Raw genomic sequence first — 56,127 nt, forward strand, 5'->3', positions numbered from 1 at the left:
AACTCGCGACCCCAACCTTGGCAAGGTTATGCTCTACCAACTGAGCTATTCCCGCGTGCCAGCTATAATACATTAAGCAAAATGAGGGTCAACAACTTTATGCAAAGAAATTGTTTAATTGCATAAAATAAAAGCATTTTCAGCAAAAAACCGCTGAAAAAGCAAAAAAAAGGATAAAAGTTTCGCTTCAACTGAGGTCATGTATACTAATGAGCTATCTCAATCTGACCGGACAGCGTGACTAATGAACTTAGAACAACAGTTGATTGAACGTTTACAAACACTGGCACCGACCCATCTTGAAGTGATCAATGAATCTGCAGGGCATGGCGGTTATTTCCCAGGTAAAGAATCACATTTTAAGGTGATTGTGGTGAGCGACGAATTTCAGGGCTTACGTCTGGTACAGCGTCATCAAAAGATTTATGCCGTTGCTGCTGAATTAATGAGCCCGGGCCGTATCCACGCTTTGGCGATTCATGCTTATGTACCAGATGAATGGCAAGGTGAAGCTCCTGCCAGTCCTGACTGTGCACATGCACCAAAAGCTTAAGGACTATCATGGACCTACATCTCATCACTAAAATTGTGCATATGTCTGCCGTGAGCTTATTGCTTATTGTGTTTGTATTACGCGGTTCAACATTATTTGTGGGTGTACAGGACCAGCAGCCCAATCTAAAGGCCCGTAAAGCGATGGTTGGCTTGCAGCATTTATCGTTGACCCTGATTATTGTTACAGGGGTAATTTTGCTGGCAATGAAGAACTTTGATGTACAGCCGTGGTTCTATGCCAAAGTGATCCTGTTCTTTGTGTTGTGGTCGTCATTGATCAAAACCTATAAGCAAGACAGCAGTATCTTGCTGGAACAGCGCCGTGCAGGGTTGTTGATTGGCACGGTGGCCATGGTCGGGATTCTCGGTCTTGTGATGATTAAACCGGTTTTTGCCTGATTGTTGGACATTGTTTTAGAAATTGTTTTTGCACTAGGTTAAACTGCGTGCAGTTTAAAAAAAAACAGGGTAGAGGGAAATCATGTTAACGCGTGTGGTGTTTAACCAGAAAGGTGGTGTGGGGAAATCGAGTATTACGGTTAATCTGGCCGCAATTAGTGCAAAACAGGGCCTGAGAACATTGGTCATTGATCTTGATCCACAAGCGAACTCAAGCCAGTACCTGTTAGGTGAAGATGCGACCTATTCTGCGGACAAAGCCGCATTAGAACCCAATATTGAAAATTTTTTTGATGACGTTTTGGGCCAGACACAGCAAAAGGGCCTGATTGGCAATGCCATTGGTTCGATTTTAAAAGCACCTCGTGGCAAGGGGCTGGACAGTTATGTACATCGCTCGTCATTCGAGAATCTGGATGTCATTCCGGCCAGTCCAAGTCTGGGGAGCTTAGAGCATGCACTGGAAAGTAAACATAAAATCTATAAATTGCGTGATTCGATTCAGTCACTCAGCGCACGCTATGACCGGATCTTTATTGATACGCCGCCGGCCTTTAACTTCTTTACCTTATCTGCGTTGATTGCAGCAGATCGCGTACTGATTCCATTCGATTGTGATGTGTTCTCCAAGCGTGCGTTACAAACTTTGATTGAAAATGTGCTCGAAACCCAAGATGATCATAATGATCGCCTTGAGATTGAGGGAATTGTGGTCAACCAGTTCCAGTCTCAGGCAAAGTTACCTCGAGAAGTGGTTCAACAACTCAAAGATGAAGGTTTGCCTGTGCTGGATAGCATGTTGCCGCCATCGATCTTGATGAAAGAATCACATCAAAAGAATTTACCATTGGTTCATCTGGCATCTGAACACAAGTTGACGCTTGCTTATGTCACCCTGTTCAATGAGATTGAATCGAAGCAATAAGAGAACATTATGAAACGTTTATATTGGATGCCTGTTCTGGCGGCAAGTATGCTTTTGGGTGCTTGTGCATCAACGGTTAAGCCAGCTTATGTTTCACCGACGCAATATCAGGGCTTGAACTGTCAGCAATTACAGGCCGAGTACAACCGTATTCAGCTGTATATTGAAAACGGGGTTCAAACACCAAAACGTACCGGTATGGGCGTGGGGGTAGGACTCGGTGGTGGCTGGGGACGTGGTGGTTGGGGCTTCGGTCCATCCATTTCTGTCAACATGGGCCAGTCGATGAATACCAAGAATACCGAACTCGCCAATGTGCTGGGACAGCAAGATGCGATCGTGCAGGCAGCCAAGTTTAAAGGTTGCCCGATTATCGTAAAACAGCGTCCGAAATCTTAATTTCTACCCGTTTATCACCATAATTCGTTATGGTGATAAATAACTAAATTATCGCAAAATGTTTCAAAAAATAATCATAAAAATCAATTTTTTAAAAAATTATCTCGTCTAAATCCCGCTATTTTTACTGCTGTTTTTATTACCGAAATTTGTATTTTTGCCCTAAATTCGTTTAAGGTGGCGCCCATGTATAGTCGTTCGGTATGTGTATGATTGAGAGTTGGTTTTTTGTTTTGGCGATGTTGGCAGTGTTACTGATTCCAGGTCCGACCAACGCTTTACTTGCCAGTGCAACCCACCAACAAGGTGTACCCAAAACCATCAAATTTATTCCAATCGAATGGTTGGGATATATGTACGGCATCAGTTTATGGGCACTGTTGATTCATCTTTTTGATCCGATCTGGCCTGCACTGGGGGCGATTTTACATACCGCAAGTTTGCTTTATGTGCTCTGGATGGCTTTTCATCTCTGGAAAAGTTCACATCTGCAAAAACATGATCAGCATCATCCGCATATCCGCAAGCGACAGTTGTTCATGTCGACCTTAAAAAATCCGAAAACGGTGTTGTTGGCAGCAGGCATTTTTCCCAGTGAAACCTGGAATTCAATCGAAAATGCGCTCATGGTATTTGCCGTGTTTAGCCTGATTCTTTTACCGGTCAGTATTTTTTGGATGATCTTCGGACGTGCATTAATGGCGGGAAGTCTGATTGGAATTAAAGCCGATCATTTATATAAAGGATCGGCTGTGTTATTGCTGATTTGTATGTTACAGATGATCTTCCGCCTGTTTTAAAGCGGCTATCGATTATTGACCTTTACGGTTACTGAGTTTCTGACGAATAAAACCGATCACACCCGGTAATACACTGATAATAATGATACCGAAAATTAGGTGCGTGAAATTATCCTTTACAATTGGCATGTTGCCGAATAAATAACCCAATGTAATAAACGATGCAATCCAGCAGAACGCACCAATCACGTTATAAGTCAGGAAGAACTTATAGTTCATGCTGCCTGCACCGGCAACAAAAGGTGCAAAAGTACGGGCAAAAGGCACAAAACGGGCAAAAATAATGGTTTTACCGCCGTGGCGTGCAAAGAAATGCTGGGTTTTGATCAGGTGCTGTTTATTGATAAAGCGTGAATTGGTTTCAAAGACCCGCGGACCAATATAACGTCCAATATGATAATTTACGGTATCGCCGAGTACGGCAGCAATAAATAATAAAATACCGAGTACCCATGGGTCCATGGCACCTGTTGAAGCGGCGAGAGCCCCTGCTGCAAATAACAGGCTGTCACCGGGTAAAAATGGCATTACCACCAGACCGGTTTCAACAAAGATAATTAAAAACAGGATGGCATAAATCCACACGCCATAATTGGTAATAAATTCTAAAAGGTGTTCGTCAACGTGCAGAATAAAATCAATGAGTTCCATGAAGATGTTAACACTGTAAATGTGAGCTAAATCCTAGCAGTGCCTCTATAGAATGTCAGTATAAAAAGCAAATTAATTGGTAACTTTGCAGGGGGGTGAGGGGAAAGATTACATTGAGATCATGCTTTTATTGTTGCAAATAAAGAACGATATGTTAACTAATTTGGTATTTATTGCATAATTGAAGATATATAAACTTGCTAATATGTTAAAAAACAAACCGTATGGGATCAACCATGTTTAATCCGAATGTTGTTGTAAAAAATATCGTAACGCAAACTGGCGTAGCAAATGGTGTTATTTTGGTAGCACGTTTATTGCTCGCTTATATCTTTCTTGTGGCTGGCTGGGGCAAGATTGTCGGCTATGCAGGCACCGCTGGCTATATGGAATCCATGGGCGTTCCGGGTGCTCTGTTACCCTTAGTGATTCTGGTTGAGTTTGGTGGTGGCTTGGCCTTACTATTTGGCTTCCAGACCCGCTTTGCATCTTTAGGCTTAGGTATCTTTAGCATTCTCACTGCATTCATCTTCCATGGTGGACCAGATGATGCGATTAACTTTATGAAGAACTTTGCAATGGCAGGTGGTTTCTTCGCGTTAATGCTGTATGGCGCAGGCCGTTTCAGTCTGGACCATCTCATCGAAAAATAATCAAAAAATCCTAAAGCCCGCGCTGAGACGCGGGCTTTATTTTGTCCGTACATAAAGTTCACGCTTGATTACAAACTTAAGCCGACATGCACCTCTATTTCTGTTTAGATCATAAGTCTTGAGAATAAAACAGGAGATGACATGAAAAAACTCATCGCAAGTTGCGGGATTGTGATTTTAGCGGGACTATCAACCACGAGCTGGGCAGGTAAAGATGACCACGTGATTGTGCAGGAAGCGGCAAAGAATGTGGTAACGGTCAGTCAGGTGGCAAAACTTGCCGATGAAACCGGCATTACGCTCACGGGTCAGATCACCAAACAATTAAAAGGTGATCATTATGAGTTTAAAGACAAGAGCGGGACTATTGGAGTCGAAATCGATGATGACATCTGGCGTCAGGCCCAGCTTAAAGTCGGTGATCATGTCCGTTTGGTTGGCGAAGTCGATACGCATCGTTATAAGCCGACCGATATTGAAGTGGTCAAAATTGAAAAACTTGCCCATTAATTAAAAAAAAGGAAGCCTAAGCTTCCTTTTTTACTATCTTTCATTACTTTAAAGCATAAAGTGAATCTGCATTTCCCCAACCAGAAAACCCAGTACCGCACCGACAATAATCAAAGACCATTCATCTTCTTTAAAGGCCGGACGCAGCATGCCTTCAAACTCTTCCGGACTGAGTTTTTGCATGCGCTCAACCAGAGTATTACGCACGTTCATGGCATCTTCAGCATAAGATTCCACGTAGCGCATGGTGTCTGGAAGCTGTTTTAAAATCCGCTCCGCCACATCAGCTTTCAGGTTTTGATATTTTTCACCGCCAATGGCGTAGACCACTAACGGACGTACAATACCGGCCTGTAAATCAATTTCCTGTTTGACCTGACGGCTGACCAGCTCGATGACCTTGTCTGAATGGGTGCCGGAAAACAGCTCTTCCATCATGTTACGTGAGGTGAGGAGCTGTTTTGAAATCAGGGCTGCATAATCAGCCGCCACTTCATTCTGACGTTTAATAAATAAACCTTGCCAGGTATAGCCCATAATCTTTTTTGGATATAAGGGGCGGAACATCATTTGCAGCGCCATCCAGTCACTAAAGAAACCGACAAAGCCGCCAAACATCGGCAACATCCATGGATATTTACCTTGCGTGACGATCCAGCACAGCATCTGCACCACTCCAATCGCGAAACCAAATACAAAACCGACATTACTAAAGAACTTGAATTCCTGTTTGCCGACTTTTTTAAAGATTTCATTCAGCAGGCGTTTATCTTTGAGCAGGTTGTTGACCACCATATGCTTGATATCGAAATACTTGGCCACATCTTTCTGAACTTCGCTCATGATGTGTTCAACAATTTCCGGGGCTTTGGCCTGAACCCGCTTGATCAGTCGCTGACGGGCAAACTCCGGCATGCCTTCCCATAAACCCGGCTGATATTGCTGCGCGACTTCTCGGGTAATATCTTCGGCAGCCGCCATTAACGGCTTTTCGATTTCCTGGGCAATACGCTTGGGGTCGAGTCTGGCAAAGATTTCTTCAGGTTTGATGAGTTTGGAGGTCATCAGCTCAACGGCTGTAGTTGCCATTTTCTCAGCTTTGCGCGGCACGATCCCTTGCCATCCGAGTGGAAGTCCAAATAATCTTAACCCTTTAAATTCGAGGGGAGAAAACATCATTTGAATGGCAATGACTTTGGTCACATAACCAATAAAGCCGCTGATAAAGGGAATGGAAATATATAGCCAGAAATTTTGGTGAAAATCCGCAATCATTTCTTGAAACATTATTTTATTGGTCCTTCAAGTCCTAATTGTTGCTCGTAGTCGGGCAAGCGCTAGATGATAGTAAAATGTTTTAGGACCTTGGTGGTTTACCAAGACCTTGTGATGCTTAATTACCTTTTTATTTTTCCTTTCATTCAGGACATCACAATCGCATAAAAAGGCAATGCTGCTGTCGATTGAATACCTGTCCGTGGTAATCCCTATTTCGAGTCATCATCTTAGCACCAATTTTTGTTTTGTGTTGAGCAGAATAGGCAAGAATTGTTGATTTAACTCTCCTTATTCCGGAGGTATTTATGGAATTTTACTTTAAATTTCAGTGCCGATTTTCAGGTCCAATTAAAAAACAAGATAGATGATGAATTGCGGTGCGTCAAAGCGTGAAAAATGTTAGAATGTGGCGCTTAATTCATTTGCCTTTAAGATGAACCATGACGACCAATACTCAAATTACTGAAGATCGTATCCTTATTCTGGATTTCGGCTCTCAATATAGCCAGCTCATTGCACGTCGTGTACGTGAAGCGGGTGTCTATTCTGAAATGTATGCATTCGATATGTCTGAAGAAGACATTCGTGCGTTTAATCCGAACGGGATTATTTTATCAGGTGGCCCTGAGAGCGTACATGAAGAGGGAAGCCCACGCGCACCGCAAGTGGTATTTGAATTAGGCGTACCGGTATTGGGTATTTGCTATGGTTTACAAACCATGTCTGAGCAACTTGGCGGTAAGGTAGAGCCGGGCACAGTACATGAGTTTGGTTATGCGGAAGTTGATATTCTGGTCCGTGATAAATTGATCGGTAACTTGCAAGATCGCGAAAACCAGCTCCATGTCTGGATGAGTCATGGCGATAAAGTCAGTGCGATTCCGGAAGGCTTCCAGGTGACTGCAAGCACGCCAAGCTGTCCATTTGCTGCAGTAAGTGATGAAGCACGTCGTTTCTATGGCGTTCAGTTCCACCCAGAAGTGACTCACACCGCCAAAGGTGCTGAATTACTGTCTAACTTTGTTCATCAGATTTGTGGTTGCCGCGGTCTGTGGACTCCTGAGCACATTATCGATCTACGTGTAGAACAGTTACGTGAACAAATCGGTGATGAAAAAGTTCTGTTAGGTTTATCTGGTGGTGTAGATTCATCAGTGGTAGCTGCGCTATTGCATAAAGCCATTGGCGACCAGTTAACTTGCGTATTTGTAGACAATGGTTTACTTCGTTTAAACGAAGGTGATCAAGTGATGCAGATGTTTGCAGACAACATGGGCATCCGTGTAATCCGTGCACAGGCTGAACAACGGTTCTTGTCGGCATTGGCAGGTGAAGTTGATCCTGAGAAAAAACGTAAAATCATTGGTCGTGAATTTATCGAAGTCTTTGCTGAAGAAGCGCGTAAACTGGATGGCGTGAAATTCCTGGCGCAAGGTACGATTTACCCAGACGTGATCGAATCTGCTGCAAGCAAGCAAGGTAAGGCACACGTGATCAAATCACACCACAACGTGGGTGGTTTACCAGAAGATCTAGCTTTTGATCTGGTTGAGCCTTTACGTGACCTGTTCAAAGATGAAGTCCGTAAATTAGGTACCACGCTTGGTTTACCGCATAGCATGATTTACCGTCATCCATTCCCGGGTCCAGGTTTGGGCGTGCGTATTTTGGGTGAAGTGAAGAAAGAATATGCTGATATTCTTCGTCTTGCAGATGACATCTTTATGCAAGAGCTTCGTGACAGCGGCTGGTACGACAAAACTGCTCAAGCATTTGCAGTCTTCCAACCGGTGAAATCAGTCGGTGTGGTCGGTGATGGTCGCCGTTATGCATGGGTGATTGCACTTCGTGCGGTTGAAACGGTTGACTTTATGACAGCCCGTTTTGCGCACTTGCCATATGAACTGGTTGATAAAATCTCAACCCGTATCATGAACGAAATTAAAGATGTTTCACGTGTTGTATATGACGTGTCATCTAAACCACCCGCTACGATTGAGTGGGAGTAAAACTGGGATTTCATGAAGCAGCGCTTCATGCCAGTTTTACGCCAAGAGCTATGCTCGCGGCAGCAATGAGCTTCAGGCAGTAATGTTGCTTGCCATTTTTACATCATGAACGAGTTTTAAAGTGAAACTTTAAAATGACTGCAAGATGCCTGTGGTAGAGGTTTTTCAAAATACAAGCAATCTGATGTTAGTATTTGAAAAATCTCTAAATAGATCAAAAAAGCCGACTTGGAAAAGTCGGCTTTTTTAAATCTCAAAATGTGTATTCTACAAATATAAGAATCTTTTCACTTTGTGTTGTTATAACCTCGGTGCCTAGTTTAATTCACAATAACGTTTCCTAAAATTACTCCAGCTATAATGCTTCCCAGATTCATATTCTTGAATAAAAGTTTGATAGAGCTTGGTTTGTTGCTGTAACCAAGGATTGCCCCAATTTACGCCTTTAGGTGCAGCTTTATCGTGAAATACCCAAAAGTCACTTAAACAAGAGCTTGGCTGGGGTTTTTGCTCTTTTTGAGATTCTCGATATTGATCTTCTAATAATTCTGCATTGATACTTTCAACATTCTCCTTAAGCGCTCGACGTTCGCTGATTGAAAGATAATGTTTGTGAGTATTTTTTCTAAGTTGACCATTTTGATAATCATAAATATGCTCAATATCAAAAGGTTTAACTGTTTGATAGTCACCTGGTGTTTTAGTTTGATATTGAATAATGTTGGCTTCGTAGTCACTTATTTTATCGTTAAATTTTGGACCAAAACCCATACCATTTTCTGGGTTGGGAGCAATAAATTGAGCGCGATGTAATAGTTTGGCTTCTGGTGTAACCTCAATCAATTCATAGCTTGAACGGTATAAATTATCTGCAAACATTTGATGAATTTGAGCGTTGTGTTGTTTTTCAGTAGGTGTGAGAATATAACGACTACGGAAAATGAGGAGTAAATTTTTACCTTGTTCCTGTATGGCAAATAATTGGTGATCTTTAAATTGATTTGGTAATTGTTTTTTAAGGGTTAGTGATTGCTGAACTGAGCCATAAGATTGAGCGAGTATGAAATTAGTTTTGTCATCAATGCTTGTATAAAGGAGCGCTGGATTTTGAGTTTCACTTAGTGGGTAATAAAATACGGCAGTTTTGCCGTTAATGACAAAATAGCGTGGGTTAAGTAAATAGAACTGAGATGAATCTTTAAATGGATCGTAATTTTTATCTCGAATTTTTTTCTGGTCTGACCAGTTTTCAGAATATATAGAGTTATCGCTATCATCTATAGAGGCATCGATATAAATATTATTTTGCTCTTCTATTTCTATTTCAGCATATGCGAGGTGGTAGGGATTTAGAGTTAAGCTACTTATAAGACTAAAAAAATAGAATATAGTTTTTACATTTGACTTCATTTTTGACCTACATTATTAAACGTGATTAAAAAAATATGAATTTATTCTATAATAAAAAAGCAGAAATCCTTTAGAAAGCGATGATAAATAAGAGCACTTTTGATGGCTGCGTATTCTTTAATTTTTACTTCGCTTATTTAGGGAGGATTATCCTATTTTAAAATAATCCATTTCTCATTTTATATAATTTAAGACATATCCAACTTGCTGAAGCAGAAGCTTGATGATTAATCAACGATTAACAATTTAGCTCCTTTTGAAGTAAAAGACTGATGAGGTTCTGAATGATCGCCCACTTGGTAACTCATGCCTGCGGTTAAAATAAATTTCCTTCCATCTTTTAATCTGCTTTCTAACTCGCCTTCTAAACAGAATAAGATATGACCTTTTTCACACCAGTGATCAGCTAAATAATTAGCAGAATACTCAACGAGTCTTACTCTAATTTTATTGCCCTCTTCACCAAAATATTGTGTTCTCCAATATGCTATTCCTATTTCACCATAATGCTCTGTTTTTTCTATTTGAGCCCAATCGGTTATTTGAAATGGGAAAGGTGCAATATTCATATCATTTTTACTCCATACATTTAATTATTTTTACAACAATGATCAAAATAGTTCAAATCGTTCTATTCAACCTAAAAGCTAAAAAACTCAACTTTAAAATTTTTTTATAAAAAATAATTTATTAGATATCAAAATTTTAAAAATTAAAGATATATCTTAACTTGCTATAAGATATATTAAGATATATCTTAGTATGAATAAATTAAGCAATCCGAGAACAATAAAGATGAAACAGGCATCAGCTCATCACGACAGCCAAGGTGATCTTCAGCATGCAGAGCAGCATCGTTCAGGCCGCCGAGGACGCCTTTTTGAATCAGGCCGCATGAAACTGCTGGTACTGCATCTCATTCAGCAAAGCCCAAAGCATGGCTATGAAATTATTAAAGAAATTAGTGATTTGGTCGGCGATGGCTACTCACCCAGTGCAGGTACGATTTATCCAACCTTGACTGCACTGGAAGAGATGAATTGCATCACATTGCTTGATGCTGAACGTAAGCAATATCAAGTCACTCAATATGGTGAAACTTATTTAAAAGAACAGCAGGATATGTTGCTGGCGTTACTGGAAAAATTACGCCTGAGACGTGAAATTCACAATAATGACCAACTGATTGATATCCATCGTGCCATGGAAAACCTTAAAACGGCATTACGCTTAAAGCTAAATGTGGCGGGTTTAAAAACTGAGCAAATTCATCAAATTGCAGAACAGATTGATCAGGCTGCAATTGCCATTGGCCGGTTGTAGATCGGGAGCCTGATATATTGGCGCTACAACATAAAATTAAACAGGCGCAATTGCTGCGTTCATTAAAAGTGGTATTTAAACAATATCAAGTTGACCTGATGCAGGTCGAAATTAAAGAGAGTGCTTAAGCATTCTGGAGCATAGTGATGAAACAACACCAATATCATGTGACTGTCCAGCACTTAAAAGATAACAAAGGGCAGGCGTCGACCTATACCGAACGTCTGGAATTCTATACAGGCAATCATGATGACATCTTTGAGATTGTTGAGCGTTTGAAGAAAGGCGAGTTTTTTGATGAGCAAACCACCAAGTCATTTGCAGTGGGTTTGAAACTGTTCAGTGAAGTCATGCTGGAGCATCGGGATCATCCTTTGTTTGAAGCATTCTGGCCACAGTTTGGTCAGTTTATGAAGCATCTAAAGCAGCAAGTCAAAAATTCAGCATGAATATCTCCAACCTTAAATTGAGCTTTATCCATTGAAATCGTCTAAAACAATGATCCGAAAATTACCTGCTAAAAATGCCGCATGGATGATACCGCTACTGTTGTCTGGTCTGATGAGCGGAACCTTATCTGGTGTCAATCTATCGATGCAACTTGGTTTTTCCACGGCATTACTGAATCAATGGTTGGGCGCCTGGATGATTTCATGGCTAATTGCCTTTCCTCTGGTGTTGATTTTCTTGCCCGTGGTGAGACGATTAACCCGTCTGATGGTGGAAATGCCACCGCATTAATTTTGGTTGGTGAGGAAGGATTGTCTCATGCATGGCACTCTGCGTATTACTAAAAGACTATATTGAATGATATCGGTGTTGTTAAGATGAATAAAACAACTCATTGCAATGGCATAGGTAAAAGAGAGCAAAATCATGAGCAATAATAATGACTACGATATTTCTGACTCAAAAGACTGCGAAACTTATATCAATCAATTTATTCAGGAATTTACCATTCGCTCGGCGGAAATTGGCAAAGGAACCGTGATTAAACGTGCCTTACCGAGCCGCCAGAAGCGCTTGGTAGGTGCCTGGTGTTTCCTTGATCATGCAGGGCCGGTCAGTTTTCCAGCAGGTGATGGCCTGGATGTAGGACCACATCCGCATATTGGTTTGCAGACTTTTACCTGGATGATTGAAGGCACCATGATGCATACTGACAGTCTGGGTTCAAAACAGTTGATCCGTCCTAAACAGGTAAACCTGATGACTGCCGGTCGCGGTATTTCGCATACTGAAGTGGCACCTGATAGTGAAACCAAAATGCATGCGGCGCAGCTCTGGATTGCCTTACCTGATGATAAGCTCAATATGGATCCTAAGTTTGAGCATTACCCTGAATTGCCAGTGGTCAGCCAGGATCAGGTTGAGTTTACCGTGCTGGTCGGTGACTTTCTGGATACCACCTCACCTGTGCAGGTGCATACCCCTTTGGTCGGCGTTGATTTAACTGCACAAGCCGATACCAAAACTCGTATTCCACTTAATCCAAAATTTGAATATGCCTTTATGGCTTTAGAAGGCACAGCGCGTGTAAATGGGCATGAACTTACCGCCGATAACATGGTGGTGCTGGACACTGGATTGACCGAAATTGAGGTCGAGTTAACCCAAGGCCATCGTTTGCTGTTAATTGGTGGTGAACCGTTCGAGTCACCAATCCTGCTGTGGTGGAATTTTGTCGGACGGACCATGCAAGACTTGCAGCAGGCACGCGAAGACTGGATCAATCATGATGCGCGTTTCGGTGAAATTCCTGATTATCAAGGCAAGCGTTTAGAAGCGCCGGTATTACCAGATCAGATGAGGGCTTCCAAATGAGCATCATTGCGAGCAGTAAAGTACGGACCTTGGCTGAACCCTGGAAAGGTGAGGTGAGTAGCGGCACTCATCAGTTTCTCACCGATAAGCCAGAACAGTTTGGTGGGCATAATACAGGCCCGGCGCCTTATGATTTCCTGACGGCCAGTCTGGCCTCATGTACCATGATCACCTTGCGGATGTATGCGCAGCATAAGCAGATCGATTTGGGTGAATTTACGGTTGAGGTGGATTTTCATACCAATCGCGAACAAGAGGAGCGTATTGAACGCCGAGTTGTGTTTCAGCAAGCTGTTGCAGCAGAGTTGCACGAAAAACTTCTCAATGTCTGTAGTAAGACACCCGTGACTAAAACTTTGTTACGTAGTTTAGACATTCATACCATGATTCTTTAAGACTAAAGTGCTATTGTGCTTGGGCAAAACATAATTCTAAGTGCAATTGTGAGAGGGAACTAAAATCGCAATTGCACAGCAAAAAAAGCAGGCACAAAAATGATTACCTTACATTATCTACAATGCTCACGTTCGTTTCGTATCCTGTGGGCATTAGAAGAACTTGGGATGGATTACCAGGTTGAGTATTATCAAAGGTTGCCAAGTTATGCGGCCCCCGAGAGTCTCAAGAATATTCATCCTTTGGGTAAAGCCCCGATTCTGGTAGATGATGACGAGGTGATTGTTGAGTCCGCTGTGATTTTGGATTATTTGCAACAACAATATGATTCACAACAGCAATTCAAGCCACAATCTGCCAAGCAACAACGACAGTACGCCTACTGGATGCACTATGCCGAAGGCTCTTTAATGCCCTTGCTGGTGATGACCTTGGTGATGAATAGTGTCAGTAAACATGTGCCTTGGGTGATTCGTCCGATTGCTGAGAAAATTACTGGCGGGGTAAAAGCCAGTTTTGTCCGTCCACGGGTGAAAGAGCATATTCTGTATCTTGAGCAATATTTATCAGAACATGATTATTTTGCGGGAGATTTTTCTTTCGCGGATATTCAAATGGCATTTCCACTGATTGCGATTCAGAACCGCTTACACGGGAAGTATCCACACATTCAGGCTTTTGTTCAACGTGTACAGCAACGCCCGGCTTTTCAACGTGCCGAACAAGGCACGCTACATTCTCAATGTGCATAACGGCACAATAAAAAAGGGAGCTTTCAGAGCTCCCTTTTTTATGACCTATCTTTTAGCGTTTGATCACGATTGAATCAATGCCACTATGTTGTAAGGTTTGTTGAGCAGCAAGCGCCGACTCTTGACTGTCATAAGGGCCAGAGAAAACACGGTACCAAGTCTGACCATTTTCAACGCTTTTCACCACATCCGCAGACAAACCATTCAAGATGATTTCTGCACGACGTGCATCGGCACTATCCGGATCAGGATAGCTGCGAACTTGTAAAATATAAGTGGCGTGTGCCGGTGCAACAGGCTCACTTGGGGTGAGACCCGCTGGATCTTCTGCTGCAGGGGCTTCAGGTTTTGGTGATTCAATAATCACCACATTCCCTTGTTGCTTGGTTTCTGGCACTGCTTGATCTGGAATCGGTGTGACTTGCTGCTGAGGCAGTAAATCATAGAAACGGTAGTCTTTATTGGTGTTTTCTTCCTGATAATGCTCGGAAGTGACCTGATTTTTGGTCGGGACAGGTTGCCAAGGCTGCCAAAGCATCAGCATGACAGCTGCACAGAGGATCGCAAGAATAGCGACAAGCATTCCTAACCACTTCGGAATGAGTGGTTTTTTGGGCTTGTTTGGTCGTTCAGATACACCACGTTGCGTTTTTCCAAACACCGGAAATTCCTCTTGATCCTATTGATTTATGTGTAACTTGAGTTTACTTAAAAACAAAGCATTATGTTTAAAAATAATGCTTTGTTTACCATATTGTTTAACAACGATGGCTTAAGTTTACATGCCTTTAAGCTTGGCTTTGCTGATTACCGTTTGCCTCGGGCATAGCCTTCGGTCTTGCGACGATGTGCAAAGCGTTGCTTTGCTATTTACATCGTCTCAGGCGCGGATACACCGAGCAATTCTAAGCCATTGTGCAACACTTGCTGTACGTTGATTGAAAGCAATAAACGCGCTTGTGTCAGTGCCACATCATCGCCCAATACTTTATGTTCGTTGTACCAAGCGTGGAACAGGGCAGCTAACTCTTTGAGGTAGTTACCAATCTGATGCGGTTCATAAGCATTGGCTGCACGCACCAGAATATCAGGATAAGCAGCAAGTTTAGACAAGATCTCGGTTTCAGCATCCAGCTCTAAACGGTTGGCATGTTCGCGTGCTGCGCTGAGGTCAAAATTAAGACCAGTCGTCGCCGCTTTTTCTAACATACGGCAAATACGTGCATGCGCATACTGGATGTAATACACTGCATTGTCTTTACTTTGTGAAACAGCAAGATCAAGGTCAAAGTCGATGTGCTGTTCAGATTTACGCATCACATAATAGAAACGCGCAGCATCGTTACCCACTTCCTTACGCAAGTCACGTAAAGTCACGAACTGACCTGAACGAGATGACATTTGCACCATCTCGCCACCACGCCATAAGCTGACGAACTGAACTAAAAGTACAGTGAGTTTCTTCGAGTCATAACCCATGGCATCAATGGCCGCTTTGACACGTGAGATGTAACCGTGATGGTCAGAACCCCAGATATCAATCAGGTCGGTATAGCCACGTTGTAATTTATTCAGGTGATAAGCGATGTCAGAGGCGAAGTACGTGGTTTGACCATTACGACGTTTGACCACACGGTCTTTTTCATCACCGAATTCGGTTGATTTAAACCAGATGTTACCGTCTTTTTCGTAGAGGTAGCCACGTTGATCCAGTGTTTCAAGTGCTTCATCAATCTTGTCGGTCAATGAATCTTCGCTGAACCATTTGTCGAAGGTTACACCAAAGTCAGCAAGGTCATCTTTAATATCATCCAGAATGGCATGTAAAGCTGCCTGATGGAACACGCGATAAGCTGCACCCAAATGTTGTTGCGAGTTCGCAATCAAACCATCAATATGCTTTTCTTTATCGCCTGAAAGCACAACTTTATTGCCTTCAGCATCAAGCGCTTCAGCATATTGCACATCTTCTGGTACATCTTTATAGATGTCGGCAACGGCACGAACATGTGCATTGCCATCTTTATCAATAATTTCCTGTGCGATTTCTTTAATGTAGTCACCTTGATACGCATTCTTCGGGAAAACCAGTGTTTGCCCAGTCAGTTCTAAATAACGTAAATAAGTTGAAGTCGCCAAGATATCCATCTGACGGCCAGCATCGTTGACATAGTATTCGCGATCAACTTGTGCACCCGTTGCTTCTAATAAGTTGGCAACGGTCATGCCATATGCTGCACCACGGCCATGACCAACATGCAGGCTTGAGGTCGGATTTGCCGACACAAATTCGACCTGAATTTTTTTAGCTGCATTGGCTTGGCTGCGACCATAAGCATCTTTTTGTGCCTGAATCTGGTCGAGCACCGCATAGCGCTGGTCTGCATTTAAAAAGAAGTTGATAAAACCAGGACCTGCAATTTCTGCTTTGGTAATGTCAGCCACTTCTGGAAGTGCTGCCAGAATTTTTTCAGCAAGATCACGTGGTTTCATGCCTGCGGCTTTAGAACCAATCATGGCAATATTTGAGGCAAAGTCTCCGTGACTTCGGTCTTTGGTACGGGTTAAATGGCTCGTGTTGGTCCAATCTGAAGGGAGTACACCTTGCTGTTGCAGGGTTTGTACCGCATGATCAAGAGCTGCTTGTATTGCCGTATTCATAGTTACCGAAAATAAATGTCGCGGAAAAACGAACAATATAGCAAACTTTATTGGCTTAGGGGGAGAGGGATTTGGCTGGAATTCACATATTCCGCTAAATCTTTTGTCAGTTCTTGTTAGGGTTGTTGGTGGCGAGATGCTATGCTATTGAATAACATAGCATCTTTGATTTTTTAATCTGCTAAAACCTGTTCCAGCAATTCATCACTTGGCGCAAAATAATAAGCACCGTCGACTGCAGTGGTAAAATGCAACAAACGGTCATGGATGCCATCTCCAGCTGTTCCAAACATGCGTTTCAGCATTTCATTAATAATGCTTAAATTATTGGTATACGCCACAAAGAAAAGTCCCTGTTCGCCCTTGCCATCGCCATAAGGCAGGCTATGGCGCAAGATTTCCATTTCTTCGCCTTCATCATCTTCCACTACGGTGCGTGCGACGTGTGAATTTTCCGGTTTGATGTCATCATCGAGTTCAATCGATTCCAGTTTGGTACGACCAAACACATGTTCCTGTGCATCGACTTTGAGCTGGCGCCATTTGACGAGGTCATGGGTATAACGCTGGGCAAAGATAAAACTGCCATCTGCAAAAGCACCCGCTTCTTCAGGAAGTAAGGCTGCCTCAGCACGATCATCAGGGAATTGTGGATTCTCTGTTCCATCAATAAACCCCGTCATGTCGCGACCGTCGAAGAAACGGAAGCAGGCACGCTCATCCAGTACCTCAACTTTATCCTGAATACCCGTAAAGAAGGCTTGGCTCATGGCAAAGCAGATATCTGCACGGGCACTGGCAATATGGATAAAGACATCAGCGGGCACCACAGGCATATTAAATGCGCCACTTTGAGGGTCCAGTTGCTTAAAACCTGCAGGTGTTTGTGAGTAGAGTTGTGCCCAAAGTTCTGGGCCGAATGCAATGGCTGTTTTGATCTGGTCATTCGGGTGTTGTGTGATTAAACGGTCACGAGTGGAAAGCAGTGCTTCAATCTGTTGTTTTAATTCGGCAATGGTTAAATCTTTTAAACGTAACACAATAAAGCGGGCATGATCGGACGGTAATGGAAGAATGACAGATTGCGCAGTCATTAAAATCTCCTTAGCTTTTAAGGGATAAAAAGAATAATTGTGCCTGATGTTGCTGCAGCTGAGTAGCATATTTGTGCAATTTTATTGCCTATAATGTCGTCATATCCCGCATTAAATCGATATAATTTATTTTTTTATGAGCCGATATCATCGTTATGTCTGTGCAGGTCTGGGTTGCTTTTATGTTGGCGTGCTGGGTAATTAGTATCTCGCCAGGTGCAGGTGCCATTGCTTCCATGTCGAGTGGTCTCAATTACGGTTTTCGGCATGGCTACTGGAATGTCATTGGGCTACAAATCGCCTTGATGATCCAATTCTTGATCGTGGCCGCAGGGGTGGGGGTACTGTTTGCGACCACGCCTTGGGCGTTTCAGACGGTGAAATGGTTTGGTGTGGCTTATCTGGTCTATCTGGCATATAAACAGTGGACTGCGCCCATTCAAACCATTGAGATCCAGCAGGAACAATATCAATCTGCTTTCGCATTAATATTGAAAGGCTTTGTGGTGAACATGAGCAACCCCAAAGCCATTGTGTTTTTGCTTGCGGTGTTGCCACAGTTTCTGGATTTGAGTCGACCACAATGGTCGCAATACCTGATCATGGCGATCACGATGGTGAGCATCGACCTGATTGTGATGGCCGGTTATACCGGACTAGCATCGAAAGTACTGAGACTGCTTCGCTCTCCATCACAACAAAAGTATTTAAATCGTGGTTTTGCCGTGATGTTTACTGGGGCAGCACTGTTATTAAGTGCGATTCAACAGTCTAGTTAATGACCCGATTAGGCCGATTGAGCTTGGCTTTTGAGTTTTTGCACGAGGAAAATAGTGGCGAAACACAGCGCCATACATAACACAATGCTTAGGCCTGTCGAAATATTCAGGGCCGCGCTCGACCAGAGACCGACGGTCACACCGAATTGAGCCAGTATAAAGGCCCAGATCACCATTTGTTTTGGAGAGTGGGCGAGTAGGCGAGCACTTAATGCAGGAATCACCAGTAAGGCACCCATCAGTAATGAACCCACCGCGCGTAATGCCAGAACGGTAAATAGTGCCAGCAACAACATAAAGACCAGGCGCTGCCAATTGGCACTGACACCTTCGCTCATGGCAATATCAGGGTCAATCGCAATCTGGATCTGCGCGGACCATGAACGGTATAGCACGATCAATGCGGCTGCAATGACAATGGCAAACATGGGCAAGTCAGTCCATTCGATACTGAGCAGATCACCAAATAAATAACTGAGCAATTCTGGGCGTAAACTTGGCACCTGCTGGATCAGTAGCAGGCCTGAACAGAGCAAAGTCGCAGAGCTTAAAGCCAGCAATGCATCATTCGGCAAGCGTGAGTCGTGCAATACCCAGAGAATAGCCACCAGCAATAAGGCCAGACAGGCAACACCTAACCAAAACGGTAAATTGAGTATTCCTGCAATTGCGACCCCGAGCAGGGTGCCATGGGCCATGGTATCGGCGAAGAAAGACATTCTGCGCCACAGCATCAGACAACCGAGTGGCGCGGTCAGGAACACCAGCAATGACCCCATGATCCAGGCGGGTAACAGGAGTTGTAACCATTCCATCATGGCTTAGACCTTTGGCTCAGGGTGAATATGGGGGCGTGGATCATGTGAGCAGGGCTCGGCATGGTCGCTGTGTCCGCAGTGATTGTGATGATGCTGGTAAAACATCCGTTGCGTACCAAAAATGGCCTGATATTCGGGGTGTTGCTGAATGCTTTCAGGTAAACCGCTACAGCAAATATGTTTATTCAGGCAGACCACACGATGTGTACCTTGCATGACCCACTGTAAATCATGGGAGACCATCAAGACGGCACAGCCATAGCGTTCTGGCAGGCTGCGCACATATTCGTACAGTTCCGCTTCGGACTGGATATCCAGACCTTGCATCGGTTCATCCAGTACCAGAATGTCAGGCTGGCGTAATAAGGCTCTTGCAAGTAAAACGCGTTGCCGTTCGCCACCGGAAAGCTGCTGTACCTTGGATGACTGTAATTTCAGGATACCCGTGTCACGAATAATTTCTGCACGTAAACCTGCTTCGCAAACTTCCAGATCCAGTAAGTCCTGTACCCGTAAAGGTAGGCTGGCAGAAGGATTAAACTTTTGCGGAACGTAGGCGAGCTTTAGCTTTTTTGAGAAATGTATTTTGCCTTTGGTCGGGGACATAATCCCCAGCAGGACTTTGATGAGAGTCGATTTACCTGCGCCATTGGGACCAATCAGCGTCACAATCTCTTTTGCCTGTAAGGCAAAATCCACATTTCTCAAAATATCCCGTTCATCAAGCCGAACCGAGATACCCTCCAGTTGAATAAGTGGAGTGCTTATTGAAGAGTGCTGCACTGATGACATTTTCCAGAAATTTCAATAATGCTATGTTGAGCGGAAAACTGGTCTGAGGCAGCAAGTTGATCAAGTTGTTGGATCAGTCCCTGGGCGGAGGCTTCTTTTACAGAATGGCATTCAGTACAAATCAGGAATGCAGCCTGATGGCCTTCACGCGGGTGGCAACATGGAATATAGGCATTAATAGAGGTTAAGCGGTGAATCAGACCTTTTTCCAATAAGAAGTCTAAAGTGCGGTACACCGTAGGTGGCGCAGCAGGGCGATCGGCCTGACCTTTTATCTTCGCCAATAAGTCATAGGCACCCATTGGTGCGGTTGCATTCAAAATGAGTTCAAGCACTTCTTTACGCAAAGGTGTCAGGCGTGCGCCAGCCGCAGTACATAAAAGTTCTGCTTCGGCAAGTCGCGCTTTAATATCGTGATGACCGTGCACACCATGTAAAGCATTGTCATGTTCGTGTGAACAAGAACTCATAGATTGACCTCATTATTTTTGTAGAGCCTATTGATTCTTCACTGGCACTAAATGGCGCGCTGAGGTTTCAATAGCCCTGCTATCATAACATGCAATTTATGATAACTATCTATATAAGTGATGTGCACGACGGATCGTGCGGCAAATCTGAAAATAGACATAGGTATTTTGCAACTTTTGTTATATTATAACATGCTTCGCCAAATTGAGTAATCCTGTGATGTCCCGCCTAATCGTTCTCGTCTTGTTTTCAATGTTAAGTACATGGGGCTGGACACAAAGCTTGGTGGTTTCAACACATCCCATTTACCTGATTGCGAAAGAAGTCACAGAAGGGGTAGAGGAACCGATACTCCTGTTAAAAGATCAAAGTGGTCATGATGTACAACTGACCCCAGCGCACCGTAAGGCCATTCAGGATGCTTCTTTAGTGATCTGGTTAGGCAAGTCGCATGAAGCTCCCCTCGAAAAGATGTTGAGCCAGAATCGTAAGGCGATTGCCTTGCTGGACTCGGGAATCTTGACAGTGTTGCCGCAACGTAACCTGCGTGGCGCATCCTTGGCCAACACCGTGGATAGCCATGTCTGGTTAGAACCAAATAATGCAGTGCGGATTGCGTTCTTTATTGCGACCTTGCGTTCACAGCAATATCCAGAAAATAAAGCCAGATATCTTGCCAATGCCAAAGCATTCTCACAACAAATGTTGCAGGCATCCCAACAATACGAAAGCTCAAGCAAAGCCAAAAACTACTGGTCTTACCATGATGCTTATCAATATCTGGAAAGAGCCTTGAACCTGAAATTTGCGGGTGCACTGACTGATGATCCACATATTGCCCCGACTGCTGCGCAAATTAAGTACTTAAGAGACAATCGTCCGCAGAGTAAAATGTGCTTATTGGCCGAAACGACAGCAAGTTCGGGTCAGTATCAAAAAATGAACCCAGTAGTTTTCCAACCCGTCGATGAAAGTATGCGCGGTGAAGACAATTTTGTAACAGCGTGGAAAAAATTGGCTTCAAAAACCGATAAGTGCGTAATAAGTGCACAAAATTGATGGAAAAAATAAAAATCAATTGACTCTAGCGTCAAAAAATATGGTAACGAAAAAACCAGACTTAAGTCGAGAAAAGATTGCATGTTCAGGGGTGTAACTCTATAATGCCTGCGATTCGAAACGATCATGATTAAAACTTGTCAAGCAGTTATGCTGTAAGTGGGTAAAAAATGAGCCAAACTAGTCGCATGATTGACCGACGATTAGCAAAAGCTTTGGTCTTCTTACAGGCATGTATGATTCCTGTTGCCGCTTTGCTGGCATGGGCAATGACAGACACAACTGCTGCTTTGAGTGCTGCGCTTGGGGCTTTGGTATGTTGGTTGGCACATTGTTATTTTGCTTGGCAGTCGTTTAGAACGGCAGGCGCAAGAGCATCAAAACAAGTCATGCTGAATATGTACCGAGGGATGCTCGGTAAGTTTGCGATTGTGATCGTGGGTTTTATATTAATTTTGAGCAATGTTAAACCGCTGTCACCGGTTGCATTGTTTTGTGGATTTATTCTCGTACAAGCGATGTCGTGGGTCGCGCCATTTTGGGTGGCACGTCTACAAAAACGAGTGTAAGACACATTTTAAGATTTTTGGAAGTAGACGCGGAATTATTGCCATTCGCATGATTCGTTTCTCTTCTTTTTAATGATTGACATTGACCAGGTGTGATTTATGGCTGCTGAAGAACATGCCCTGACTTCGACCGAGTATATCAAGCATCACTTGACCAATATGACCTATGGCAAAATGCCTGACGGTACATGGAAATTGGCTGAGACTGCTGAAGAAGCTCATTCGATGGGGTTCACTGCAATTCACTTGGATTCAATGGGTTGGTCTATCGGACTTGGTGTGATTTTCTGTTTGTTGTTCTGGACAGTTGCGAAAGCTGCGAATGCAGGTGTTCCAACTAAATTCCAGTCAGCAATTGAAATGATTATCGAGTTTGTGGACTCAAGTGTTCGTGATACTTTCCACGGCAAATCACGCTTAATTGCACCCTTGGCATTAACCATTTTCGTGTGGATTTTCCTCATGAACGCAATGGACTTAATCCCGGTTGACTGGATTCCGTATACAGCTCAATTGATTGGTGCAAACGTATTTGGCATGGACCCTCACCACGTTTACTTCAAGGTTGTTCCATCTACTGACCCGAACATTACCCTTGGTATGTCGTTGTCTGTATTTGTTCTTATCTTGTTCTATAGTATTCGCGAGAAAGGGATCGGCGGTTTCGTCGGTGAATTGGCACTTAACCCATTCAACCCAAGTAACCCAGTTGCAAAAGCGTTATTGATTCCAGTGAACTTAATTTTGGAATTAGTAACTTTCCTTGCTCGTCCAGTTTCGTTAGCTCTACGACTGTTCGGTAACATGTATGCGGGTGAGTTGATCTTCATCTTGATCGCATTATTACCGTTCTGGATCCAGTGGGCGTTATCTGTGCCTTGGGCTATCTTCCACATTCTTGTAATCACGCTGCAAGCATTTATCTTTATGATGCTGACCATCGTTTACTTGAGCATGGCAAGCGAAAAGCATTAATGGTATTGCCTAACTGTCACCTGATGGTTGGGCTTAAATTTTAGTTTAATTTGGTAATAACCTAACCTCTGAGGAATTTTTCATGGAACTCACTTTAGGTCTAGTTGCAATTGCATCTGCTATCTTGATCGCTTTCGGTGCTTTAGGTACTGCGATTGGTTTCGGTCTTTTAGGCGGTCGCTTCTTAGAAGCTGTTGCTCGTCAACCAGAATTGGCTCCACAACTTCAAACTCGTATGTTCTTAATCGCGGGTCTTCTTGATGCTGTGCCTATGATCGGTGTTGGTATTGGCTTGTTCTTCATCTTCGCTAATCCATTTGTAGGTTAATAGCTTAATTCCTAAATCCACATATTGAGGAATAGCGAAATGAATATCAACCTCACATTGATTGGCCAAGCAATTGCATTTGCGATCTTTGTCGCATTCTGCATGAAGTTTGTATGGCCTCCACTAATCAATGCGATTAGTGAGCGTCAGCGTAAAATCGCTGATGGCTTAAATGCTGCTGAAAAAGCAAAAGCTGACCTTGCTGATGCGCAAGCACAAGTTAAGGCAGAGTTAGATGCAGCAAAAGCACAAGCGGCTCAATTGATCGAACAAGCGAACCGTCGTGCAGCACAATTGATCGAAGAAGCGCGTACCCAGGCATCTGCTGAAGGTGAGCGTATCCGTCAACAGGCGAAAGAAACTGTTGATCAGGACATCAATTCTGCTCGCGAAGAATTACGTCAACAAGTTGCTGCTTTGGCAGTTGCTGGCGCAGAAAAAATTCTGAACCAACAAGTTGACGCAGAAGCTCATAATGCCATGCTGAATCAGCTGGCTGCTAAACTTTAAGCGAGGCGAATATGGCTGAACTCTTGACGTTAGCACGCCCGTACGCCAAAGCAGCATTTGCTTATGCATCTGAGCAGAATGCAACTGACGCTTGGTCAAATGCGTTACAACTGCTCGGTGCTGCGGTGCAAGACGAAGCATTTTCCGCTTATTTAAATCGCCCTGAGCTGACTCCTGCGGAACAAGTAGGTCTTTTTGCAAAGGTTTTAGGTGAAGATCAATCACAATCAGTGTCTAACTTTTTGACATTGCTTGCGGATAACGATCGTTTGGTTTTATTGCCTGAAATCGCTGCAGAATACGAATTACTTAAATCGCAGAACAACAACACATTGGAAGTAGAGATTGAATCTGCTTTCCCAATGGATGCGACACAAGAGCACATTTTGGCTCATGCGCTTGAAAAACGTTTTAACAGAACCGTTCAGGTTACTGTCAACGTGAATCCAGCGTTAATCGCAGGTGTTGTGATTCGTGCAGGCGACCAAGTGATAGATGACTCTGCGCTTAACAAGCTTGAAAAAATGCGGACTCGTCTTCTTGCCTAACAGCAAAAAGACTGAACTTAAAAAAGATTGAGGAATAGCGCAATGCAACAACTGAATCCATCCGAGATCAGTGCGCTCATTAAACAGCGTATCGGCGATCTGGACACCAGCGCGACCGCTAAGAATGAAGGTACCATCGTCATGGTATCTGACGGTATCGTGCGTATTCACGGTCTTGCGGATGCAATGTACGGTGAAATGATCGAATTCGACGGCGGCTTATTTGGTATGGCACTGAACCTAGAACAGGATTCAGTGGGTGCCGTTGTTTTAGGTAACTACCTAAGCCTGCAAGAAGGTCAAAAAGCTCGTTGTACAGGTCGTGTATTAGAAGTTCCGGTTGGTCCTGAACTTCTTGGCCGTGTCGTAGACGCTTTGGGTAACCCGATTGATGGTAAAGGCCCTATTGATGCAAAACTTACTGATGCTGTTGAAAAAGTAGCACCAGGTGTAATTTGGCGTCAGTCTGTCGACGAACCTGTTCAAACTGGTTATAAATCAGTTGATACCATGATCCCTGTAGGTCGTGGTCAGCGTGAGTTGATTATTGGTGACCGTCAAACTGGTAAAACAGCAATGGCGATCGATGCGATCATCGCTCAGAAAAACTCTGGCATTAAATGTGTATACGTTGCGATTGGTCAAAAACAATCAACAATTGCAAACGTGGTACGCAAGCTAGAAGAAACTGGCGCTATGGCGTATACCACTGTTGTCGCAGCTGCGGCCGCTGATCCTGCAGCAATGCAGTATTTGGCTCCGTACTCTGGCTGTACAATGGGTGAATACTTCCGTGATCGTGGTGAAGACGCGTTAATCATTTATGATGATTTGTCTAAGCAAGCTGTTGCTTACCGTCAAATTTCATTACTTTTACGTCGTCCACCAGGTCGTGAAGCGTATCCAGGTGACGTATTCTATCTTCACTCGCGTCTTCTTGAACGTGCTTCGCGCGTTTCAGCTGATTATGTTGAGAAATTCACGAACGGTGCAGTAACTGGTCAAACTGGTTCTTTAACTGCATTACCGATCATTGAAACTCAAGCTGGTGACGTATCTGCATTCGTACCAACGAACGTAATTTCGATTACTGACGGTCAGATCTTCCTAGAAACATCATTATTCAACGCAGGTATTCGTCCTGCTGTGAACGCGGGTATCTCTGTATCTCGTGTTGGTGGTTCTGCGCAAACTAAGATCATCAAGAAATTGTCTGGTGGTATCCGTACCGCTCTAGCGCAATACCGTGAATTGGCTGCGTTTGCTCAGTTTGCTTCTGATCTTGACGAAGCAACACGTAAGCAACTTGAGCATGGTCAACGTGTAACTGAGTTAATGAAGCAAAAACAATATGCTCCTTACTCAATCGCTGACCAGGCTGTATCTGTTTATGCATCTAACGAAGGCTATATGGCTGACGTAGAAGTGAAGAAAATCGTAGACTTTGATGCTGCGTTAATCTCTTACTTCCGTTCTGAATATGCGGCGTTAATGCAACAGATCGATGAAACTGGTGATTACAACAAAGACATCGAAGCAGCAATCAAATCAGGTATTGAGAGCTTCAAAGCGACTCAAACTTACTAAGTTTATCTTTAGTTAAGTTTGGTTCACGGATCAACCTTCGGAAGCTCGAAAGAGCTTTCGACTACTAGGTTAAGCGTATGGCAAATTTAAAAGAAATTCGCGCCAAAGTAGCTAGTATCAAGAGCACGCAAAAGATTACTCGCGCGATGCAAATGGTAGCTGCTTCGAAAATGCGTCGTGCGCAAGAGCGCATGGCTCAGGGCCGTCCGTATGCCGATAATATGCGCCGTGTAATTGCTCACTTGGTCCAAGCAAACCCTGAATACAAACACCGTTATATGGTTGAACGCCCGGTTAAGCGCGTTGGCTATATCGTGGTGTCTTCAGATCGTGGCTTGGCGGGTGGCTTGAACATTAACTTGTTCAAGAAAGTTGTGCAGCATGTCAAAGCACAACAACAGCAGTCAATTGAAGTTGAATTTGCTTTGATTGGTCAAAAAGCGGTTTCGTTTTTTAAGAATTACGGCGGTAAAGTGCTTGGTGCAACCACCCAACTTGGCGATGCGCCGAGTTTGGAACAGTTAACAGGCTCAGTACAGGTAATGCTTGATGCATTTGATAAAGGCGAACTAGATCGTATCTATCTCGTTTCAAATGGCTTCATCAATGCAATGACTCAGCAGCCTAAAGTAGAACAACTTGTTCCTTTAGCACCGGCAGAAGAAGGCGATGACCTCAACCGTACTTATGGTTGGGACTATATCTACGAACCAGAAGCAGAAGAATTGTTAAATGGTTTGTTGGTTCGCTATATCGAGTCTATGGTTTATCAAGGTGTGATTGAAAACGTTGCATGTGAGCAGTCAGCTCGTATGGTCGCGATGAAAGCAGCGACAGACAACGCAGGACAACTGATTAAAGACCTACAACTCATTTACAACAAGCTGCGTCAAGCCGCGATTACTCAGGAAATTTCCGAGATCGTTGGCGGTGCCGCTGCCGTTTAACATTATTAAGTTTGAATTGAGGAGACAGCAATGAGTAGCGGTCGTATCATTCAGATCATCGGCGCGGTTATCGACGTCGAGTTTGAGCGCAATAGCGTTCCTAAGATCTATGACGCTCTCCAAGTTGACGGTACTGAAACTACTTTAGAAGTTCAGCAACAGCTTGGCGATGGTGTTGTTCGTACCATCGCAATGGGTTCTACAGAAGGTCTTAAACGTGGCCTTAATGTAACTAGCACAAATGCACCGATTTCTGTTCCAGTAGGTCCAGCGACTCTTGGTCGTATCATGGACGTATTGGGTCGCCCGATTGATGAAGCAGGTCCTGTAGCGACTGAAGAGCGTTTGCCGATTCACCGTCAAGCACCTTCTTATGCTGAACAAGCAGCTTCGACTGACCTTTTAGAAACTGGTATTAAAGTCATCGACTTACTTTGCCCGTTCGCGAAAGGTGGTAAAGTTGGTCTGTTCGGTGGTGCTGGTGTTGGTAAAACCGTTAACATGATGGAGTTGATCAACAACATCGCGAAAGCTCACTCAGGTTTATCTGTGTTTGCTGGTGTTGGTGAGCGTACTCGTGAAGGTAACGACTTCTATCACGAAATGAAAGATTCTAACGTTCTTGACAAAGTAGCCATGGTTTACGGTCAGATGAACGAGCCACCAGGTAACCGTTTACGCGTAGCGTTAACTGGTTTGACCATGGCTGAATACTTCCGTGATCAAAAAGACGAAAATGGTAAAGGTCGTGACGTATTATTATTCGTCGACAACATCTACCGTTATACACTTGCGGGTACTGAAGTATCAGCATTGTTAGGTCGTATGCCATCTGCAGTAGGTTACCAACCGACACTTGCAGAGGAAATGGGTGTTCTTCAAGAGCGTATTACGTCGACTAAATCTGGTTCGATCACATCGATCCAAGCAGTATACGTACCTGCCGATGACTTAACAGATCCATCGCCTGCAACAACGTTTGCTCACTTGGATGCTACCGTTGTATTGAGCCGTGACATCGCATCTTCTGGTATTTACCCAGCGATCGATCCACTTGACTCAACTTCACGTCAGTTAGACCCATTGGTTGTTGGTCAAGAGCATTATGAAATTGCACGTTCTGTACAGAACGTATTGCAACGTTATAAAGAGCTTAAAGACATTATCGCCATCTTGGGTATGGACGAGTTAGCGGAAGAAGATAAATTGGTTGTTTACCGTGCGCGTAAAATCCAACGTTTCTTCTCTCAACCGTTCCACGTCGCTGAAGTCTTTACTGGTGCGCCTGGTAAATTAGTCCCACTTAAAGAAACGATTCGTGGCTTTAAAGGTCTATTAGCTGGTGAATACGATCACATCCCAGAACAAGCGTTCTATATGGTTGGTGGTATTGACGAAGTGATTGCTAAAGCCGAGAAACTTTAATTAGCAACTCTAATTTAAGGAGATTCTCATGGCGACGATGCAATGTGATGTTGTAAGTGTTAAAGAGTCGATTTACTCTGGACAAGTTACGATGTTAATCGCAAAAGGTGCGGGCGGTGAGCTTGGTATTTTACCAGGACATGCGCCACTCGTCACTTTGCTCCAACCGGGCCCGATTCGTGTTCAGTTGGAAAATGGTACAGAAGAAATCGTTTATGTATCAGGCGGTGTGTTAGAAGTTCAACCTCACGTTGTGACCGTGCTTGCAGATACTGCAATTCGCGCTGACAACTTGGATGAAGCGGCAATTATGGAAGCTCGTAAACAAGCTGAACAATTGCTAGCCAACCAAAAGAGTGATTTGGACTCTGCTGCTGCACTTGCTTCGCTTGCAGAAACTGCAGCTCAGCTTGAAACGATTCGTAAAATCAAAAACCGCGCACTTTAATTATTGCTGGTTCGAGATTAAAAAAAGCCACCGTCAGGTGGCTTTTTTTATGCGGAATCAAAAATTAAAATAAATATAGTTTAAGCGTTTGAATCATCTGTATGGCCGAGTACCAAGGTTGCCAGTTTCACCATATCCATTTGAATGGTGTTGAACTGTTTTTCGATCTTGGCAAAATCGATTTTGGAAAGATCGGTTTGGCCATGCAATAACGGCATATTGAGCAGTTGCTGATTTGCACTCAATAAACTTTGGCGGATCTGATCGACTTCATTACTTTTCAAATTTAACGACAATAAAGCGTCATGTAAGCCATGCAGTTCCTGGTTTAAATCACCTGTAGTATGTTGTAATTTCTGCACATTCTTATCTTGAATCGCTTGTTCAAGATTGCTTTGTGATTGCTTGAGTAGGGTGACATAGTCATCAGTTTCAATTTGCAACTTGGCCATATCGCGGGCGATATTCAGCATATTACCCTTACTCAGGTTTTGAGTGTCCTGAGCAATGCTTGCTTCACGTTCTGTATTTTCAGAAGTTGTTATTGATTGTTCAATCTCAGTGTTTTGCTCAGCTTGCTCATTGTCATGAGGGACCTGATCGCAACCTGCCAGTGTGAATAGGCTCACCAAGGTGGTTACTGAGAGAATGGCTTTGATAGAGAAACGTTCCATCATGGCTGAACTACACCAGATTATGAGAAGAGCGTCACTATAATGAGAAAATGTGGAGAAAAAAGTGATTTTTGCAATTCATCAACAGTTTGACCTAGGAACATAATAGAAGGAACTGTCTAGGGAGTTAAAAGAAAAGAACAGATAATCTATTCTTTTCTCTATATTTTCAATGCTTATTTTGCTAGTTCAGCTTCAATTGCGCTGACAATGCGTTCGTCGTCAGCAGTGATATCAGGTGCAAAACGAGCAACCACTTCACCCTTCTTATTGATGAGGAATTTTTCAAAATTCCATAATACTTCAGGTGGGTTGCTTGGTGTTAAGCCGTAATCCACCAGATCTTTCCACCAAGGGCCTTCACCCGTACGCTCAGGAATGGCTTGAGTCAAGGTTTGATATAAAGCATGCTTATCATCACCCGCAACCGAAATTTTGGCGAAAAGTGGGAAATGCACGTCATAATTTAGTGAACAGAATTGCTGAATTTCCTCATTGCTGCCCGGTTCCTGTTCCAGAAAGTTGTTGGCAGGGAAGCCAAGAATTTCCAAACCTTGATCTTTCTTGGCCTGATAAAGTTTTTCCAGGCCTTCGTACTGCGGGGTTAAGCCGCATTTAGATGCAACATTGACGATCAAGAGTACTTTGCCTTGATATTGATCAAGATCAACATCCTGACCTTTAATGTCCTTAACTGGGATGTGATAAACCGACTGGCTCATGAGATAGGTCCTAATTTGTTGTTGTGACAATACCCGTTTGTTTTAACTGCTATTACCGCAGAGTGCAATGCTCTTGATATGAATCCATACAAATAATCAGAAAAACCAAGCCTTTATTTTAGAGCGAAGCATTCTTTAGCTGAATCGGAGTTTGTCCGGTATAACGCTTAAAGAACTCAATAAAGCTGGAACTGTGGTGATAGCCCAAAGCAAATGCCAACTGTTTAATGGTCATCCCTTGGCGGATCTGATTGATCGCAAAAATGATTTTTGCACGATTACGCCATTCTGATAATGACAGTTGCAGCTCTTGCTGGCTGAGACGGAGTACATGACGCTCACTGACCGCAAAATTTCCTAAGACTTTCTGCAGGCTGAGTTGAAATAAAGCTGGATCTGACAGTTGCTCCAGAATGGGCGCGAGAACGGGATGGGTACTTTGCGGAAGATAATGCGAATAAGCAGGGGCCTGTTTCAGTTGATCATATAAAACTTGCAGCAGGTGTTCCAGATACTCGGGTGCAGCAGCCAGTTTTTGCTGTTCCAGAATATGAATCACCAGCGCACGGAAAAAAGGTTCAATACTAAAACAGCGGCAAACATCACCTAAAAAAGCGCCGAGCCGCGGATGTAATCGAATACAGATATAGTGAATTTCGTGCTCGACGGGCAGCGACTGATGCTCGGTACGCGGTGGCAGCCATAATCCATAGCTGGGTGGAGACAAGTAATATTGTCCTTCAATATCAAACTCTAAAGTCCCGTTTAAACTAAAGTTAAAATCTCCCCAGATTGAAGAATGTGGGCTGACAATATCATCTTTTTGATATAGAAATTCATGCACTTCTATATCACGTAATAAGGGAAATTGTTCAGCAACATTCTGCTTCATCCAGAGAGACTCACTGTTAGTTTTCACATGTCATTTTAGGATTATTCAAGCCTTTGGCTAAAGTAAAGATACTGATCAATGCCATGGCCACAAAGCTGATGACGCCATAAATCAGGATATTTTCATTGAAATGGTCGACCACATAACCGCCGAGTAAGGAACCGGTCGCAATCATGACCTGAAACATGCCGACAAACAGAGGCATACCTTTTTCTACCGCATGCGGCGCATGCACAAACATCCAGATATTGGCTGAGGTAGGGAAAGCGCCGAAGGCAAAGCCCCACAGTGCGGTTAATACAATTGCACCAAACTCATGAATCGCAAAGATCGGGAAGCCAAAGAACACAATCGCAAAACAGATCCCGACAAAGGCCAGGGTATAGCGTACATTCAGATTACCACTATAGCCTGCAAATGCATTACCGAAAATACCTGCAATTCCATAGAGTAATAATAGCGAGCTGATAGTAGTACCGTTAAAGCCTGCAATGTTTTTAAAGAAGGGTGCCAGATAGCTATACGCACAAAAATGCGCGAGACCAATCAGTAATACGATTAACATGCCACTACGGGCTTTTGGTGTGCGCAATAACGCAGGTAAATCACGGAAATGAATGGCAGACTCAGGTTTCAGTTCAGGCAAGCAAATCAGCTGGACCACCAATACAATCAAACCAATAGCAGCAGTAATACCGAATGCACTGCGCCAGCCATAAAACTCGCTGAGCCAGGTGCCGATCGGAACACCAAGCACAGTGGCAAAAGTTACGCCTGCCATGACGATGGCAGTGGCTTTAGCGATGGGTAAATGAGGCGGTGCCAGTTTACCGCTTAAAGCAATCGCAGTTGCCCAGAAACCACCAATCGAAATGCCTAACACCAAACGGCTTAACAGCAGCACATGAAAGCTCTCTGCAAAGGCGGTAATGGTATTGGCAATCACCATGATTGCGGTGAGCAAGATCAATACATAGCGTCGATCGAGCTGTTTTACCGATACGGGTAACAGTGGTGCTGCAATCGCAGCCATCACCCCGGGAAGGGTAATGATCAGACCTGCTGTACCGACTGAGATCTGCAGGTCGGCTGCGACACTATTGAGTACGCCGACAGGTAAAAATTCGCTAGTGACCAATGCAAAGGCCGCAATGGCAACAGCCAAAATGGCGTACCAGCTTCCTTGTGTGGTTTGCGTGGGCTGCTCGTCTGATGAGATGGATGCTTGCATGGGATTTTCCTGATTTGTCAGCACAAGGACAAAAGCTAATGATGAAATTTTATTTTATAACGATCGTTATTAAATAAAATAAAGAATAAAACAGAATCCGTCAATTAATTTTATAGTGATCGTTATGAAAATATCTGGGCCACTTATGCGAATTGTGCATGAGCTGCCATAATACCTACGCAGGAGATGATTCAAGAAAAATACAGTCGCCCTGAATCATGGGAGTGGGCGAACTGTAAAAGAGGAAAAGCAAATTTCTGGATTGTTCTCACAGATCAAACAGAAGTCGTTTAATTTTCTGTTTGACCTGTAGCTTAAGGATTAATTTTTATAAGTAACTTTGGGATTATTTAAGCCCCGTGCCAGTGTAAAGATCAGGATAAGCGAACAAAGTACCAGTGGGAGCATGGCAAAAAATAAAATGGTGCCATCAAAATGATCAACAATCAGGCCACCGAACATGCTGCCCAGCGCAATCAGGATTAAAAAGGTTAAAGTCACCATCGGCATGCCTTTTTCAACCGCTTCAGGTGCATGGGTAAACATCCAGATATTCACCGCAGTTGGAATAATCCCGTAGGCGAAGCCCCATAAAGCCGTTAATACAATCGCAAGCATGACATTGGCTCCGACTAGCGGAAGCGCTAAAAATGCCAGCAAGAACGCAGCGCCACTGACTGCAAAGGCATAACGGATATTGATCTGGCCGAGGTAGCCTGCAAAAATATTCCCGAAAATTCCCGCAATGCCATAGACCAGCAGTAAACGGCTAATCAGACTATCCGAAAAATCGAGCTCATGTTTAAAGAAGGCTGAAAAGTAGCTATACGCAGCAAAATGTGCAAAGCCCATAAACAGAAAAATGATCAGGCCTTTACGGGCGGCAGGGTGTTGCAGCAGAATCGGCAGTTCTTTCCAGCGCAAAGATGAAGCAGGTTTGAGTTGAGGCAGATAAAGGTACTGGAAGATCAAAAGCAGGCCACCCATAAGGGAAATCGCTGTGAAAGAGGTTTGCCAGCCATTATATTGAGCCAGCCATGTCCCCATCGGTACCCCTAATACGCTGGCTAAGGTCACCCCGAAAGCCACCCAGGCAGTCGCTTTGGCAATGGGTAAATGCGGTGGTGCCAGTCGACCGCTTAATGCCACGGCTGTTGCCCAGAAGCCTCCCACCGCCACACCCAGGATGATACGTCCGAACAATAAAATCATGAAATTAGGGGCAAATGCAGTCAGCAGATTGGCAATAATCATCAACAGGGTAAGTATCAACAGCAAGGTACGCCGATCTAGTGTCTTCGCTGAAACTGGAATCAGTACCGCAGCAAACATGCCGACGATCGCAGTTAAAGAAACGGTAAGACCGGCTGTTCCAACCGAAATCTGAAAGTCACGTGCGATGTCATTGAGGACACCAATGGCCAGGAATTCACCTGTCACCAAGGCAAATGCGCTAAAGGTGACGGAAAGTAAGGCAAACCAGTTCCCTTGAGATGGATTGGATTCAAGTGCACTGAGGTCTGCCGGAGTGGAGTTTTCCATAATAATTCCCTTTATTGTTATAGGGATAACAATAAAATTGAAAAAACATTAGTTTTTATAACGATCGATATAAAATAAAATAGTTGATTAAAGTTGAGTCGTCAATTAATTTAATAGTGATCGTTATGAAATATTTGTGACAGCAATGACCAATGCACATGAGCCAACAGTAGCACCCTGTGATGACAGCTTGAAAAAAAAGCGTGGTCGTCCGAAGTGTTTTGACGAACAGCAGGCGCTGGAAAAAGCGATGTTATTGTTCTGGGCACATGGCTATGAAGCGACCTCGATCAGTGATTTGACTCAGGCTCTGGAACTGACTGCGCCGAGTCTATACAGTAGTTTTGGTGATAAAGCCGGGCTGTTTTATAAATGTATTGATTATTATCTGGCCCATGAAGCCTGTCCGATTGTTCCTATTTTTTTAGAAGCCAAAACCGCCAAAGTTGCATTTGAGCTATATCTATATGACAACGTCAAGCGGTTAGCGCAACCCAATAAACCTGCAGGTTGTATGCTGGTGGTGGCGACCATGAACTGCTCGGATAATGCGCAGGCAGTGCAACACAATATTCTGGAAAAACGTTTACAGACCAAGCAAAAACTGTTGGAGCGTTTAGAGCAGGGAGTCGCGGATGGTGATCTGGCGGCAACCGCGCCTTTACAGGAAATGACCGACTTCTATGCAACGGTTGTGCAGGGACTAACTATTCAGGCTCGAGATGGAGCAACGGTTGAGCAACTGCATAAAGTGGTGGAGCATGCGATGCGAGCCTGGGAGCTGTTCTAGGCAGCAATGTCGTGAGCGCGATATAAATGTCTGAAATACGATATTTCAATTATTTTGGACATCTACCACAATACCTCCATTGCTGAGAAATTGTGAGAAAAATGATGGGTCAGTTTACCAAATACCAAAAATGGGCATTTGTATTGCCTTTGATTGCGGTGTTGATTTGGTCACTTAACATCGCGGTAACGCGCTACGTGGCCGATTATATTTCACCGGTCAGTATCAGTTTTTATCGCTGGTTTGTGGCCTTCCTGATCTTGACACCCTTTATGTTGCCCAAGGTCTGGAAGCAACGTGCTTTGATCCGCCCCTTCATCCCCAAACTGGCGGTACTCAGTGCATTTGGTATGGTGCTCTATCAAGGTTTGTCTTATACCGCAGCACATTATACCACCGCGACCAATATGGGCATTGTGAATGCCTTTGTGCCTATTTTTACTATTTTTATCTCCTATCTCATTTTAAAAGATGCACCGAATCGCTATGCAATTTTTGGCAGTTTACTGTCTTTCGCCGGCCTGATTTATGTGATGAGCCAAGGCCGTATTGCCAGCCTGTTTGAGCAGGGCGGTCACTGGGGCGATGCAGTCATGGTCTTGGCGGTAGGATTTTATGCGTTCTATGGCGTATTTCTGAAAAAATGGCAAGTCCAGTTGCCATTAATGACCAGTCTCTATGTACAGATTGCGTTTGCCCTGATCTATCATCTGCCATTTTTAATGTGGCTGGGGCTGGATGGCATTAATGCTGACAATGCAGCCAGTGTACTCTATGCAGGTGTGTTCCCGTCATTAATTGCACCTTTATTGTGGATGGTTGCTGTGCAGGCGATCGGGCCAAACCGGACCAGTATTTTTATGAATCTGATGCCCGTATTTACTGCCATTATTGCCAGTCTGTGGCTGTCGGAACACTGGACCATTTATCATACCATTGGCGGTGTGATGATTCTGGTGGGCATTATCATGGCACAGAAGAAAACCGTAAAAGCTTCGGTGAAATTGGCAGAGACAGCGTCGTAAAGATGAACTTAAAAGGTGTGTTTGTTTAAAAAATAGACAAACGCACCAATTTATTTTTTAAATGATTGTTCTTTGTATCTGATTTGCAACTATATTTTCAAAGATCAGCGAAGTTTATGCTCAAAAAAAGCTGAATAAAAATAAAAATATAATTTTATTAAAAAGGCGAAAGTGACAAAAAAGGTACGCTTTTCACCTTTTTTGTTAGATAAATAATATATTTGTATAAATGAAATGATTAGCTCATAATACCAGCCACAGCAAGATGATTCATTTTAGAATGAATAAGTTGCTCACCGAATTGATGAACCCTCTGGATGTGATTATACACATCCTTTTTATGCTCAGTTATCCCTATATAACTGAGCTTTTTTTTGTCCGCTATTCACCTAATCAGGCGCGAACAATTTCACCCGTGAGCGCGTTTAAAATGCGACTCGGTTCACGGCTGAGTCCCAAATCGCCTTCAAGATAATGTAATGCATCGCCAAAATAGGCTTGGGCCTCTGCCAGACCATGGGCCGGTGTCTGACCTGCGGGATTGGCGCTGGTCGAGACAATAAACCCACCAAAATCCTGACACAGTTGCATACATAAAGGATGGGTGGTGACACGCACCGCCACCAGCGGATGCTGGCCTTTGATCCAGGTCGGGATGTGCTGATCGGCAGGCAGGAGCCAGGTGGTGGCACGTTCGGTTGGCTGGCGGTTAGACCAGCTGCTGATAACCTGCTGACGAAGTTCGGGACTTAAGCCTTGCAATAAATGTTCGACCTGATCTAAATGACCGGCCAGTAAAATCACGCCTTTTTCAACGGGACGATGTTTGAGTTCCAGAATATTCTGGAAAGCCTGCTCATTGTAGGGATCACAGCCCAGTCCCCAGACCGCTTCGGTCGGGTAAGCCAGAACTTGTCCTTGTTTTAAAAGTTGTGCTGCTTCAGCAATAGAGGTCGTCATCATAGGGAGAATGAAACGATAAAAAGGAGATGTGAGTAGTTTAATGCATTGGACGGCAACGTAAATAGCGTCCTGCCTGTTGCATGCTTAAACCGAGTAGTTCCAGTTCCATTAATTGGGCGGTTAATTCAGCAATAGGTGCAGAATAGCGTTGCGCCAGCTGATCCAGATCCTGTCCGACCCAGTCTAAAACCTGATAGAGCTCAATTAAATGTGCGGGTAGGATTGGCGGTGCCGAGCTGTTTTCTGTTGCTGGCTGCTGCTGCGCTTGCCATTGTGTGGGTAAAGCCAGATCTTCAATCACCTGTTCAGGATGATCGACCAGAATTGCGCCTTCGCGAATCAGTTGATGACAGCCCTGATGATGCTCACTGTAAATATGTCCAGGAATGGCGAACACCATTTTGCCCTGACTGGCTGCTTCATTGGCGGTAATCAATGAGCCGCTTTTGAGCGCGGCTTCAACCACCAATACGCCCAGACTCAAGCCACTGACAATACGGTTTCGCCGTGGGAAATGTTGTTGCAAAGGCATGGTGGTAGGTAGAAACTCAGTCACAATCGCGCCTGACTGGCGAATCTGTTGCGCGAGTTGTTTATGCTGGGCTGGGTAGACGCTGTCGAGTCCTGTTCCTGTTACTGCGATGGTACGCTGATGCGCCAGCCCACCCTGATGCGCGGCCTGATCAATCCCTTGTGCCAGCCCGCTACTAATATAAAAACCTTTTTCACTTAAATAGTAAGCAAAATCATAAGCCACCTGTCGTCCATGAGGACTCGGCTTACGACTGCCGACCATGGCAATCTGGGGTTGTAATAGCGCTTGCGCCTGACCCTGTCCAAATAGGATCGGTGGGCGGTCACTATAAGGCAGTAGCTGCGTCGGATAGCCAGTATCTTCGGGTGTTAAAATAAAGTCACTATGTCGGCTAACCAGTTGTAGCAGCTGTTCAAACTGTTGCCGGCCTTGTGTGCTCTGGAATTCTTTTAGACGTTTTAAATGGTTGGCATGCAGACCCAGTTGCGACCATTCTGCAAACCGCTGTGGTTTGGTCGCCTGTTCACAGTTGCCAAAATGTTGCTGAATCTTGTGAAAGCTGGAAAGCGAATGTTGAACCAAGTACCACACCAGCACAGTATGGTAGTGATGAGGTGATAATTGATTCAACATCTGGATCCTTAATCGTCAATACGTGGCGGCTTGATGTCTGAGCCCAGCTTGATCGGTAACTCACTTTCGAGTACATAGGCATAGCTGATACGGTCAAAGCTCTTGAAGATCATGACACTACCTAAATATTGTCCTGGTAGTTTCACCTGTTCCTTGGTTTTTGGATCGCGAACGGTTTCACCGTCTTGATAGATACTAAATACCTGACCGACCTCAACGCCATCAGTCGTTCCGCGATCTACGGTGACAACACCATTTTTTGCAGCTGTACCAATCGAACCCATCACCCGGATGATTTTACCGCCATCTTTGACCTGATTGGCATCGGTAGGGTAGAACAGGGTTGGCAGCATGGCATCCTGTTCAGCCATGACACGGTCACCGCGACGGACTTCGCCATTATAGCTATCGGTCAGTTCAACCGTGGTGATGTCATTTTCACTACGAATGGCCACACCTGAAGCGACTTGGGTCAGTTCAATGCCAAGATTCTGCTTCTTGCCATTCTGATCCAGAACGATATAAGGTTCACCTTCACGGAAAACGCCGTAGCGCTGACCATTTTCAAGGCCTTGGCCACGTACATAAACACTTTGACCTTTACCAGCCATAACACGGTTATCGGCAGTGCCCAGAATATAAGGGGTACTGGCAATCGCATCTGCTGGCAGTATGGAGGTGCGTTCTAACCATTGCTGAATATGGGTCAATGGAATAACCGGTACGCTATTATTCAGTGCTTCAACACGAACTTGCGGGCGCAAGGTCGAGGTATTGCCGGTATAGCGGCGAATAATACCGTCACAGCCATCGCCTTCATCCTTACCAATTAATGGTCTGCCATTCAGGCTACATAACAGCAGGCGATCACCGGGATAAATCCAGTGCGGATTCTTCACATGTTTGTTGCTTGCCCAGATTTCAGGCCAGCGCCATGGTTTCTTTAAAAATTTGCCTGAAATATCCCAGAGCGTATCGCCTTTTTTCACCACATAAACATGCGGTGCGCCAGCTTTAACCGTAGGTGGACTCACATTTGGGCTGGCAGCATGGGCAAAATTAACGCTCATCCCCAATCCTGCACAAATTGCAGCCGCAATCAGTTGTTTTTTTAACCCCAAGGCATGAAAAGATGGTATGCCGTTTAAAACCTTTTTCATTATCATAATTCCTAAAAATTATGTGTGTAGTTGCGCTATAATAACGACTTTACACACAATTTTTTGATCAAGCATTCCCTTCAGTTGGTTTTTTGATCAATGGCATAAGTGAGGACGACAGTATGGCCTTATTACCTATTTTAAGTTTTCCTGATCCCCGCCTTCGTACCATTGCCAAGCCAGTCGAAGAAGTCACTGATGAAATTCGTCAGCTTGCAGCAGATATGTTTGAAACCATGTATGAAGCACCAGGTATCGGTTTGGCGGCAACTCAGGTTGATCATCATATTCAGCTTATTGTTATGGACATCTCGGAAGAGAAAAACCAACCGATGGTGTTCATTAACCCCAAAGTCATTCCACTGACCGAAGAAACTCAGCCTTATGAAGAAGGCTGTCTCTCTGTGCCTCAAATATACGACAAAGTTGAGCGTCCGTCACGCGTAAAAATCGAGGCAATTAACCTTGAAGGTCAAGCATTTGAGTTAGAAGCTGACGAACTTCTCGCTGTTTGTATCCAACATGAAATGGATCACTTAAATGGCAAACTTTTTGTCGATTATTTATCGCCTTTAAAACGTCAGCGTGCCCGTGAGAAAGTGGAAAAAGTGGTGCGCCAGCGTGATAAAGAGAAAGTCGCTGTTAAACGTTAAGTGATCGATACTGTTTAAGATGTTGTCTTTGTTTCGTTGTGGTTTGCTGCTGGCTTTGACCGCGGTCTGTTTACAGATTGCGGTTTTCTTGCAGCCGCTGCTCCCGAAGCAATACCAGATTGCGCCGGTGTGTGAAACCATCACCCAGGCGCTGCTGTTACCCAAAGTACAAAGCACACAGAGCCATTCGGCCCATAGTTCACATTCGCATGAACACCAGCTTGAGCAAGCTCAAGCCCCGCTGCCGCATCATGACCATCATGATCCTAATCACCAATGTCAGTACTGTACGGTCTATGCCAATTTGGTCTTGCCGCCTGAATTGGGGGTAAAAGAAGTACTGGTCCGGATCCAAATCCGTTTAGTGGCTTATCAGCAAGCGTTTAAGCATGTTTATTTTGCCCTGCAACGCTTATTTCTATTGCCCCAAGGGCGTGCTCCACCACTCTTTGCATAAATAAAACGTTATTTTCATTAGGGTTTTTCAAAACTCTAGCCTAGTTTTACTTATGTTTTAAGAGAGACCACTCATGGCTCAACCTAAATTTTTATTACAACCGCTCACGGTTGCGATTCTTGCTGCCTCAAATACTGCAATGGTGTGGGCAAATCCAGTCGATCCGTCTGTATCTGCACATGCCCATGTGTCACTGGCACCGATTGTAGTAACGGCTCAACAACCGAATGAGCGCAATGGTCTGGTGGTTCAAGCCGATCCCAAACAACCGATTCAGCCGATTCCTGCAACGGATGGTGCCGACTATCTGCAAAGTATTATGGGCTTTAATGCCATACAGAGTGGCGGAACCAATAGTGATGTGACCTTCCGTGGCATGTTTGGCTCACGCATCAAGATCCTGACCGATGGTACGGAAAATCTGGGGGCCTGCCCAAGTCGTATGGATGCACCGACTTCTTATATTTCACCTGAAAGCTATGACCGTATTTCGGTGATTAAAGGACCACAAACTGTTCAATATGCCAATACCGGTTCAGCGGCAACCGTGATTTTTGAACGTCAACCTGAGAAACTGACTCAGGCCAAACCGTATCGTGGGCAGGCGAGTGTGCTCTGGGGTTCATTTGGACGTTTAGACCAGAATGTTGAAGCTGCAGTGGGGGATGAGAAAAAATATATCCGTTTAAATGCCAATCGTTCCGAGTCGAACAGCTATCAGGATGGTGACGGTAAAACCGTGCCGTCTTCATGGGAACGCTGGAATGCCGATGTGGCATTGGGCTGGACACCGGATGAAAATACTTGGGTAGAACTGACCGGTGGCAAGGCAGACGGCGAGTCTGAATATGCAGGCCGTGAGATGGACGGTGCTCAATTCGCGCGTGAAAGTTTAGGTCTACGCTTTGAAAAGAAAAATATCACCGATGTGATCAAGAAAATTGAAGGTCAGGTGAACTATAGCTATAACGATCACATCATGGATAATTTCAGCCTGCGAACCCCGCCTATGGTTGAAATGAAGCATGGTGATCATGTCATGAAAATGCCGATGCCAATGGACATGCAAGTGACGCGCCGTACCTTGAACTCACGTCTGGCCATGACCTCTGAATGGGATCAGTGGAGCCTGATCACCGGGGTTGACTCGCAGTTCAATAAACATGGCGGCAGTATGTCATCACCGACCATGCCATCCATGAATATTCCATTCCGTCAGGATATGCGTTTCCAGTCTTATGGTGCTTTTGGTGAGTTGAGCTATCAACTCAATCCGCACAACAAGATCGTGACAGGTGCTCGAGTAGACCAGGTCAAGGTGGATGATGAGCGTGCTGACTCTAAGGCCAAAGGTTTCAATACCCAGCTGGAAAAAACCTTGCCGAGTGCTTTTGTGCGTCTGGAAAATGAAAATGCCGAGCATGGCCTCAACAGCTATGTCGGACTGGGCTATGTCGAACGTATGCCTGATTATTGGGAGCTATTCAGCCCTGAGCACGGCAATGCGGGTTCGAGCAACACCTTTAACGGTGTGCGTCCGGAGAAAACTTTGCAGCTCGATCTTGGTTTTACCCAGCAACAGGGCGCATTTAACTCATGGGTATCTGCTTATGCCGGACTGATCGATGACTATATCTTGATGAACTACCACGATCATAGCCACTTACATGCAGGGGGACATGGCGGGCATGGTAGCGGCGGAATCACCGCAGGTGCCAAGAATGTCGATGCCACCATTGCAGGGGCTGAGGCTGGCGTTGGCTATCAGTTTACCGATCATATTCAGGCCGACCTCAGTGCGATGTATGCCTGGGGTAAAAATACCAGTGACAATACGCCATTGCCACAAATTGCACCTTTAGAAGGCCGTATGAATCTGCGTTATGTTGCTGATAAATATACGCTGGGTATGTTGTGGCGTGTGGTGGATCAACAAAATCGTGTCAGTTTGCATCAGGGCAATATTGTGGGGTATGACCTGAAACCAAGTGCAGGTTTCTCAACCATTTCTTTGAATGGCAGTTATAGTCTGAGTAAAGATGTCGATCTTTCAGTGGGCATTGATAACCTGCTCGATAAAACCTATACCGAACACCTCAATAAAGCGGGCAGTTCAGGTTTTGGTTTTGCCAGTGAAGAGCAATTCAATAATACCGGTCGCAACTACTGGATGCGGATGAGCATGAAGTTCTAAGCTGAGTTAGAATCAGTCAGCTCAATGATCTGCATTGAGCTGATTACGTTTTGACGAGGCTTACATGCATCATCTTCAGGATTCCAATACAATTATTCAAGAACTACAACAACAAGGTTATGTCCGTATTCAGGTCACCGAATGGACAGAACAGACGCGTGATAGTCTGGAGCAACGCTTGTTGCAGGCAGGTATTCAAGATTATCAAATACATAAGATCAAGAATGAAGCACACGATTATCTGATTGTATGCAAAGGCAATGACACCCCGCTTCCTTATCAGTTAGAAAAAATTTATCCATCCAGAACGTCTTTTGTCATGGTGTTGCCTTTGATTGTGGCGATGGGCCTGATAGCGGTGACAGTACTGTTAAGCAGTTATTCGCAAGATCTGATGTCCTTTGTGATTGTCTTGGTTATTCCTGCACTATTGGGCGCATTATTTGAATACTTTATGATTCGAAAACAGCCCAATCCTATTTTCCTGACCAAGCTTTTCAAGATTCAGCCGCTGGTTTTTGTGATCGTGATTGTGTTTTGTGTGATCGTGTTAAGAGAAGGGATTATCTGTTTGATCATGCTGTTGCCGATTTTACTGATTGGCCTGCTGCTGGGTGCAGGTTTCATGCGCTTGATTTGCCATTATTTATGGAAACCCAGCGCCAAAATCTATTCTTTCGCACTGCTGCCGTTGATTTTATGGTTTTTATTACCTGATTTTAGTCGTACCGAATATGGTCAAACCCAGCGCTCGGTTGTGATTCATGCGCCAGCACAGCAAGTATTTCAGGCCATTAACCAGATTGGCACGATCCAACCCGAGGAAGTTAAAGACAGTTTTATTTTTACCATGGGCTTTCCCAAACCTGTTTTTGGCATGACCGAGCAGCGTCAGGGTGAGCTGGTTCGCACCATCCAGTGGGAACGTGGCATCAAGTTTGAAGAACAGGTGACCGCATCGCATGCGCCGTATCTATTGTCCTGGACATACCGGTTTGCGCCAGATTCGTTTCCGAAGGGGTCCTTGGATGATCATCTGGAAATGGGCGGGAAATATTTCGATTTGCTGAAAACAGATTATCAACTGGAACAAATCGATGCACACACCACCAGATTGATTCTGAGCATTGATTATCGGTTATCCACCGAATATAACTGGTATAGCCGTTTATGGGTGCATTATGTTTTAAATGAATTTAGTGATGTGGTGATGCAGATTCATAAACAGCGTTTAGAAAAAAATGCTTCTTAAGCTAAATATCAAAGCGAAGCCACAATCTTGATTGTGGCTTCGACTGCTTAGGCCAGACAGTCCTGTTTTGGCATCAGGCTATCGCAATATAAAGGATTTAATGCGCATTGCAGATCATCAATTTGTTCCTGGGTGACATAAGCTTTGCTTTTGAGGTATTCCGCCACGCGGTCATCACGCAGACTTAAAAAGGCGGCATCGTAAACGCCTAAATCAACAAATAAAGCAGCGGTTTCCAGACTATTAAAATGATCGAGGAAGACATCATTATCATGCATCAGGAAAATGTGGGTGAATGGTGCATTGACCTCAACTTTTAAACGTTGCGCCAATTGCTCAGGACGTGTCTTGATAAACAGTAAATCGGAAAGTTCATCAAACTGGCTTTTGTCCAGTTGGTTTGCATCACCTTTGACATGGCTTAACCAAGCTTTAAAGACCAGAACAGCACCGCCACGTAATAGCATGCTCCAGATCTGATGACGTGTTTCATGGTCGAGATGGGCAGACTCTGCCTCAAGTACATCTAAAAACTTCTGTTCTTGTTGGGCCAGTTTTTCAAATAAGCCCAACCCTTGTGGATGATAGGCCGCAGGCGTAAACACATCAAAATTCAGTTCATGGAATACATTCAGGGCCAGCGGGACCGCTGCCTGATAAAGCGTATCCAGAGCACGTAAATGTGTTTCTTCGAGTTTGCTATGTACAAAAATATGTTGCCAGTCCAGTTGCGGTAATAAGGCGTTGGCACTGTATTGGCGATAAAACTGTTGCGAGCTATGGTCGGTGGTGGGGTGACTATTATTCATGATCAATGTCCTTTTCGACAGTCTGTTGCAAGAAACCCAACACGATGAGACACAGGTTTCCATTTATGCATCAATTTATGCGGGATCAACAAAGCAAGTAGAATACGACTAAAGTTGTAGATTGGTTTTTATGGGTAAAATTTATAAATAAAAACAAATATTTAATTAATTGTAAGTAAGTGTACAAACGTTCACTAATGTAAGTGAACGTTTTTGCCATAGTCAAAAATCATTTGAGCATTTTGGTCAATTTATCAGCACTCAAAGTGCTGCTTTTTGATGATTTTTGCCTATGGCTGCAAAATATTTGGTCATTTATTGCATTGGCATGATTTTTAAACCGGATAACCAGGCCCGTAAACCGGCAGGCTTGAGTGGCTTTTTCAGCAACACAATATTCTGCTGTTTTAAGTATTGCGGTAACTCCGGATCAGAATCTGCGGTAATTAATGCCACAGGAATATGGGCCGGTCGGTGCTGTTCAATAAAGTCCAGACCCCGTTGATCATGATTCAAATGCTGATCGATCAGCCAGACCTGAATGTCTTCCTGCTCAATCAAGCGTAGCGCTTCTTCCGGTTCGGTTGCGGTGAAGATCTGATAGCCCCATTTGCTCAGCAAGGTTCGCATGCCTTCCAGAATGGTTTCATCATTGTCCAGACATAGCACTTTATAGGCCGTATGCTGCAATGCCGTTACCTGAGGTGTTGCCATTTGAATTTTGGGTGCTTCGGCTAAAGGCACTTCGATCATGAAACAGGAGCCTTTGCCCAGCTCGGAATAGACATGCACGGGGAAATCCAGCAGGCTGGTCATCCGTTGTACGATGGCCAGTCCGAGACCCAGACCCTGTTCACCCCACGGTGAGGTGTGCCCACAACGTTCAAATTCCTGAAACAGTTTCAGGCGTTGCTGTTCATGAATACCCGGGCCGGTATCCCAGACCCCGATGCGAATATGATGAGGACGCTGGGCTGAACGTAGCACACCGACCACGACACGACCCCGTGCGGTATAGCGTAAAGCATTGCTGACAAAGTTCTGGATAATCCGCCGCATCCATTGCGGATCGGTGTCGACCCAGAACTTGGTATCGTGCACGGACAATTGAATATCACGCTGCGCTGCAATAGATTTGAACTGTAACTCCAGATCATTCAAGAGATCGTGCAAGGAATAAGCCTGACGTTTGGGCTGGATGGTGCCACCTTCTAAACGGGCAATATCGAGCAGGGCAGAGAGCATACTTTCCGCGCCGTACAGTGCCCGATCCAGCTGTTGTAAGGTCTGTTGATCTTCTGCCGAATGGACACTTTGTTCTAGCGCAGTACTAAACAGACGTGCTGCATGCATGGGCTGGAGTAAATCGTGACTGGCGGCTGCCAGGAAACGGCTTTTCGATTGATTGGCTTTATCCGCCTGTTCCAGTGCCAGTTGCTGTTCGGTCAGGGCATTGGCAAGCTGCTGGGTGCGGTCACTGACGCGTTCCTCCAGCACCGCTTCATTTTCACGGAACGCGGTAATATCGGCAAAGGTGGTGACGAAGCCACCGCCTTCAATAGGATTCCCCCGCATCTGGATCACCAGACCATCTTTACGAATTCGCTCGAACTCATGGGCGCTACCCACTTTCATCCAGTGCAGTCGTTTACGCACATGTTCTTCGACCGGGCCTGGACCACATTCACCACGTTCTGCGTTATAGCGAATCAGGTCTGCGATCGGGCAACCGACGTAAACCAGATCTTTGGGATAATCAAACAGTTTCAGGTATTGATTGTTCCAGGCCACCAGACACATATTTTTGTCTACCACACTGACGCCCTGAGTCATATGGTCGATCATGGTCATCAACAGATTCTGGTTAAAACGTTGCCATTGCGAGGCTTGGTCGAGAATATTGGCGACTTGTCCCAATGCCAGACCATTGTTAATCATGGCAGTGGTCAACAAGGTACGGGCAGAGGCTGCCCCAATAATCCCGGCCAGATATTGCTCGGTAAAGCGCCACCACATGCCATTGGCCACATGATTTTCATTTAAAACCACATGATTCTGTTCACAAAATTGCTGAAAGGCCTGTAGCGTCGGTTTATCACCTGTGACCCGCTTGGCCAGCGCCAGTAAGTCGCCGACTTTCAGGCGGGCGGCATTCAGGTGTAGATCAGTGAGATCGGTATTGGACTGGGCTGATGGCAGCGGTTTGCTTTCATAATAGAAGAAGCTTTCAGCCTGAATTTGTTCCGCCACGCTGGGTCGGTACAGACGCGATACCCAGATATACAGCACCACATTCAAACCTAAAGACCACAATACCCCATGTGTCAGTGGAGCAAAGGATTCGAAGCCCAGTAAGGCCTCTGGTCGCAAGCCATTAATATCAAACGGTCCAAACAGTAAAATATGCTGTGCCAAATCCTGATATTGGTCGGGCAGGCTACGCAGTACCGTTGGGAACAGTAAGGTGTAACTCCACATGGCGAAGCCCATCAATAGCCCGACATAAACACCCTGACGGCTTGCACCACGCCAGTATAGACCACCAATCAAGGCCGGTGAAAATTGTGCCACGGCGCTAAAGGCCAGCAAGCCAAATACAGATAGCTGGTTAATATCATTAAAGAAATGGAAGAATAAAAAGCCCAGTAACATCACGCTAATAATACTAATGCGCCGGGTCAGTTTGAGCACGCGCGGTAAATGCTGGTCATGACGGGAAATAATTTTAAAACGCCACAGGGCTGGCATGATCAGGTCATTACTGAGCATGATCGATAAGGCGACTGAGGCAACCAAAAGCATGCCAGTTGATGCGGAAAAGCCTCCGAGAAAGGCCAACAGCGCTAACCAATCCTGCTGATAGCTCATCGGTAAGGCCAGTACGGCAATATCTGGTGTGCCCAGCGATTCGGGTAGAGAATGCAGCGCCCAGCTGGCAATCGGGATAATTGCCATGACGGTCAGGATCAGATAGGCCGCAAACCAGCGCCGTGCGCCACGGATATGTTTTTCATCGCGTAATTCCACCACTGCCACATGGAACTGGCGTGGCAGGCAGATCATGGCGAGACCTGCCAGCAATGTTTGCACCCAGAAGGTTTCGGGCACACCCAGTTGTTGCAGGTCATGGAAATGCTGATGTACATCGGTACTGACCTGTTTAATATTATCGGGTGACTGTAATAAGAAGAAGGCTGCCACACAGAGCAGGGCAAACAGTTTCACAAAGGACTCAAAGGCCACGGCTAACATTAACCCGCCGTGTTGTTCGGTATGGGCAATATGACGGGTTCCAAAAATCATTGCCAAAATCGCCAGTACCGCAGTCAGAACCAGAACACTATTGGTGGTGGTATGGATATGCGCGTTTTGCTCCAGAATCACCGAGGCACTCAGTGCAATGGCGCGTAGTTGCAACGCCAGATAGGGCACAATCGCAATCACCGCAAGAATGGTCACCAAGGCGGCCAGACTTCCGCTTTTACCATAACGGGCAGCGACGAAATCGGCAATTGACGAAATGGCATGATGCTGGCGGATACGACCCAATCGTTTCCAGATGTCATAACCAAACCAGATAAATAGCAATGGTCCCAGATAAATCGGCAGGAAAATCACGCCTTGGCGAACCGCAGCACCTGTTGCCCCATAGAAGGTCCAGGAGGAGCAATATACGCCCAAGGTTAAGCTGAACAGGAGCATCCGACCACGCGTACTTAAGCGGCTGGCATGCTTTTCACCAAAAAAGGCACAGCCGAATAGCAGCACGATGTACAGGGCCAGTACCCCAAGAATAAGCCAACTGTTCATATTGCTCACGTGATCAACTTCCATTTTTTATCATACCCGAAGCACAGGTAGAGCAAGGAGTAGAGAATTGCATTTAGAGACCAAAGTCTAAGTTACGAGTCAATCATAATCTTGTTAAGTTGGATAATGAAAAATCCCACGTAAAAAGGGGTCCATGGTTGGACACAAAAATAAGGAGTTGATTATGGATGATTCTCAGGTAGATCGAATTCTACATAATCCAAAGTTTCAGGAAATGGTCAGCAAAAAGCGTACATTAAGTTGGACATTAACAGCAATCATGCTGTTTATCTACGTTGGATTTATGCTTTTGGTTGGTTATAACAAAGAATTTTTAGCAAGTTCATTTAGCGGTGGTGTAACCACTTGGGGTATTCCCCTCGGTTTAGGCATTATTGTGCTGTCATTTGTGTTATGTGGTGTGTATTCCTACATTGCCAACAACAAGCTTGACCAGTTGAATGAAGAAGCCCTCAAGGAAGTTGAGGCCATTGCACATGAAAAAGGGATGCACTGAGATGAAAGGGACCTCATTCAAGGCGGTACTGTTCACACTGTTGAGCTTTTGCTGCACAAGTATTGCATTCGCCAGTCCGGATCTAGGTACTGCTGAACAGCAAGCGACCAACTGGCATGCGATCATCATGTTTACGATCTTTGTCGGTTTTACCTTGTTCATTACCAAATGGGCAGCCAAGCAAACCCAGTCTGCACAAGATTTCTATACCGCTGGTGGCGGGATTAGCGGTTTCCAAAATGGCTTGGCCATTGCCGGCGACTATATGTCAGCTGCGTCATTTCTGGGTATTTCAGCACTGGTATTCAGTTCGGGCTTTGATGGCTTGCTCTATTCACTCGGTTTCATGGTCGGCTGGCCGATTGTTCTGTTCCTTGTCGCAGAGCGTTTACGTAACCTGGGTAAATATAACCTGTCCGATGTGGTGTCGTTCCGTCTGGAAGAAAAGCCTGTCCGTACCTTGGCGGCTTTCAGTTCACTGGTTGTGGTGGCGTTCTACCTGATTGCACAGATGGTCGGTGCAGGTCAGCTGATCAAATTGTTATTTGGATTGAACTACAACATTGCGGTGGTCATCGTGGGCCTGTTGATGATGGCTTATGTAATCTTCGGCGGCATGTTGGCAACCACTTGGGTACAGATCATTAAAGCGGTGATGCTACTCAGCGGTGCGACCTTCATGGCATTTATGGTGATGAAAGCGGTAGGCTTTAGTTTCACCAATATGTTTAACCAGGCGATTGGAGTGTATAGCCAGGCGCATAGCATGAGCTGGGATGAAGCTGCCAAGATCATGGGACCAGGTAAACTTGCCGCCAATCCGATTGATGCGCTTTCACTCGGTCTTGCCTTGATGTTTGGTACAGCAGGTTTACCGCATATCTTGATGCGTTTCTTCACGGTAAAAGATGCCAAAGAAGCACGTAAATCAGTTGTGGTGGCAACAGGCTTTATTGGTTACTTCTATTTATTAACGTTCATCATTGGTTTCGGTGCGATCCTGTTTGTTGCCAACAACCCGCAATTCCTTGACCTTGCCAAAGCAGCAGTGACAGGCAAATTAGAGTTGGTAGGCGGTAACAACATGGCCGCGGTTCACCTGAGTGATGCGGTGGGCGGTGACTTGTTCATGGGCTTTATCTCGGCAGTGGCATTCGCAACGATCCTTGCGGTAGTGGCTGGTTTAACATTGTCAGGTGCCTCTGCAATTTCACATGATCTTTATGCCAACGTATTCAAGAAAGGCAAAACTACACCGCAGTCTGAGTTGAAGATGTCAAAAATCGCAACTTTAGGTTTAGCGATCTTTGCCATGATCTTGGGTATCTTGTTCGAGAAACAAAACGTTGCCTTTATGGTTGGCTTGGCATTCTCGGTAGCCTGTTGTGCAAACTTCCCGGTACTCGTGTTATCCATGTTCTGGAAAGGCTTAACCACACGTGGTGCAGTGATTGGTGGTGTCGTAGGTTTGGTTGGTGCAGTCAGCCTGATCATTCTGTCGAAAGCGGTTTGGGTAGATACCTTGGCGATTTCTGAAACGGCGCCAAACCCATTCAATGGCCCAGCATTATTTGCAATGCCACTGTCATTCTTCTGCTGCTGGTTCTTCTCTGTAACGGACAAGTCAGCACGTGCTGAGAAAGAGCGTAAAGCCTTTGATGCACAGTTTGTTCGCTCAATGACAGGGATCGGTGCGTCTGGCGCGTCAGATCACTAATCAACTTAAGCCAAAAGAAAGCCCTCACTGATTGAGGGCTTTTTTATGGCTTATTGATGCATACTCGCCAGTTGCCTAGACTGATTGCGATACAGTGACAAGCCAATACGTTGCAAATGACGTCCATTTTGTTCAAGAAAGCGATTCAATTTTGGAATATGTTTAGCACCGGTATATAAGGCTAGATTACGACCAATCAGATAATAGGCAAACCATGAGGCCGATTGCGGAGCTAAGCCGAGTTTCTGCATTTTCTTACGACCAATAAAAAACTGGGTAATTTCCAGATGTTGCTTATAGGCCAGTTTTTGCTGGAAAGTGCGGAGATAGCGATAGTGACGTTCGAATGGCTCCTTGGAAAGACTTGAACCAAGTGAAATACTGCTGGCATCGGACTGTGGATGGGCAAACTGCATCCAGTACATCAGTTTCCAGCCCTCTGCCTCATGATCAACTAGCCATTTCTCTTCAACACCCATCAACCAGCCTGCATATTTCCAGAAATGTAAAAAGCTGTCGACTTCTTGCTTGCTTGGAAAAATCCCCAAAGCGCGAATACCGATCAGCACTACACCACTAAAAGCAATATTGGTCATGGCCTGATCATATTGGTTAATCGGGATTCCCCAGGTCTCGGCATCCCATTTCTCTGATTTTTGCAGTTGATGACGCACAAGTGCATGAATAAAACGCACAAAAATCGTAGAGGTAAAACCTTTATTAAAACGTGCAAAGCCATCTGGTTCAGTAATATCGACCCACCATTGAGTGGTTTCTGCCAGTCGTATTCCTGCCTGTTTTTTTAATGCACCAGTCAGGATCAAAGGCTGGTTGAAACCTGGATACAAGTAGCCGGTCATTAAGGATAAATCCCGCAGGATCAGACCATTATTGATGCCGAGACGATAGGTAAACTTGAGCGCTTCATCGATTTTAGCTTGCTCATACCAAACCGGTTTCTGCTCCACCTGTTGGAAGAAAGTGGTGAGTTCAGGAATATCATGCGGTAATTTGTCTAAACCTTGATACAGCGCCGTTTCAAAATATTGACGATGCAATTTCGGGTTTTGCAGTATCCACAGCAGGACCTGATCCATCGCTTCATCCCCACTTTGCAGGGCCGTATTCAAGGCCTGATATTCCTGATAACTCGGTTGAACATCCTGTCGGGTCATATAACCGAGAATCTTGGTCTTGAGATTATGCCGGGTCATGTCTTCAAATGCTGCCAAGCGTTTAGGTTTAACGATGTCGTGCATTGCATAAAGTCCCTGATTGTTATTTAATCAAAGCTTAATATGAATAATTATTCGCATTCAATTCGCATTTTAATTAAGGCTGAGCATGAGAAAACGACCCCAACAGCAACGTGCAAAAATGATTGTCGAAAGCATCTTGGAAGGCGCGCAGCAATGTATTTCTGAATATGGGGTTTTGCAGGTGACTACACCTAAAATCGCTGAAAAATCAGGGGTCAGTGTCGGATCGATTTATCAGTATTTTGAAAATAAAGAACAAATCATTGCCGAACTGTTACTGCGTAAAAGCGAAAACTTGGGACAGGCGATAAAGCAGTTGGTCACACTGCAACAGCAAAGCGCTATTCAGGACATCATCACATTAAGCATTGCCTTTGGCTTTGAGTCGTTAAAATCTGATCAGGGCTTTTTTATCGAAATTTTAAAAAACTGGCATGCCTATAGTGATTCGGAAGCGGCACAGGTCTTAGAGCAGCACTTTCTAGAAGTCGGCATGTATTTATTCGGCCGTTATTATCCGCACTGGGATTTTGAAACCTTAAAACATAAGTCGTTTGTGATTATTAACAGTACCTTATTTACCATGATGCGTTATGCCAGTAAAAATACGTTTCTGATCGAAGAACAACGCCTGCAACAGGAACTGTCTAAAATGATCGTTTCTTTTTTAGATGCAGTATGATGCACTCAACAAAAATGAAAACCACAACAAGATTCAGGAAACTACATGCAAAGCTTAAAACAATTCTGGCGTACTTTTCGTTTGTTACCCTCCGCATGGTTATTGCTGGTTCAATTGGCCTTGTTAATTCTGTATATGTTGACCTATGGCGATAGTGAATTTCGTGCTTTAACTTGGTCATTGGGTGTGTTGGCGCTGTTAATCATTGCCAAGGTGATCCGGCAAACGCCGGTGTTTACTGTTTGGGGGCTGGTCTTTGTCAGTGGGGCTTTCCTATTTTCGATTATGCTGTTTATGGGATATGCCACGCCCACCATTCAAATTCTGGCTTATAGTTTTGAGGCTTTGGCCTATTTCTATGCAGCCTATGGTTTATTACGCTATATGTTTGCCGACCGTTATCTGACCAAAGATGAATTGTTCGCTGCGGGTGCGGTATTTACCCTGATTGCCTGGGCTTTTGCCTTTTTATACAGTATTTGTCAGCTACTTTTGCCAAACAGTTTCCTGAATCCCAATCAGCCCCAAGCGCTGCAAAGCTGGCTGGATTTGCTGTTCCTGAGTTTTAGTCTGCAGTCGGCAACCGGTTTATCGGACTTGATGCCGATGAGCCCAGCCGCCCGAGTGCTTGCCATGCTACAAATGTTTGGCGGAGTGATGTATCTGGCCGTGGTGGTCTCGCGTCTGATTGCACTGCAATATATTGCGCATTTACCCAAAAATCAGTAATTCAAGTGGCGATAAGGGGACGGGTTGTGGTTTCCTGTTCCAGCCATTCGATGAATTTCAGCATAATCGGGTTATGCGGTTGTTCGGCATAAACAAAATAGTAGCAACGTGAACCACTGAGTTTGTGTGATGACACGATCATCAATTCTCCTCGATTCAGTTCTTTCTCAATCAGCATTTGTGGAATCAGGGCCACACCAAGATGGTGAGTTGCCGCCACGGCCAGCATGGAAAATAGTTCATGGCGTTGACCTTCCATCGCATAAGGTGCGTTATAGCCCAGACTGTCGAACCATTCTTTCCAGATCGCCGGGCGGGTGGTCTGTTGTAATAAGGGCAGTTGTGAGAGCTGTGCCGGGGACAAATCCAGTGCCGAGGTTGATTCATTTTGAATCAGATCGGGAAAGCATTTTTTAATTAGTGTGGGCGAGCAAACGGCAATGACGTCTTCCTGCATCAAAAAATGTGCGGTCGTACCAGGCCAGTTTTCTACCTGAGCGGGTGTACCTGCATAAATAGCAGCATCAAAAATCTGCTCGCTGAACAGAAAAGGTTTGGTGCTGGTTTCCAGATGGATGGTAATTTCAGGATAGATTTCATTAAAACGATGCAGGCGTGGCAACAGCCAACGTGTCGCAAAGGTGGGTACCACGCCCAGTTTGAGCGTGCCGCCTAAACCTTGATGCGACATCAGGTCGAGTGTGCTGTGTTCCAGCCCGAGCAAATGCGTCTTGATATTTTTCAGATATTGTTCGCCCGCAACGGTCAGTTCGACGCCATGTCGTACCCGATGAAACAGCGGCAGATTCAGAAACTCTTCCAGTTGCTGAATCTGTCGGGAAACGGCACTTTGGGTCATGTTCAGTTCCTGTGCCGCATGGGTGTATGTTTTATGTTTGGCAGCGGCTTCAAAACAGATCAATGATTGCAGTGAAGGAATCATACGTCGCATAACAGCGTCCTTGTGTTGCGTGCGAAAATCAGCAATGAGGTTCGGATAGCTCAAGCTTTGTAGATTATTCTCTGCTTTATTTTTAACAGAAGCATGCCACTGATTGCAATTGAGCTATGCATAAAACGCATAGCTGTATGAAAAAACATCGTTTGCCTGAGGGCACAATCTGGCCTAGCATCAAGAGCAGAACGTATATCAAAATTAATCAACAGGAAGATAACAAGTCATGGCAAATCAAGGAAAGCGTGTCTCTTTTGACTGGCAAGATCCCTTTTTACTCGAACAGCAACTCAGCTCGGAAGAACGCATGATTCGGGATAGCGCTCAGGCCTATTGTCAAGACAAACTCATGCCACGGGTACTGGAACAATTCCGTCATGAAAAAACCGATCCAAGTATTTTTCGGGAAATGGGTGAGTTGGGACTGTTGGGACCAACCATCTCGGAGCAGTATGGTGGTGCGGGGTTAAACTATGTCAGTTATGGTTTGATTGCACGCGAGATTGAACGGGTAGATTCAGGCTATCGTTCGATGGCCAGTGTGCAAAGTTCACTGGTGATGGTGCCGATTGCCGAATTTGGTACCGAAGCACAAAAACAGAAATACCTGCCTAAACTGGCGACAGGTGAATACATTGGCTGTTTCGGATTGACCGAGCCGGATCATGGCTCTGATCCGGGCAGTATGCTGTGTCGTGCCAAAAAGGTTGCAGGTGGCTATCGCCTCAGTGGCAGTAAAATGTGGATTACCAATAGCCCGATTGCAGATGTGTTTGTGGTATGGGCCAAAGAAGTCTCGGAAACTGGCAATGTCGGGGAGATTCGTGGTTTTATTCTGGAAAAAGGCTGGGAAGGGCTGTCTGCGCCTGCCATTCATGGCAAGGTCGGGCTGCGTGCTTCCATTACCGGTGAAATCGTTATGGATCAGGTGTTTGTGCCGGAAGAAAATGCGTTTCCTGAAGTGCGCGGCCTAAAAGGGCCATTTACCTGCCTGAACAGTGCCCGTTATGGCATAGCCTGGGGCGCAATGGGGGCCGCTGAATTTTGTTGGCATACCGCACATCAATACACTATGGATCGCAAACAGTTCGGTCGACCACTGGCAGCCAATCAGCTGATTCAGAAGAAACTGGCGGATATGCAGACCGAAATTGCGCTGGGCCTGCAAGCGGCTTTGCGTTTTGGGCAAATGAAAGATGCAGGGATTGCTTCAGTGGAAGGGACATCGCTGATCAAACGCAATAACTGCGGTAAGGCCTTGGAAATTGCCCGGCTGGCGCGTGACATGATGGGCGGCAATGGCATCAGTGATGAGTTTGGTGTGGCCCGTCATCTGGTCAATCTGGAAGTGGTGAATACCTATGAAGGCACCCATGATGTACACGCCTTGATCCTTGGGCGTGCCCAAACCGGTATCGCTGCATTTTCTAACTAAAACTTCTGCATTGTTTAAACGTAAAGATACGCTCGCGGGCGTATCTTCGGGCAAATTCATGCCTAAAAAATATCGACCAAGGCTGTGTAAGCGGGATCGCCAATACGATTCACAACAATCATCATAAAGGAGGGGAGAGCATGGGTGCATTAACCGGTTTACGTGTACTGGATCTGAGTCGGGTGCTGGCAGGACCGTGGTGTAGCCAGATTCTGGCTGATCTGGGGGCTGAAGTGATCAAGATTGAACGCCCTCAAACCGGGGACGATACCCGGATGTGGGGGCCGCCGTGGATGAAGGATGATGCAGGACAGCCCACGTGTGAGGCTGGATATTATCAGTCTGCCAACCGGAATAAATACTCGGTCACCATTGATATCGCCACAAAGCAGGGTCAAGCCTTGCTCAGGGAAATGATCAAGGACAGTGATGTGCTGATTGAAAATTATAAAGTCGGTTCACTGCATAAATATGGTCTGGACTATGCCAGCCTGAGTGAGATCAATCCGGGACTGGTCTATTGCTCGATTACCGGATTTGGGCAAACCGGACCACGTGCGTCTGAGCCGGGTTATGATTTTGTCATTCAGGGTATG

59 protein-coding genes (1 of these 59 only partly in view) are annotated in these 56,127 nt (G+C 44.8%); 37 read left to right on the forward strand and 22 right to left on the reverse strand.

Annotation, left to right across the window (positions count from 1 at the left end):
* Window positions 1-244: 244 nt before the first annotated feature.
* From ACNQO6_RS17305 to ACNQO6_RS17325, 5 genes are all read left to right on the forward strand, one after another.
* On the forward strand, window positions 245-553 hold the full coding sequence (locus tag ACNQO6_RS17305; RefSeq protein ID WP_343578422.1) for a BolA family protein: 309 nt from the start codon (window positions 245-247) through the stop codon (window positions 551-553).
* Window positions 554-561: 8 nt separating this feature from the next.
* A complete protein-coding gene (locus ACNQO6_RS17310) occupies window positions 562-954 on the forward strand; it encodes a SirB2 family protein (protein ID WP_343578421.1) in 393 nt (130 codons plus the stop codon).
* Between the two features lie 82 nt (window positions 955-1,036).
* On the forward strand, window positions 1,037-1,879 hold the full coding sequence (locus ACNQO6_RS17315; RefSeq protein ID WP_032876321.1) for a ParA family protein: 843 nt from the start codon (window positions 1,037-1,039) through the stop codon (window positions 1,877-1,879).
* Window positions 1,880-1,888: 9 nt separating this feature from the next.
* The gene (locus ACNQO6_RS17320) at window positions 1,889-2,278 is read left to right on the forward strand and encodes a hypothetical protein (RefSeq protein WP_005228352.1); all 390 of its coding nucleotides are present in this window, start codon (window positions 1,889-1,891) and stop codon (window positions 2,276-2,278) included.
* A 209-nt stretch (window positions 2,279-2,487) separates the two neighbouring features.
* Window positions 2,488-3,078, forward strand: a complete 591-nt coding sequence (locus ACNQO6_RS17325; RefSeq protein ID WP_440209774.1) for a LysE family translocator — start codon at window positions 2,488-2,490, stop codon at window positions 3,076-3,078.
* Window positions 3,079-3,090: 12 nt separating this feature from the next.
* On the opposite strand, the gene ACNQO6_RS17330 is transcribed toward ACNQO6_RS17325, so the two are convergent.
* Window positions 3,091-3,729 (reverse strand): DedA family protein, encoded by a 639-nt coding sequence (locus ACNQO6_RS17330; RefSeq protein WP_005228354.1) that lies wholly within the window; start codon window positions 3,727-3,729, stop codon window positions 3,091-3,093.
* 236 nt (window positions 3,730-3,965) lie between these two features.
* Between ACNQO6_RS17330 and ACNQO6_RS17335 the strand changes: the two genes are divergently transcribed.
* Both ACNQO6_RS17335 and ACNQO6_RS17340 read left to right on the forward strand, forming a co-directional pair.
* Window positions 3,966-4,382 (forward strand): DoxX family protein, encoded by a 417-nt coding sequence (locus ACNQO6_RS17335; RefSeq protein ID WP_005228355.1) that lies wholly within the window; start codon window positions 3,966-3,968, stop codon window positions 4,380-4,382.
* Between the two features lie 141 nt (window positions 4,383-4,523).
* Window positions 4,524-4,892 carry a NirD/YgiW/YdeI family stress tolerance protein gene (locus ACNQO6_RS17340; RefSeq protein WP_440209775.1) on the forward strand — a complete coding sequence of 123 codons (369 nt, stop codon included), beginning with the start codon at window positions 4,524-4,526 and terminating at the stop codon, window positions 4,890-4,892.
* A 48-nt stretch (window positions 4,893-4,940) separates the two neighbouring features.
* Here the strand turns inward: ACNQO6_RS17340 and ACNQO6_RS17345 are convergent, their stop codons facing one another.
* On the reverse strand, window positions 4,941-6,167 hold the full coding sequence (locus ACNQO6_RS17345) for a DUF445 family protein (RefSeq protein ID WP_171062171.1): 1,227 nt from the start codon (window positions 6,165-6,167) through the stop codon (window positions 4,941-4,943).
* Window positions 6,168-6,610: 443 nt separating this feature from the next.
* Between ACNQO6_RS17345 and guaA the strand changes: the two genes are divergently transcribed.
* On the forward strand, window positions 6,611-8,179 hold the full coding sequence (guaA, locus tag ACNQO6_RS17350) for a glutamine-hydrolyzing GMP synthase (RefSeq protein ID WP_005228357.1): 1,569 nt from the start codon (window positions 6,611-6,613) through the stop codon (window positions 8,177-8,179).
* 315 nt (window positions 8,180-8,494) lie between these two features.
* Here guaA and ACNQO6_RS17355 read toward each other — a convergent pair whose 3' ends face one another.
* Window positions 8,495-9,589 (reverse strand): hypothetical protein, encoded by a 1,095-nt coding sequence (locus ACNQO6_RS17355; RefSeq protein WP_440209776.1) that lies wholly within the window; start codon window positions 9,587-9,589, stop codon window positions 8,495-8,497.
* A gap of 227 nt (window positions 9,590-9,816) precedes the next feature.
* The gene (locus ACNQO6_RS17360) at window positions 9,817-10,158 is read right to left on the reverse strand and encodes a DHCW motif cupin fold protein (RefSeq protein ID WP_440209777.1); all 342 of its coding nucleotides are present in this window, start codon (window positions 10,156-10,158) and stop codon (window positions 9,817-9,819) included.
* 226 nt (window positions 10,159-10,384) lie between these two features.
* Here ACNQO6_RS17360 and ACNQO6_RS17365 point away from each other — a divergent pair, with 226 nt between their 5' ends.
* The 6 genes from ACNQO6_RS17365 (at window position 10,385) to ACNQO6_RS17390 (ending at window position 13,884) form a co-directional block, all read left to right on the forward strand.
* Window positions 10,385-10,912 carry a PadR family transcriptional regulator gene (locus tag ACNQO6_RS17365; RefSeq protein WP_440209778.1) on the forward strand — a complete coding sequence of 176 codons (528 nt, stop codon included), beginning with the start codon at window positions 10,385-10,387 and terminating at the stop codon, window positions 10,910-10,912.
* Between the two features lie 146 nt (window positions 10,913-11,058).
* Entirely contained in the window at window positions 11,059-11,361 is a 303-nt protein-coding gene (locus ACNQO6_RS17370) for a DUF3861 domain-containing protein (RefSeq protein WP_440209779.1), read from the forward strand.
* 49 nt (window positions 11,362-11,410) lie between these two features.
* Entirely contained in the window at window positions 11,411-11,653 is a 243-nt protein-coding gene (locus ACNQO6_RS17375; RefSeq protein WP_440209780.1) for a DUF2798 domain-containing protein, read from the forward strand.
* 135 nt (window positions 11,654-11,788) lie between these two features.
* A complete protein-coding gene (locus ACNQO6_RS17380) occupies window positions 11,789-12,736 on the forward strand; it encodes a pirin family protein (RefSeq protein ID WP_440209781.1) in 948 nt (315 codons plus the stop codon).
* Window positions 12,733-13,131 carry an OsmC family protein gene (locus ACNQO6_RS17385; RefSeq protein ID WP_440209782.1) on the forward strand — a complete coding sequence of 133 codons (399 nt, stop codon included), beginning with the start codon at window positions 12,733-12,735 and terminating at the stop codon, window positions 13,129-13,131. The genes ACNQO6_RS17380 and ACNQO6_RS17385 overlap by 4 nt, the downstream gene beginning before the upstream one ends.
* A gap of 99 nt (window positions 13,132-13,230) precedes the next feature.
* The gene (locus ACNQO6_RS17390; protein ID WP_440209783.1) at window positions 13,231-13,884 is read left to right on the forward strand and encodes a glutathione S-transferase; all 654 of its coding nucleotides are present in this window, start codon (window positions 13,231-13,233) and stop codon (window positions 13,882-13,884) included.
* A 52-nt stretch (window positions 13,885-13,936) separates the two neighbouring features.
* On the opposite strand, the gene ACNQO6_RS17395 is transcribed toward ACNQO6_RS17390, so the two are convergent.
* The 3 genes from ACNQO6_RS17395 to ACNQO6_RS17405 all read right to left on the reverse strand — a co-directional run bounded on the left by ACNQO6_RS17395 (window position 13,937) and on the right by ACNQO6_RS17405 (window position 17,639).
* A complete protein-coding gene (locus ACNQO6_RS17395) occupies window positions 13,937-14,545 on the reverse strand; it encodes an SPOR domain-containing protein (protein WP_343578404.1) in 609 nt (202 codons plus the stop codon).
* Between the two features lie 209 nt (window positions 14,546-14,754).
* A complete protein-coding gene (gene argS, locus ACNQO6_RS17400; protein WP_440209784.1) occupies window positions 14,755-16,545 on the reverse strand; it encodes an arginine--tRNA ligase in 1,791 nt (596 codons plus the stop codon).
* 173 nt (window positions 16,546-16,718) lie between these two features.
* On the reverse strand, window positions 16,719-17,639 hold the full coding sequence (locus ACNQO6_RS17405; RefSeq protein ID WP_440209785.1) for a Dyp-type peroxidase: 921 nt from the start codon (window positions 17,637-17,639) through the stop codon (window positions 16,719-16,721).
* Window positions 17,640-17,794: 155 nt separating this feature from the next.
* Here ACNQO6_RS17405 and ACNQO6_RS17410 point away from each other — a divergent pair, with 155 nt between their 5' ends.
* On the forward strand, window positions 17,795-18,418 hold the full coding sequence (locus tag ACNQO6_RS17410) for a LysE family transporter (protein ID WP_440209786.1): 624 nt from the start codon (window positions 17,795-17,797) through the stop codon (window positions 18,416-18,418).
* Between the two features lie 8 nt (window positions 18,419-18,426).
* Here ACNQO6_RS17410 and znuB read toward each other — a convergent pair whose 3' ends face one another.
* From znuB to ACNQO6_RS17425, 3 genes are read right to left on the reverse strand one after another with little or no spacing between them, the layout of a single operon-like run.
* Window positions 18,427-19,236: a zinc ABC transporter permease subunit ZnuB gene (gene znuB, locus ACNQO6_RS17415; protein WP_343578400.1), complete on the reverse strand. Its 810-nt coding sequence runs from the start codon at window positions 19,234-19,236 to the stop codon at window positions 18,427-18,429.
* Window positions 19,237-19,239: 3 nt separating this feature from the next.
* Window positions 19,240-20,028, reverse strand: coding sequence for a zinc ABC transporter ATP-binding protein ZnuC (gene znuC / locus ACNQO6_RS17420; RefSeq protein WP_440209787.1), 789 nt, complete (start codon window positions 20,026-20,028; stop codon window positions 19,240-19,242).
* Entirely contained in the window at window positions 20,001-20,498 is a 498-nt protein-coding gene (locus ACNQO6_RS17425) for a transcriptional repressor (RefSeq protein ID WP_343578398.1), read from the reverse strand. Before ACNQO6_RS17425 ends, znuC begins: the two co-directional genes overlap by 28 nt.
* 220 nt (window positions 20,499-20,718) lie before the next feature.
* On the opposite strand from ACNQO6_RS17425, the gene ACNQO6_RS17430 reads away from it, so the two are divergent.
* From ACNQO6_RS17430 to ACNQO6_RS17475, 10 genes are all read left to right on the forward strand, one after another.
* The gene (locus ACNQO6_RS17430) at window positions 20,719-21,558 is read left to right on the forward strand and encodes a metal ABC transporter substrate-binding protein (protein ID WP_343578397.1); all 840 of its coding nucleotides are present in this window, start codon (window positions 20,719-20,721) and stop codon (window positions 21,556-21,558) included.
* Between the two features lie 170 nt (window positions 21,559-21,728).
* Complete coding sequence (locus ACNQO6_RS17435; protein WP_440209788.1) at window positions 21,729-22,127, forward strand: ATP synthase subunit I; 399 nt, start codon at window positions 21,729-21,731, stop codon at window positions 22,125-22,127.
* Between the two features lie 99 nt (window positions 22,128-22,226).
* Complete coding sequence (gene atpB / locus ACNQO6_RS17440) at window positions 22,227-23,102, forward strand: F0F1 ATP synthase subunit A (protein WP_004656527.1); 876 nt, start codon at window positions 22,227-22,229, stop codon at window positions 23,100-23,102.
* An 82-nt stretch (window positions 23,103-23,184) separates the two neighbouring features.
* Window positions 23,185-23,430 (forward strand): F0F1 ATP synthase subunit C, encoded by a 246-nt coding sequence (atpE, locus tag ACNQO6_RS17445; RefSeq protein WP_000424060.1) that lies wholly within the window; start codon window positions 23,185-23,187, stop codon window positions 23,428-23,430.
* A 39-nt stretch (window positions 23,431-23,469) separates the two neighbouring features.
* Entirely contained in the window at window positions 23,470-23,940 is a 471-nt protein-coding gene (locus ACNQO6_RS17450; protein WP_004656525.1) for a F0F1 ATP synthase subunit B, read from the forward strand.
* Between the two features lie 11 nt (window positions 23,941-23,951).
* Window positions 23,952-24,488 carry a F0F1 ATP synthase subunit delta gene (locus tag ACNQO6_RS17455; protein WP_004773231.1) on the forward strand — a complete coding sequence of 179 codons (537 nt, stop codon included), beginning with the start codon at window positions 23,952-23,954 and terminating at the stop codon, window positions 24,486-24,488.
* A gap of 42 nt (window positions 24,489-24,530) precedes the next feature.
* Entirely contained in the window at window positions 24,531-26,075 is a 1,545-nt protein-coding gene (gene atpA, locus ACNQO6_RS17460; RefSeq protein WP_004773229.1) for a F0F1 ATP synthase subunit alpha, read from the forward strand.
* Window positions 26,076-26,152: 77 nt separating this feature from the next.
* Window positions 26,153-27,022, forward strand: coding sequence for a F0F1 ATP synthase subunit gamma (atpG, locus tag ACNQO6_RS17465; RefSeq protein ID WP_004773227.1), 870 nt, complete (start codon window positions 26,153-26,155; stop codon window positions 27,020-27,022).
* A 30-nt stretch (window positions 27,023-27,052) separates the two neighbouring features.
* A complete protein-coding gene (gene atpD / locus ACNQO6_RS17470; protein ID WP_004930535.1) occupies window positions 27,053-28,447 on the forward strand; it encodes a F0F1 ATP synthase subunit beta in 1,395 nt (464 codons plus the stop codon).
* Between the two features lie 28 nt (window positions 28,448-28,475).
* Complete coding sequence (locus ACNQO6_RS17475) at window positions 28,476-28,895, forward strand: F0F1 ATP synthase subunit epsilon (protein ID WP_005228378.1); 420 nt, start codon at window positions 28,476-28,478, stop codon at window positions 28,893-28,895.
* 80 nt (window positions 28,896-28,975) lie between these two features.
* On the opposite strand, the gene ACNQO6_RS17480 is transcribed toward ACNQO6_RS17475, so the two are convergent.
* From ACNQO6_RS17480 to ACNQO6_RS17500, 5 genes are all read right to left on the reverse strand, one after another.
* Window positions 28,976-29,572 carry a hypothetical protein gene (locus ACNQO6_RS17480; protein WP_440209789.1) on the reverse strand — a complete coding sequence of 199 codons (597 nt, stop codon included), beginning with the start codon at window positions 29,570-29,572 and terminating at the stop codon, window positions 28,976-28,978.
* A 173-nt stretch (window positions 29,573-29,745) separates the two neighbouring features.
* Complete coding sequence (locus tag ACNQO6_RS17485; RefSeq protein WP_440209790.1) at window positions 29,746-30,291, reverse strand: glutathione peroxidase; 546 nt, start codon at window positions 30,289-30,291, stop codon at window positions 29,746-29,748.
* Window positions 30,292-30,409: 118 nt separating this feature from the next.
* On the reverse strand, window positions 30,410-31,183 hold the full coding sequence (locus ACNQO6_RS17490) for an AraC family transcriptional regulator (RefSeq protein WP_032871001.1): 774 nt from the start codon (window positions 31,181-31,183) through the stop codon (window positions 30,410-30,412).
* A gap of 16 nt (window positions 31,184-31,199) precedes the next feature.
* Window positions 31,200-32,414, reverse strand: a complete 1,215-nt coding sequence (locus ACNQO6_RS17495; RefSeq protein ID WP_440209791.1) for an MFS transporter — start codon at window positions 32,412-32,414, stop codon at window positions 31,200-31,202.
* A 321-nt stretch (window positions 32,415-32,735) separates the two neighbouring features.
* The gene (locus tag ACNQO6_RS17500) at window positions 32,736-33,956 is read right to left on the reverse strand and encodes an MFS transporter (RefSeq protein WP_343581519.1); all 1,221 of its coding nucleotides are present in this window, start codon (window positions 33,954-33,956) and stop codon (window positions 32,736-32,738) included.
* A gap of 136 nt (window positions 33,957-34,092) precedes the next feature.
* Here ACNQO6_RS17500 and ACNQO6_RS17505 point away from each other — a divergent pair, with 136 nt between their 5' ends.
* Both ACNQO6_RS17505 and ACNQO6_RS17510 read left to right on the forward strand, forming a co-directional pair.
* Window positions 34,093-34,746 (forward strand): TetR/AcrR family transcriptional regulator, encoded by a 654-nt coding sequence (locus tag ACNQO6_RS17505; RefSeq protein WP_165569319.1) that lies wholly within the window; start codon window positions 34,093-34,095, stop codon window positions 34,744-34,746.
* 104 nt (window positions 34,747-34,850) lie between these two features.
* Window positions 34,851-35,771: a DMT family transporter gene (locus tag ACNQO6_RS17510; protein WP_440209802.1), complete on the forward strand. Its 921-nt coding sequence runs from the start codon at window positions 34,851-34,853 to the stop codon at window positions 35,769-35,771.
* 393 nt (window positions 35,772-36,164) lie between these two features.
* Here the strand turns inward: ACNQO6_RS17510 and ACNQO6_RS17515 are convergent, their stop codons facing one another.
* From ACNQO6_RS17515 to ACNQO6_RS17525, 3 genes are read right to left on the reverse strand one after another with little or no spacing between them, the layout of a single operon-like run.
* Window positions 36,165-36,734: an L-threonylcarbamoyladenylate synthase gene (locus ACNQO6_RS17515; RefSeq protein ID WP_440209792.1), complete on the reverse strand. Its 570-nt coding sequence runs from the start codon at window positions 36,732-36,734 to the stop codon at window positions 36,165-36,167.
* Between the two features lie 37 nt (window positions 36,735-36,771).
* Window positions 36,772-37,902: a DNA-processing protein DprA gene (gene dprA / locus ACNQO6_RS17520; RefSeq protein ID WP_440209793.1), complete on the reverse strand. Its 1,131-nt coding sequence runs from the start codon at window positions 37,900-37,902 to the stop codon at window positions 36,772-36,774.
* An 8-nt stretch (window positions 37,903-37,910) separates the two neighbouring features.
* Window positions 37,911-39,062: a LysM peptidoglycan-binding domain-containing protein gene (locus ACNQO6_RS17525; protein ID WP_440209794.1), complete on the reverse strand. Its 1,152-nt coding sequence runs from the start codon at window positions 39,060-39,062 to the stop codon at window positions 37,911-37,913.
* Window positions 39,063-39,184: 122 nt separating this feature from the next.
* Here ACNQO6_RS17525 and def point away from each other — a divergent pair, with 122 nt between their 5' ends.
* The 4 genes from def to ACNQO6_RS17545 all read left to right on the forward strand — a co-directional run bounded on the left by def (window position 39,185) and on the right by ACNQO6_RS17545 (window position 43,618).
* A complete protein-coding gene (def, locus tag ACNQO6_RS17530) occupies window positions 39,185-39,715 on the forward strand; it encodes a peptide deformylase (RefSeq protein WP_005281196.1) in 531 nt (176 codons plus the stop codon).
* Window positions 39,716-39,734: 19 nt separating this feature from the next.
* A complete protein-coding gene (locus ACNQO6_RS17535; RefSeq protein ID WP_005281194.1) occupies window positions 39,735-40,172 on the forward strand; it encodes a DUF2946 family protein in 438 nt (145 codons plus the stop codon).
* Window positions 40,173-40,245: 73 nt separating this feature from the next.
* On the forward strand, window positions 40,246-42,366 hold the full coding sequence (locus ACNQO6_RS17540) for a TonB-dependent copper receptor (protein ID WP_440209795.1): 2,121 nt from the start codon (window positions 40,246-40,248) through the stop codon (window positions 42,364-42,366).
* A 64-nt stretch (window positions 42,367-42,430) separates the two neighbouring features.
* Complete coding sequence (locus ACNQO6_RS17545; RefSeq protein ID WP_440209796.1) at window positions 42,431-43,618, forward strand: hypothetical protein; 1,188 nt, start codon at window positions 42,431-42,433, stop codon at window positions 43,616-43,618.
* A gap of 47 nt (window positions 43,619-43,665) precedes the next feature.
* Here ACNQO6_RS17545 and ACNQO6_RS17550 read toward each other — a convergent pair whose 3' ends face one another.
* A complete protein-coding gene (locus ACNQO6_RS17550; protein WP_436870547.1) occupies window positions 43,666-44,427 on the reverse strand; it encodes a hypothetical protein in 762 nt (253 codons plus the stop codon).
* A 315-nt stretch (window positions 44,428-44,742) separates the two neighbouring features.
* A complete protein-coding gene (locus tag ACNQO6_RS17555; RefSeq protein WP_440209797.1) occupies window positions 44,743-48,237 on the reverse strand; it encodes a hybrid sensor histidine kinase/response regulator in 3,495 nt (1,164 codons plus the stop codon).
* A 184-nt stretch (window positions 48,238-48,421) separates the two neighbouring features.
* On the opposite strand from ACNQO6_RS17555, the gene ACNQO6_RS17560 reads away from it, so the two are divergent.
* On the forward strand, window positions 48,422-48,754 hold the full coding sequence (locus tag ACNQO6_RS17560; RefSeq protein ID WP_005278055.1) for a DUF485 domain-containing protein: 333 nt from the start codon (window positions 48,422-48,424) through the stop codon (window positions 48,752-48,754).
* Window position 48,755: 1 nt separating this feature from the next.
* Window positions 48,756-50,471 (forward strand): cation acetate symporter, encoded by a 1,716-nt coding sequence (locus ACNQO6_RS17565; protein ID WP_343580748.1) that lies wholly within the window; start codon window positions 48,756-48,758, stop codon window positions 50,469-50,471.
* 50 nt (window positions 50,472-50,521) lie between these two features.
* Here the strand turns inward: ACNQO6_RS17565 and ACNQO6_RS17570 are convergent, their stop codons facing one another.
* Window positions 50,522-51,730: an oxygenase MpaB family protein gene (locus ACNQO6_RS17570; RefSeq protein ID WP_440209798.1), complete on the reverse strand. Its 1,209-nt coding sequence runs from the start codon at window positions 51,728-51,730 to the stop codon at window positions 50,522-50,524.
* 85 nt (window positions 51,731-51,815) lie between these two features.
* Between ACNQO6_RS17570 and ACNQO6_RS17575 the strand changes: the two genes are divergently transcribed.
* Both ACNQO6_RS17575 and ACNQO6_RS17580 read left to right on the forward strand, forming a co-directional pair.
* Window positions 51,816-52,412, forward strand: coding sequence for a TetR/AcrR family transcriptional regulator (locus tag ACNQO6_RS17575; protein ID WP_199950041.1), 597 nt, complete (start codon window positions 51,816-51,818; stop codon window positions 52,410-52,412).
* A gap of 45 nt (window positions 52,413-52,457) precedes the next feature.
* Window positions 52,458-53,141 carry an ion channel gene (locus ACNQO6_RS17580; RefSeq protein ID WP_440209799.1) on the forward strand — a complete coding sequence of 228 codons (684 nt, stop codon included), beginning with the start codon at window positions 52,458-52,460 and terminating at the stop codon, window positions 53,139-53,141.
* A gap of 1 nt (window position 53,142) precedes the next feature.
* Here ACNQO6_RS17580 and ACNQO6_RS17585 read toward each other — a convergent pair whose 3' ends face one another.
* Entirely contained in the window at window positions 53,143-54,093 is a 951-nt protein-coding gene (locus ACNQO6_RS17585; RefSeq protein WP_440209800.1) for a LysR substrate-binding domain-containing protein, read from the reverse strand.
* A 229-nt stretch (window positions 54,094-54,322) separates the two neighbouring features.
* Between ACNQO6_RS17585 and ACNQO6_RS17590 the strand changes: the two genes are divergently transcribed.
* Entirely contained in the window at window positions 54,323-55,531 is a 1,209-nt protein-coding gene (locus ACNQO6_RS17590; RefSeq protein ID WP_199950043.1) for an acyl-CoA dehydrogenase, read from the forward strand.
* 140 nt (window positions 55,532-55,671) lie between these two features.
* Window positions 55,672-56,127, forward strand: the beginning of a protein-coding gene (locus tag ACNQO6_RS17595; protein WP_440209801.1) for a CaiB/BaiF CoA transferase family protein. The gene runs 765 nt beyond the window's last position; 456 of the gene's 1,221 nt are visible here — the first part of the coding sequence; it begins with the start codon at window positions 55,672-55,674; its stop codon lies off the right edge, out of view.

Origin of the sequence: Acinetobacter calcoaceticus, assembly GCF_051947995.1 — a bacterium.
Lineage (GTDB): Bacteria > Pseudomonadota > Gammaproteobacteria > Pseudomonadales > Moraxellaceae > Acinetobacter.

Excerpts from the sequence above, each read along its gene's own strand:
- ACNQO6_RS17305 (WP_343578422.1), top strand. The coding sequence starts at position 245 with ATGAACTTAGAACAACAGTTGATTGAACGTTTACAAACACTGGCACCG.
- ACNQO6_RS17310 (WP_343578421.1), top strand. The coding sequence starts at position 562 with ATGGACCTACATCTCATCACTAAAATTGTGCATATGTCTGCCGTGAGC.
- ACNQO6_RS17315 (WP_032876321.1), top strand. The coding sequence starts at position 1,037 with ATGTTAACGCGTGTGGTGTTTAACCAGAAAGGTGGTGTGGGGAAATCG.
- ACNQO6_RS17320 (WP_005228352.1), top strand. The coding sequence starts at position 1,889 with ATGAAACGTTTATATTGGATGCCTGTTCTGGCGGCAAGTATGCTTTTG.
- ACNQO6_RS17325 (WP_440209774.1), top strand. The coding sequence starts at position 2,488 with ATGATTGAGAGTTGGTTTTTTGTTTTGGCGATGTTGGCAGTGTTACTG.
- ACNQO6_RS17330 (WP_005228354.1), bottom strand. The coding sequence starts at position 3,729 with ATGGAACTCATTGATTTTATTCTGCACGTTGACGAACACCTTTTAGAA.
- ACNQO6_RS17335 (WP_005228355.1), top strand. The coding sequence starts at position 3,966 with ATGTTTAATCCGAATGTTGTTGTAAAAAATATCGTAACGCAAACTGGC.
- ACNQO6_RS17340 (WP_440209775.1), top strand. The coding sequence starts at position 4,524 with ATGAAAAAACTCATCGCAAGTTGCGGGATTGTGATTTTAGCGGGACTA.
- ACNQO6_RS17345 (WP_171062171.1), bottom strand. The coding sequence starts at position 6,167 with ATGATTGCGGATTTTCACCAAAATTTCTGGCTATATATTTCCATTCCC.
- guaA (WP_005228357.1), top strand. The coding sequence starts at position 6,611 with ATGACGACCAATACTCAAATTACTGAAGATCGTATCCTTATTCTGGAT.
- ACNQO6_RS17355 (WP_440209776.1), bottom strand. The coding sequence starts at position 9,589 with ATGAAGTCAAATGTAAAAACTATATTCTATTTTTTTAGTCTTATAAGT.
- ACNQO6_RS17360 (WP_440209777.1), bottom strand. The coding sequence starts at position 10,158 with ATGAATATTGCACCTTTCCCATTTCAAATAACCGATTGGGCTCAAATA.
- ACNQO6_RS17365 (WP_440209778.1), top strand. The coding sequence starts at position 10,385 with ATGAAACAGGCATCAGCTCATCACGACAGCCAAGGTGATCTTCAGCAT.
- ACNQO6_RS17370 (WP_440209779.1), top strand. The coding sequence starts at position 11,059 with ATGAAACAACACCAATATCATGTGACTGTCCAGCACTTAAAAGATAAC.
- ACNQO6_RS17375 (WP_440209780.1), top strand. The coding sequence starts at position 11,411 with ATGATCCGAAAATTACCTGCTAAAAATGCCGCATGGATGATACCGCTA.
- ACNQO6_RS17380 (WP_440209781.1), top strand. The coding sequence starts at position 11,789 with ATGAGCAATAATAATGACTACGATATTTCTGACTCAAAAGACTGCGAA.
- ACNQO6_RS17385 (WP_440209782.1), top strand. The coding sequence starts at position 12,733 with ATGAGCATCATTGCGAGCAGTAAAGTACGGACCTTGGCTGAACCCTGG.
- ACNQO6_RS17390 (WP_440209783.1), top strand. The coding sequence starts at position 13,231 with ATGATTACCTTACATTATCTACAATGCTCACGTTCGTTTCGTATCCTG.
- argS (WP_440209784.1), bottom strand. The coding sequence starts at position 16,545 with ATGAATACGGCAATACAAGCAGCTCTTGATCATGCGGTACAAACCCTG.
- ACNQO6_RS17405 (WP_440209785.1), bottom strand. The coding sequence starts at position 17,639 with ATGACTGCGCAATCTGTCATTCTTCCATTACCGTCCGATCATGCCCGC.
- ACNQO6_RS17410 (WP_440209786.1), top strand. The coding sequence starts at position 17,795 with ATGTCTGTGCAGGTCTGGGTTGCTTTTATGTTGGCGTGCTGGGTAATT.
- znuB (WP_343578400.1), bottom strand. The coding sequence starts at position 19,236 with ATGATGGAATGGTTACAACTCCTGTTACCCGCCTGGATCATGGGGTCA.
- znuC (WP_440209787.1), bottom strand. The coding sequence starts at position 20,028 with ATGTCATCAGTGCAGCACTCTTCAATAAGCACTCCACTTATTCAACTG.
- ACNQO6_RS17425 (WP_343578398.1), bottom strand. The coding sequence starts at position 20,498 with ATGAGTTCTTGTTCACACGAACATGACAATGCTTTACATGGTGTGCAC.
- ACNQO6_RS17430 (WP_343578397.1), top strand. The coding sequence starts at position 20,719 with ATGTCCCGCCTAATCGTTCTCGTCTTGTTTTCAATGTTAAGTACATGG.
- ACNQO6_RS17435 (WP_440209788.1), top strand. The coding sequence starts at position 21,729 with ATGAGCCAAACTAGTCGCATGATTGACCGACGATTAGCAAAAGCTTTG.
- atpB (WP_004656527.1), top strand. The coding sequence starts at position 22,227 with ATGGCTGCTGAAGAACATGCCCTGACTTCGACCGAGTATATCAAGCAT.
- atpE (WP_000424060.1), top strand. The coding sequence starts at position 23,185 with ATGGAACTCACTTTAGGTCTAGTTGCAATTGCATCTGCTATCTTGATC.
- ACNQO6_RS17450 (WP_004656525.1), top strand. The coding sequence starts at position 23,470 with ATGAATATCAACCTCACATTGATTGGCCAAGCAATTGCATTTGCGATC.
- ACNQO6_RS17455 (WP_004773231.1), top strand. The coding sequence starts at position 23,952 with ATGGCTGAACTCTTGACGTTAGCACGCCCGTACGCCAAAGCAGCATTT.
- atpA (WP_004773229.1), top strand. The coding sequence starts at position 24,531 with ATGCAACAACTGAATCCATCCGAGATCAGTGCGCTCATTAAACAGCGT.
- atpG (WP_004773227.1), top strand. The coding sequence starts at position 26,153 with ATGGCAAATTTAAAAGAAATTCGCGCCAAAGTAGCTAGTATCAAGAGC.
- atpD (WP_004930535.1), top strand. The coding sequence starts at position 27,053 with ATGAGTAGCGGTCGTATCATTCAGATCATCGGCGCGGTTATCGACGTC.
- ACNQO6_RS17475 (WP_005228378.1), top strand. The coding sequence starts at position 28,476 with ATGGCGACGATGCAATGTGATGTTGTAAGTGTTAAAGAGTCGATTTAC.
- ACNQO6_RS17480 (WP_440209789.1), bottom strand. The coding sequence starts at position 29,572 with ATGATGGAACGTTTCTCTATCAAAGCCATTCTCTCAGTAACCACCTTG.
- ACNQO6_RS17485 (WP_440209790.1), bottom strand. The coding sequence starts at position 30,291 with ATGAGCCAGTCGGTTTATCACATCCCAGTTAAGGACATTAAAGGTCAG.
- ACNQO6_RS17490 (WP_032871001.1), bottom strand. The coding sequence starts at position 31,183 with ATGAAGCAGAATGTTGCTGAACAATTTCCCTTATTACGTGATATAGAA.
- ACNQO6_RS17495 (WP_440209791.1), bottom strand. The coding sequence starts at position 32,414 with ATGCAAGCATCCATCTCATCAGACGAGCAGCCCACGCAAACCACACAA.
- ACNQO6_RS17500 (WP_343581519.1), bottom strand. The coding sequence starts at position 33,956 with ATGGAAAACTCCACTCCGGCAGACCTCAGTGCACTTGAATCCAATCCA.
- ACNQO6_RS17510 (WP_440209802.1), top strand. The coding sequence starts at position 34,851 with ATGGGTCAGTTTACCAAATACCAAAAATGGGCATTTGTATTGCCTTTG.
- ACNQO6_RS17515 (WP_440209792.1), bottom strand. The coding sequence starts at position 36,734 with ATGATGACGACCTCTATTGCTGAAGCAGCACAACTTTTAAAACAAGGA.
- dprA (WP_440209793.1), bottom strand. The coding sequence starts at position 37,902 with ATGTTGAATCAATTATCACCTCATCACTACCATACTGTGCTGGTGTGG.
- ACNQO6_RS17525 (WP_440209794.1), bottom strand. The coding sequence starts at position 39,062 with ATGAAAAAGGTTTTAAACGGCATACCATCTTTTCATGCCTTGGGGTTA.
- def (WP_005281196.1), top strand. The coding sequence starts at position 39,185 with ATGGCCTTATTACCTATTTTAAGTTTTCCTGATCCCCGCCTTCGTACC.
- ACNQO6_RS17535 (WP_005281194.1), top strand. The coding sequence starts at position 39,735 with ATGTTGTCTTTGTTTCGTTGTGGTTTGCTGCTGGCTTTGACCGCGGTC.
- ACNQO6_RS17540 (WP_440209795.1), top strand. The coding sequence starts at position 40,246 with ATGGCTCAACCTAAATTTTTATTACAACCGCTCACGGTTGCGATTCTT.
- ACNQO6_RS17545 (WP_440209796.1), top strand. The coding sequence starts at position 42,431 with ATGCATCATCTTCAGGATTCCAATACAATTATTCAAGAACTACAACAA.
- ACNQO6_RS17550 (WP_436870547.1), bottom strand. The coding sequence starts at position 44,427 with ATGAATAATAGTCACCCCACCACCGACCATAGCTCGCAACAGTTTTAT.
- ACNQO6_RS17555 (WP_440209797.1), bottom strand. The coding sequence starts at position 48,237 with ATGAACAGTTGGCTTATTCTTGGGGTACTGGCCCTGTACATCGTGCTG.
- ACNQO6_RS17560 (WP_005278055.1), top strand. The coding sequence starts at position 48,422 with ATGGATGATTCTCAGGTAGATCGAATTCTACATAATCCAAAGTTTCAG.
- ACNQO6_RS17565 (WP_343580748.1), top strand. The coding sequence starts at position 48,756 with ATGAAAGGGACCTCATTCAAGGCGGTACTGTTCACACTGTTGAGCTTT.
- ACNQO6_RS17570 (WP_440209798.1), bottom strand. The coding sequence starts at position 51,730 with ATGCACGACATCGTTAAACCTAAACGCTTGGCAGCATTTGAAGACATG.
- ACNQO6_RS17575 (WP_199950041.1), top strand. The coding sequence starts at position 51,816 with ATGAGAAAACGACCCCAACAGCAACGTGCAAAAATGATTGTCGAAAGC.
- ACNQO6_RS17580 (WP_440209799.1), top strand. The coding sequence starts at position 52,458 with ATGCAAAGCTTAAAACAATTCTGGCGTACTTTTCGTTTGTTACCCTCC.
- ACNQO6_RS17585 (WP_440209800.1), bottom strand. The coding sequence starts at position 54,093 with ATGCGACGTATGATTCCTTCACTGCAATCATTGATCTGTTTTGAAGCC.
- ACNQO6_RS17590 (WP_199950043.1), top strand. The coding sequence starts at position 54,323 with ATGGCAAATCAAGGAAAGCGTGTCTCTTTTGACTGGCAAGATCCCTTT.